The organism is Congregibacter sp. (genome assembly GCF_047617445.1).
Taxonomy (GTDB): domain Bacteria; phylum Pseudomonadota; class Gammaproteobacteria; order Pseudomonadales; family Halieaceae; genus Congregibacter.
Window position 1 is genome coordinate 1 of record NZ_JBLGBE010000025.1, and the last position, 43,708, is coordinate 43,708.

General features: G+C 55.7%; 37 protein-coding genes. 9 read left to right on the forward strand and 28 right to left on the reverse strand.

The window, feature by feature from the left end; translation table 11 throughout:
* The 10 genes from ACI9KD_RS07900 to ACI9KD_RS07945 all read right to left on the reverse strand — a co-directional run.
* Positions 1 to 726, reverse strand: a 726-nt coding sequence (locus ACI9KD_RS07900; protein ID WP_414980617.1) for a SapC family protein, incomplete at its 3' end; no start/stop codon positions are given.
* A gap of 24 nt (positions 727 to 750) precedes the next feature.
* Positions 751 to 2,310 (reverse strand): tryptophan halogenase family protein, encoded by a 1,560-nt coding sequence (locus ACI9KD_RS07905; RefSeq protein WP_414980618.1) that lies wholly within the window; start codon positions 2,308 to 2,310, stop codon positions 751 to 753.
* 109 nt (positions 2,311 to 2,419) lie between these two features.
* Complete coding sequence (locus ACI9KD_RS07910) at positions 2,420 to 5,443, reverse strand: TonB-dependent receptor (RefSeq protein WP_414980619.1); 3,024 nt, start codon at positions 5,441 to 5,443, stop codon at positions 2,420 to 2,422.
* Between the two features lie 996 nt (positions 5,444 to 6,439).
* Complete coding sequence (locus ACI9KD_RS07915) at positions 6,440 to 7,687, reverse strand: cytochrome c (protein WP_414980620.1); 1,248 nt, start codon at positions 7,685 to 7,687, stop codon at positions 6,440 to 6,442.
* Positions 7,684 to 8,016: a high-potential iron-sulfur protein gene (locus ACI9KD_RS07920; protein WP_414980621.1), complete on the reverse strand. Its 333-nt coding sequence runs from the start codon at positions 8,014 to 8,016 to the stop codon at positions 7,684 to 7,686. Before ACI9KD_RS07920 ends, ACI9KD_RS07915 begins: the two co-directional genes overlap by 4 nt.
* A gap of 104 nt (positions 8,017 to 8,120) precedes the next feature.
* Entirely contained in the window at positions 8,121 to 8,978 is an 858-nt protein-coding gene (locus ACI9KD_RS07925) for an aldolase/citrate lyase family protein (RefSeq protein WP_414980622.1), read from the reverse strand.
* Between the two features lie 58 nt (positions 8,979 to 9,036).
* Complete coding sequence (locus tag ACI9KD_RS07930; protein WP_414980623.1) at positions 9,037 to 10,161, reverse strand: hypothetical protein; 1,125 nt, start codon at positions 10,159 to 10,161, stop codon at positions 9,037 to 9,039.
* 38 nt (positions 10,162 to 10,199) lie between these two features.
* The gene (locus ACI9KD_RS07935; protein ID WP_414980624.1) at positions 10,200 to 11,666 is read right to left on the reverse strand and encodes a hypothetical protein; all 1,467 of its coding nucleotides are present in this window, start codon (positions 11,664 to 11,666) and stop codon (positions 10,200 to 10,202) included.
* A 12-nt stretch (positions 11,667 to 11,678) separates the two neighbouring features.
* Positions 11,679 to 13,016, reverse strand: a complete 1,338-nt coding sequence (locus ACI9KD_RS07940) for a DUF1552 domain-containing protein (protein WP_414980625.1) — start codon at positions 13,014 to 13,016, stop codon at positions 11,679 to 11,681.
* A complete protein-coding gene (locus ACI9KD_RS07945; protein WP_414980626.1) occupies positions 13,016 to 14,731 on the reverse strand; it encodes a DUF1592 domain-containing protein in 1,716 nt (571 codons plus the stop codon). The genes ACI9KD_RS07940 and ACI9KD_RS07945 overlap by 1 nt, the downstream gene beginning before the upstream one ends.
* Positions 14,732 to 14,973: 242 nt before the next feature.
* On the opposite strand from ACI9KD_RS07945, the gene ACI9KD_RS07950 reads away from it, so the two are divergent.
* Together ACI9KD_RS07950 and ACI9KD_RS07955 are read left to right on the forward strand one after the other, a co-directional pair.
* Positions 14,974 to 16,032, forward strand: a complete 1,059-nt coding sequence (locus tag ACI9KD_RS07950) for an META domain-containing protein (RefSeq protein ID WP_414980627.1) — start codon at positions 14,974 to 14,976, stop codon at positions 16,030 to 16,032.
* A 66-nt stretch (positions 16,033 to 16,098) separates the two neighbouring features.
* The gene (locus ACI9KD_RS07955) at positions 16,099 to 17,496 is read left to right on the forward strand and encodes a S41 family peptidase (protein ID WP_414980628.1); all 1,398 of its coding nucleotides are present in this window, start codon (positions 16,099 to 16,101) and stop codon (positions 17,494 to 17,496) included.
* A 96-nt stretch (positions 17,497 to 17,592) separates the two neighbouring features.
* Here ACI9KD_RS07955 and ACI9KD_RS07960 read toward each other — a convergent pair whose 3' ends face one another.
* From ACI9KD_RS07960 to ACI9KD_RS07985, 6 genes are all read right to left on the reverse strand, one after another.
* Positions 17,593 to 18,099, reverse strand: coding sequence for a hypothetical protein (locus ACI9KD_RS07960; protein ID WP_414980629.1), 507 nt, complete (start codon positions 18,097 to 18,099; stop codon positions 17,593 to 17,595).
* Between the two features lie 79 nt (positions 18,100 to 18,178).
* Positions 18,179 to 19,147 (reverse strand): potassium channel beta subunit family protein, encoded by a 969-nt coding sequence (locus tag ACI9KD_RS07965; RefSeq protein ID WP_414980630.1) that lies wholly within the window; start codon positions 19,145 to 19,147, stop codon positions 18,179 to 18,181.
* Between the two features lie 15 nt (positions 19,148 to 19,162).
* Entirely contained in the window at positions 19,163 to 20,077 is a 915-nt protein-coding gene (locus ACI9KD_RS07970; RefSeq protein WP_414980631.1) for a sterol desaturase family protein, read from the reverse strand.
* Positions 20,078 to 20,224: 147 nt separating this feature from the next.
* Positions 20,225 to 20,827 (reverse strand): 2-hydroxychromene-2-carboxylate isomerase, encoded by a 603-nt coding sequence (locus tag ACI9KD_RS07975; protein WP_414980632.1) that lies wholly within the window; start codon positions 20,825 to 20,827, stop codon positions 20,225 to 20,227.
* An 80-nt stretch (positions 20,828 to 20,907) separates the two neighbouring features.
* Complete coding sequence (locus tag ACI9KD_RS07980; protein WP_414980633.1) at positions 20,908 to 21,687, reverse strand: SDR family NAD(P)-dependent oxidoreductase; 780 nt, start codon at positions 21,685 to 21,687, stop codon at positions 20,908 to 20,910.
* Between the two features lie 92 nt (positions 21,688 to 21,779).
* The gene (locus tag ACI9KD_RS07985) at positions 21,780 to 22,265 is read right to left on the reverse strand and encodes a winged helix-turn-helix transcriptional regulator (RefSeq protein ID WP_414980634.1); all 486 of its coding nucleotides are present in this window, start codon (positions 22,263 to 22,265) and stop codon (positions 21,780 to 21,782) included.
* 152 nt (positions 22,266 to 22,417) lie between these two features.
* Here ACI9KD_RS07985 and ACI9KD_RS07990 point away from each other — a divergent pair, with 152 nt between their 5' ends.
* The 3 genes from ACI9KD_RS07990 to ACI9KD_RS08000 all read left to right on the forward strand — a co-directional run bounded on the left by ACI9KD_RS07990 (position 22,418) and on the right by ACI9KD_RS08000 (position 26,717).
* A complete protein-coding gene (locus ACI9KD_RS07990) occupies positions 22,418 to 23,818 on the forward strand; it encodes a M20/M25/M40 family metallo-hydrolase (RefSeq protein ID WP_414980635.1) in 1,401 nt (466 codons plus the stop codon).
* 41 nt (positions 23,819 to 23,859) lie between these two features.
* On the forward strand, positions 23,860 to 25,167 hold the full coding sequence (locus tag ACI9KD_RS07995) for a M20/M25/M40 family metallo-hydrolase (protein WP_414980636.1): 1,308 nt from the start codon (positions 23,860 to 23,862) through the stop codon (positions 25,165 to 25,167).
* An 89-nt stretch (positions 25,168 to 25,256) separates the two neighbouring features.
* Entirely contained in the window at positions 25,257 to 26,717 is a 1,461-nt protein-coding gene (locus tag ACI9KD_RS08000) for an Atu1372/SO_1960 family protein (RefSeq protein WP_414980637.1), read from the forward strand.
* Positions 26,718 to 26,785: 68 nt separating this feature from the next.
* Here ACI9KD_RS08000 and ACI9KD_RS08005 read toward each other — a convergent pair whose 3' ends face one another.
* Positions 26,786 to 26,920, reverse strand: a complete 135-nt coding sequence (locus ACI9KD_RS08005) for a hypothetical protein (protein ID WP_414980638.1) — start codon at positions 26,918 to 26,920, stop codon at positions 26,786 to 26,788.
* A gap of 184 nt (positions 26,921 to 27,104) precedes the next feature.
* On the opposite strand from ACI9KD_RS08005, the gene ACI9KD_RS08010 reads away from it, so the two are divergent.
* Together ACI9KD_RS08010 and ACI9KD_RS08015 are read left to right on the forward strand one after the other, a co-directional pair.
* Positions 27,105 to 27,935 (forward strand): peptidyl-prolyl cis-trans isomerase, encoded by an 831-nt coding sequence (locus ACI9KD_RS08010; RefSeq protein ID WP_414980639.1) that lies wholly within the window; start codon positions 27,105 to 27,107, stop codon positions 27,933 to 27,935.
* A gap of 1 nt (position 27,936) precedes the next feature.
* The gene (locus ACI9KD_RS08015; RefSeq protein WP_414980640.1) at positions 27,937 to 29,142 is read left to right on the forward strand and encodes a HupE/UreJ family protein; all 1,206 of its coding nucleotides are present in this window, start codon (positions 27,937 to 27,939) and stop codon (positions 29,140 to 29,142) included.
* A 12-nt stretch (positions 29,143 to 29,154) separates the two neighbouring features.
* On the opposite strand, the gene ACI9KD_RS08020 is transcribed toward ACI9KD_RS08015, so the two are convergent.
* The 11 genes from ACI9KD_RS08020 to ACI9KD_RS08070 all read right to left on the reverse strand — a co-directional run bounded on the left by ACI9KD_RS08020 (position 29,155) and on the right by ACI9KD_RS08070 (position 42,716).
* Positions 29,155 to 30,753, reverse strand: a complete 1,599-nt coding sequence (locus ACI9KD_RS08020) for a M81 family metallopeptidase (protein WP_414980641.1) — start codon at positions 30,751 to 30,753, stop codon at positions 29,155 to 29,157.
* Positions 30,754 to 30,781: 28 nt separating this feature from the next.
* A complete protein-coding gene (locus tag ACI9KD_RS08025; RefSeq protein ID WP_414980642.1) occupies positions 30,782 to 32,182 on the reverse strand; it encodes a CapA family protein in 1,401 nt (466 codons plus the stop codon).
* Between the two features lie 184 nt (positions 32,183 to 32,366).
* Positions 32,367 to 33,785 carry a DUF2130 domain-containing protein gene (locus tag ACI9KD_RS08030; RefSeq protein ID WP_414980643.1) on the reverse strand — a complete coding sequence of 473 codons (1,419 nt, stop codon included), beginning with the start codon at positions 33,783 to 33,785 and terminating at the stop codon, positions 32,367 to 32,369.
* Positions 33,786 to 33,839: 54 nt separating this feature from the next.
* A complete protein-coding gene (locus ACI9KD_RS08035) occupies positions 33,840 to 34,355 on the reverse strand; it encodes a DsrE family protein (RefSeq protein WP_414980644.1) in 516 nt (171 codons plus the stop codon).
* A 77-nt stretch (positions 34,356 to 34,432) separates the two neighbouring features.
* Positions 34,433 to 35,419, reverse strand: coding sequence for an NAD-dependent epimerase/dehydratase family protein (locus ACI9KD_RS08040; RefSeq protein WP_414980645.1), 987 nt, complete (start codon positions 35,417 to 35,419; stop codon positions 34,433 to 34,435).
* A gap of 10 nt (positions 35,420 to 35,429) precedes the next feature.
* Positions 35,430 to 37,121, reverse strand: a complete 1,692-nt coding sequence (locus tag ACI9KD_RS08045) for a fatty acid CoA ligase family protein (RefSeq protein ID WP_414980646.1) — start codon at positions 37,119 to 37,121, stop codon at positions 35,430 to 35,432.
* Complete coding sequence (locus tag ACI9KD_RS08050) at positions 37,099 to 38,100, reverse strand: alpha/beta fold hydrolase (RefSeq protein WP_414980647.1); 1,002 nt, start codon at positions 38,098 to 38,100, stop codon at positions 37,099 to 37,101. The genes ACI9KD_RS08045 and ACI9KD_RS08050 overlap by 23 nt, the downstream gene beginning before the upstream one ends.
* 6 nt (positions 38,101 to 38,106) lie before the next feature.
* Positions 38,107 to 39,123 (reverse strand): 3-oxoacyl-ACP synthase III, encoded by a 1,017-nt coding sequence (locus ACI9KD_RS08055; protein WP_414980648.1) that lies wholly within the window; start codon positions 39,121 to 39,123, stop codon positions 38,107 to 38,109.
* Positions 39,124 to 39,518: 395 nt separating this feature from the next.
* Positions 39,519 to 40,193 (reverse strand): hypothetical protein, encoded by a 675-nt coding sequence (locus ACI9KD_RS08060; RefSeq protein ID WP_414980649.1) that lies wholly within the window; start codon positions 40,191 to 40,193, stop codon positions 39,519 to 39,521.
* Between the two features lie 265 nt (positions 40,194 to 40,458).
* Positions 40,459 to 41,616, reverse strand: coding sequence for a DUF819 domain-containing protein (locus ACI9KD_RS08065; RefSeq protein ID WP_414980650.1), 1,158 nt, complete (start codon positions 41,614 to 41,616; stop codon positions 40,459 to 40,461).
* An 80-nt stretch (positions 41,617 to 41,696) separates the two neighbouring features.
* A complete protein-coding gene (locus tag ACI9KD_RS08070; RefSeq protein WP_414980651.1) occupies positions 41,697 to 42,716 on the reverse strand; it encodes a D-2-hydroxyacid dehydrogenase in 1,020 nt (339 codons plus the stop codon).
* 177 nt (positions 42,717 to 42,893) lie between these two features.
* On the opposite strand from ACI9KD_RS08070, the gene ACI9KD_RS08075 reads away from it, so the two are divergent.
* Together ACI9KD_RS08075 and ACI9KD_RS08080 are read left to right on the forward strand one after the other, a co-directional pair.
* On the forward strand, positions 42,894 to 43,181 hold the full coding sequence (locus ACI9KD_RS08075; RefSeq protein ID WP_414980652.1) for a hypothetical protein: 288 nt from the start codon (positions 42,894 to 42,896) through the stop codon (positions 43,179 to 43,181).
* A gap of 35 nt (positions 43,182 to 43,216) precedes the next feature.
* A partial coding sequence (locus ACI9KD_RS08080; RefSeq protein WP_414980653.1) for a TonB-dependent receptor plug domain-containing protein occupies positions 43,217 to 43,708 on the forward strand: 492 nt, incomplete at its 3' end.

Consider the following 43,708-nt stretch of genomic DNA (forward strand, 5'->3'; position numbering starts at 1 on the left):
CTCCGGGAGCTGCGCGTTGCGACGATCAATCATCGCGCGAAAGTGCGAGTGCGACGCCATAATCATAAAAATGGATTGCATGTGCCCGGCTTTGTGCAGCGATGCGACCACCGCATCGTCCAGTTCATTCAAGCGATCCTCATTGATCGTATACAAACCCAAAAGCTGACGTTCAGCGTCATTCTTCAAGGTGATGCTCATAGTGACGCTTTCAATAAGATCGTTATCTGAAAGCGCCTCGACAAAAGATGCATTCAACTCTAAGCCCAGTTGAATATCTTCCAGCAGTTCAGTGAGGTTTTCCAGGTAGGGTGTGGAGCCTCCGTGTTCTAAAAACAAAGGCTGCCCGTCCTCTGCCGACGTCAGTAAAGGGCTCTCCATATCTATGGTGATAACGGCCTGCCGGCCATCCGCATGCTCGGCATTGGCTTGGTACCCAATAAGAAACGGACCGCGAAGGATGCTCATGGGAACATAGGGCGGCTCCCAGCCTTCTGGCCCGAGAAACAAGTTCTCTCCCTTTTCAAAACCCAGAAGAATAATCGGGAAAAACTGACCTGTGTTGGCGTCTTTTTGAAAGAAAATCGGGTAATGCGCTTGAGCACGCCGTAACTCCAGTGGAAAAGTTACCGCGTACTGCACAGCGTCACCGGTATCGGCGCTGCGTTGAGTAAGGATACGAACATCACGGTGTTCGACATTGTTGAGCATTTCGTATCTGGCCATCAGGTATCCCAATCATGGCGCGACTTAGACGCGCGATAGTCCATAGCGGTTAATTTTATCGATAAGTTCTCGATTGGCCGGAAGTGCTCCCAGCATTTTTCGAGTCTCCCGGGCATTCTCGGCAAACAGGTTTTGGGCACGCTTACTCTCGGCAGGGTCCGCTTCAGCTACAGTCGCTGCACCCTGAGAGCGAAAATCCATGCCATACAGCACGTACTGATAACTAGCCGTCGAGAACAACTCGTCTACCTGTGCCTGATCACCATGCCAGGGACAATGATAACCCCACAGGACAAGGGAGTCGCGCAAGCGCTGAGGAATGGATTGGGGGTCACGGTGGTCGCGCCAATACGCCGAATCCTCGCGCTCACTCAGCACATAATGCAGCTTCAAAAACTCAATGATGCGTTCCCAGTGGCCACCAAATCTCGCATTAAATCGATCAGCGACAATATTCATGACCTCACGATCGGGTGGCATGAGCTCACCCAGCATCTTCGCAGACAGCTCGATCATTACCAACGCAGAAGCCTCCAGGGGCTCCACAAATCCCGCAGAGAGGCCGATAGCCACGCAGTTGCGGTGCCAGAAACGTTCCCGATACCCGGGCCGAAAGCTGATCTTTCGCGGCGTACAGCTTTCACTAAACTCAGGGCTTGCCGTCTCACTGAGATAGTCACGTAACACGCGTTCAGCCTGCTCATCGCTGGTGTAGCGACTGGAGTAGGTGTATCCAGTACCACGACGGGTCGGCAGCGCAATATCCCAAATCCACCCTGCCTCTTGCGCGGTGGATACCGTAGCCGAAGCGACGGACTCAGACTCATCGGTCCGGGGAACCTGTACCGCCAGGGCAGTATCGTTAAAGAGCACGTCAGACATGTCTTTAAATCCCACGCCGTAGTGCTCGCCGAGGAGCAGTGAACGCATGCCCGTGCAGTCGACAAATAGATCACCTGTAACAACACGACCGGTCGAGGTATGCAGCGCACGAATATCACCGGCGCTATCATTCTCCACAGAATCGACGTTTTCCAGCAGATGCTCGACGCCTAAGCGCTCCACGCAGTGCTGCTGGAGAAGCGCAGCAAACTTACCGGCATCCAAATGATAGCCATAGTTCAGATTACTGGCATATTCAGGCGTGACAATCTGTTTGGGTCCCAAAGCCTGCGCACAGACCTGCCCCTGGGGCGACACGGCATCAGAAAACGACACCTGATTGCGCACCGCTTGCCAGTGTCGCGCCAGATTGATATCGGAGAATCCGCGAGGCGGCGTAAAAGGATGGTAGTAGCTCTCCTGCCCGCCGCGAAGCCAGCCCACAAACTGTGTACCCTGCTTAAAGCTGGCATCGCAGCTTTTGAGAAACTCCGTCTCTGAGATACCCATGCGGATCAGGCTACTGCGCATGGTGGGCCAGGTACCTTCGCCTACGCCGATGGGACTAACGTCCGGTGACTCTACGAGACAAACACGAACAGGCGAGCCCGCGCGACGCAGTTCTGCGGCTAGCAGCCCAGCCGTAAGCCAGCCAGCGCTGCCGCCGCCGACGATGACAACTGTTTGAATGGCGTCAGCCATAGCAGTTCCTGTCAATGAATCCAGATACCCTAGTATAGAAAAACCGCCACTACTAATGCAGTGGCGGTTTTCAGAGTAAGCGCACGGAGGCGCTTATAGACCAAGGCCGTTAAAAGTTAGCGCGGAAGCCGAGCGCCCAACGCGAGCCGGTTTGCCCTGCTTGCAGGACATTCAATGGCGATCGTGAGTGTTCCCGGAAGGTCTCATCCGTCACGTTAATCCCTTCGAAGAAGGCTATGTACTGATCCTCACCACCAAACCGATAGCTGGCCCGCGCGTCCCACTGACCGTACTCCTCCGTGTAGCGCGGCTGCGCACCGCCCGCGTCAGTGCCGATTCCTCCGAGGAAGTCATCGCGCCAGTTGTAAGCGAGTCTCACCTCGATGCCATTCTTGTCGTAAAAGCCAACGAAGTTTGCGGAGTCACTCAAACCCAAAAGCGCGAACTGCGCAGCCTCCTCAGGCCTGACCAGGTTGTCGTAACCGACATCCCCGTCGACCACGGTGTAGTTGACGACAAAACCAAAGCCCGTATCCGCGAAGGCATGCTGAAGAGCAAATTCCCAACCGTCGATAGACGCCTGCTCCTGGTTCGATGGAACCCGAACCCGGAATGCCATGGGATCGTTCCCGGTCGTTCCCGTAATAATCTGGTTGGCCACGTCAACCGATGGATCATTTGCGAAGTTCGTAAAGATGTACTGCCGTACGTCGTCCCCTGTCGCCGCTCCCGCAGCTCGGGCCTGCGCGGCCAGACCACCTGTTGTGGGGTTACCCAACTCAGGAAATAACTCAACCCCCGTATTGAAGGACTCACCCAGGAAGTTCGTTACGTCCTTCTTGAAGTAGCCCAGAGCTACGTAGCTGGTCTCGCCGTAGTACCACTCGAAGGAGAAATCCAGGTTTTCGGATTCTAGCGGCTGTAGACTCGGGTCACCGGAGAAGCCGTCACAACCGTTACCCGGCGTACAGCCGCCAACGGTCAGCCCGCCCTGAATAGACTCATATCCCGGCCTCGACATGGTCTCACTCCAGGAAGCCCGAAACATCACATCCTGCAAAATCTCGATATTGAAATCGATATTCGGCAGCACATTGTCGTAGGATCCGGTGAGGCTGGTGAAATCCTGAACGGCGACGCCGTTCGCATCGAGCTGCGTCACGGCGGTCAATTCGTTGGCGGTAATCCAGTCGAAACGATCAATGACCGGCACCAGTGCTTGCGAGGCCACATCTGTGTCTTCGTAGCGAACGCCGAGGTTCAAGTTAACCGCCCTATCACCCCATTCCAGATCAAAATCCACCTGAATGTAAGCCGCCGTCTGTTCTTCCTGCGTCCGCTGATCACGTGTCCAGGCCGTTGATGGGCAGAATCCATCGCCGCAGTCTCCGGGTATGGTACTGGCATTGCTTACCGATACACCCTGGGCTTCAAGCTCACGGGCGCGATCGATAAGCGCGTTCGTATCCCAAGTGAAGAGTTGGGTTGTACGCCGCTCGTCACCGGCGTTGCCAAAGTCCTCAAACCAATCGGCCATGGATGCCGGCGAAAGAAGGTCGGCAATGTCGCCTGGTGCTCCAACGCCGCCCCAGGTGTCACGCTGCGTAGTCGCCTGCTGCGAGACGTTATCAACCTCCGTGGTTTGGATGCCGAAGTTGATACTGGTTATATCGTTGAAGTCGAACTTACCGGCGATTTTGGCCTGTTCGATATTCATTTCGTTCTGTTCATTGGTGAACACACTGCCTCCGATCAGCATATCGTTGGGCGACAGCGGTTGACCGTCCCGGAAACCTACAGACAAAATCGGCAGATCCGTTGCGAAAAAGCCACTGGCCCGCGTACGAAGTGGAGACGTGATGGCCAGCGACATGCTGCTGCCCAAGGGACCGTTGGGCGAGCGCTCGGCCGATGAATCGTGATAATCAAATTCCAGCGACAGGCGGTCGGTAGCGTCCCAGACCGCGTTGAAGCCTACGGAGAGGTTCTCTGACTTGGTGGAATCGACGCCAACCCCCATCGGTGTATCGCTGCCACCGTAGGTCTCCGAGTACTCGATGGGACCTGCGACGGGGCCATCGGTCCACTCAGAGCTCCGAGATGCCGCATCTGCAAGGCTGAACCAAGCCGAGTAGTCATTAAACGAACGCTGAATGTCTTGTGTTGAATAAATGATATCCAGCGTAGTAGTAATCGTTTCAGTGGGCGCCCACTGCAGAGTCAGGTTGCCATTGATACGCTCCCGCTCGAAGCTTTCCCGGCGGTACTGAAGCTGCTGCGGAACGGCATAAAGCTCGGCACTATCTGTGGGCCGGTTAACCTGATTTGCGTCGTTCGGAATACCCGGCCAGGCGTCATTAGCACCCTCTGCCCCTGTCCAGGAACAGCAGATAGCATCGCCTCGCAGTGGATACCAACCATTAACCTGCGCAGAATCCACACCCTGATTTCGGTCCTGGTAGCTACCCGCCAAGGAAACACCGAAGGTACCGTCCGCAAACACCTGCGCAAACAAGCCGGAAAGCTCGGGGGTCAAATCGTCCCCATTAACAGAATCGGCAGAGGTATCGTGAACCGCCTTGCCGCCGATGGTGAAGATGCGATCTTGGCGCATCTCCAGTGGCCGCTGCGTCTTGATGTTAATGGTAGAACCGATACCACCCGTAGGCAGTTCCGCGCGGCTGGTCTTGAAAACCTCTACGCCTGCCACACCCTCTGATGCAATATCAGCAAAGTCGAAGGAGCGGGTTCGATCCTGGTGGGTAGGCATCTGGCGGCCGTTAACAGTCACCAGATTGTACTCAGGGCCGAAACCGCGGACTGTGACTTTACTACCCTCACCGCGGGTACGGTCGATAGACACACCGGTGATGCGCTGGAGAGACTCCGCGAGGTTGGTATCGGGCATCGCGCCGATATCCTCCGCAGAGATGGCGTCTACAACACCCTCGGAGTACCGCTTGATATCAGCGGAAGCCGCGAGGCTCGCCCTGATACCCACCACAACCACCTCTTCGAGGGCGCCGGAATTCACTTGCTCCTGCGACATTGCTGCGGTTGGTGCTAGCAGCGTACCGACGGCCAGTGCGACAGCCGTTGCAAGCGGATTTTTTCTGAGAGTTTTGTTAGCCATAGAGGTGCCCTTAGCTTTATGGATACGTGAAGTTGCGTTGACTGAAAAATTTCAAGAATAGCTCGGCGCGTGGCGACAACCACGACGACGATAAATACTGAATATGAGTGAACAATCGGAGCGTCGCGTTGTCTGAACACAGGCACAGAGAGGACCGTACCCAGGTTTGGATAGCGCTGATATCTACTTGCAGAACTGCGGATGCTCTACTCATTAATTATAGTTTTGACTGCCCATTTATAGTTATATCGGGTCTGGGGTTAACGTCTTTGCGTTACCTCCAAACCTCGGACTTCTCGTTCAAGTTACGACCTGTCTACACCACGCGCCAGGTCTTCACCCTGAAAAATTGCGTAATGCATTGCCAACAAAATTGATCGATAGCAAGTGTCGCCAACTTTAACAACCTGAACACTACCCGTCAGCGGAAGTCGCTTTCTAGGCATTTACGCTGAATGGGACTGAATAAGCGCCAAGATGGATTTATACGGCAGACGCCGCCCGACGCATGATGCCCCGCGCCCTATCAGAGTGCAAAACGGTGCGGAGATAGCATGCATATAAAATGGATAAGGTCGGAATCAGTAGCGTGAACGGCGTGCTTAGGCGCATCCAGCACTATTTAGCCACAGCGCCGCAAAAGACTGTACAACAAGGCCAGTGGACTAGCCGCGACCTCGGCGAAGTAAGAGCATTAAGCCTGCGCTAAGCAGAAAAACGGGCGCGGGCACCGGCACTTCCGTTGCGGGTTCGTCGTCATTAAAGCTACCGCCACCATTTTTGAGCGACGCTTTACTTCAACCGCCCCCCAACCACCCCCACAGCCAGATTGCCGGCAGCGTGGTTTAGCGCGGCGTCCAGGTCGCCAGATAAACAGCTGATTTGCTGATTTTTATAAGGCAATCGAGTATTCACGGCCGCCCAGGGCAACAGGCTTGCAATCGCCTCGGGGCTTGTGTGTTGGTGCAGAGGGGTTCAGGAAGGTTCAAGCGCGCGTTAGCGCTGTTTTGCCACCTGCTCTTTGCTCACTGCGCCCGCCTCATGCCCCCAGGCACTGCGCATATAGCTGAGTAATGCCGCTACCTGCTCATCGCTCAACTTGTTGGCATAGGACTCCATTCGTTTCCAAGCCCTTGCTTGCCATTGTGTCGACGGTGCGGTCTTCGGTAGCTGGGCGCCGTAAAGAGTAATGTTAATGAGCGACGAAGGGTCCTGATCAACCACCACAGGACTGCCCAGGACTGGTGGACCCGTCTCGGGAGACCCCTCCCCGGTCGGTAAATGGCAGGTGCCACAGTGAATGTCGTATTGCAGCGAACCCGCGCGCAACACGGCATCCGATGCCGACTCAACAGTCCCCTGCGGGCTATTTGCTGGCAAGCTCTTCAAGTAAACGACCATGGCATTCACATCCTCTAGGGATAGATGCCGCGTACTGTTAACCACCACATTATTCATGGGACCGAACACACCTGCGCGCTGGCTGACGCCGAGCTTCAAGTAGTCCGCTATGTCCTGGTGAGACCACAGCGCCAAGCCGGTACTTGCCGAGGTCAAATTCGGGGCAGACCAATCCGACAGCTTCCCCTCGACACGCTCCCCGTAGGTGCTTCCGGACATAGCGAGTTCAGCGTCTTTTGCGCCAAGAAAGTTACGCGGGGTATGGCACTCACCACAGTGACCGAGCCCTTCGACCAGATAGGCTCCTCGATTCCATTCTGCCGATTGCTCTGGTTGAGGCTCATAGCGACCTTCGAAGAAATACAATGACTTCCAGAGCCCCAGGGTCCAGCGCTGATCGTAGAAAAAACCAAGACCGTTCTCTGGGGGCGAAAACTTTACCGGCTTAATTGTCTTGAGGTACGCGTAAATGGCCGCAATATCCTCGTCACTCACCTTGGTAAAGGAGGTGTAGGGGAATATAGGATACAGATGTGTACCGTCGGGGCGCTCGCCTCGCCTCATTGCCCCGCTGAATTCATCAAGGCTCCAGTTCCCGATGCCTGTCTCTGCATCCGGCGTGATATTGGTGGAATAGAGGGTTCCAAAGGCCGTTTCAAAACCAAGCCCCCCGGCAAAAGCATTGCCATCTTCCGTGGTATGGCAGCTGACACAATTACCTGCCGCCGTTAAATACTCGCCTCTCGCTGCTGACTCAGAGCTGCCAGCGATCTCAGCAGCACTCACAACAAAGGCCGCACTCAGGCCAACAAGCGCAGCCAACGCAACACTGCAAATCCTCAAGAGTCGACACTCCAGGAGTCGCAATGGCCCTGAGGGTTCACCGGCTCGCCAGAAAAGATTCCGCACGTTCCGCAGCCGGCACCACCGTCCTTTGCCGGATAAAAGAATTCGCAAGCTACACAGGCTCTGGCAGAGTCTGAAGATACTTCGGTATATTTAAGCGTTCGCCGAACGCTCTCCTGTGCGGAGCTCATACTGCCGGGATCCGCGCAGACGAGTGCATCCCTGCTATCGCTGTCACAAGCGCCCAACGCAGCAATAACACCTCCGGCCATCGGAATCTGTAGACTTCGTAAAAGCAGCGTACGGCGAGAGAACTTCTTGGGCATGTTTAACTCCTGATGTGCAACCGACAGCCGACGCGACCTGCGATAGTTAGCAATGCTTAGCAATAAATAACGATAGTGGGACTTTCAGCAACGCTGAGGCCACTTTAGCGACCGGCCGCACGCCTACCCAAACGAATAGCCTCATTTGAGTCCGACCCGTAAGCCAACAAAGCAAGGAAGCCTTGATCCACCCGCCGCGCGACCGATTCCGTACTGACGGTGGTCAGGTTGGGCTTGCCCGCGCGCTTGCTCTCCGCCAAGACCTGCATATTGATCGCCTCAGCCGCTTCTCTGTCGCCACCCAAGGCGCTAGTCAGGCTACCGATACCGCACACCAGTGCGCTATAGCCCGGGATGTTCGCGATTTCTTCAAGATCACTGAACACATCCGGATCTTCGATGATGAGCATCGCAACGATGTCACCCTCAGGATTTGTAGGCGACCACACATCGACACCCTCAAAGAACGAAACCGCGGTGCGCGCCTCTTCCACAGTCAGCACATGGGGAATGACTACGCCATTCGCTCCCATCGCAACCAGCTCTTTGACGCGTGCCCGAGCGGCATCTACACCATCCACAGAAATCGGGGGAATACGCACCAAAAGGGGCAGCGCATGGTCCGCACCGTGGGCGCCGATACCCTTGGCCACGTCCCGCGCCGAATCCGCATCGTAATGTTGCTCAAGACTCAGAAATGCAAAGTCCAGCAAGGGATTCGCCGCAAGATCGAGGCCTGTTTGCACCGTATAGGGAGCAGGCACCGCAGAGGAATCATCACTCTTTGCTTGCGTATGCTGCGTCACGTATTGCCCAAAAGCCGGTTGCCCGGACTCCCACAGTTCAATAAGACTACGATCACCTACCGTCTGTGACTTGCCTTGTTCAGCGGCACTCGCAATTGAGACCAAAGAACACAGCGCGTATGCCACGGCTGTGAGGATAAACTGCCGACCATTCATATACTGCTCCCGAACACTTCCAAGCCGGCTTTAGCCAAGCTGAAAAAAAATATGTGTTTTATCGCTGTGCGGTAGTTAACTCAGCGGACTCTTCATCCGGATGAATGATGTGCACCTGATGAAGCACAACATCCACGGCTGAAGAAATCGCCGTATTAGCCCCGGTATCGGGATCTGGATACCCATCAGCCAGTCGCTTCATGGCGCGATACAGCGACGCTGCCGAAAGCTGGCCGTAGCTTTGATGATGCGTCGTCCAGTTTCTGTTCAAACGGTGGTTGTACTGTTCAACGTCCACATAACCGGCCAGCAAACCCTCCGCGGTCTTTGGTGTCAGCGTCAGCTGAAGCTGAAAATCACGGAACATATGAAAGCCGCCACCAATGCCAGGAAAGGACCAGGGGAACTTTGTGCGCTCCGTTGGCTCTGTGGTCAGTACACCATCGACAATCTTGCCCTGCACTTCCTGAATAAAGCTTTGCCCCCAGCGCGCATCAACGCGTTGGGTGCCGCCGGCAACAAAGCCCTTGCCGGATGCGTCAGAGACCAGATCATCAAGACCACGATAAAAACTCACCGTCACACTCTCGTCGTTCTTCAGATCATCCACATCTGAAAGCTCGAACATCCAACGGTTGTAGGCATTGCCATACATAAAGAGATTGGAGAAATGATAGAAGGCACCATCAGGCCCACGGTAAATGGGGATGCAGGCAAGCGCTCGATTGAGCTGATTGTCGATACCCTCTTCACCTTCGGGACTGCGGTAATCTTCTGAGCTGATCTGGGCATCAAGATTGACGCCGTACGCCATAGGGCCCTGGCCCTCGTGAAAAGGGAAAGGCTCCTCAGAGGTCTCTAAGTGAAAGCGCCTGCCCTCCCGCATGAGCCGCGTATCGACCTCGGTGCGCACAACACCGCTCTCCTCAGGGAACAGTTCGTCGAACTGCTCCCGCGGTCCAATATTGAATCCCTGGGGACACTCAGCCTTGGCGTCGTCCGTTTGATACACAGACCAATGCCGCTCCGTAAGCACATAACCGATGCGACCCCCTGCTACAGGCTCGGCGCTAGCCACAGCCGTCAGTAGCGAGGACGAGATTACACAAGGCAGCACAACAAAAAGCTTACTGAGTTTCGGTAACGTGAACGCGGTATTTGCTTTGACTTGAAAAAGCGACATCGATCTTCTCTCCTGAGTGCCAGGCACTCCTAGTGCATTCATAGGCGGAACGCGTTCTCACCAAAATCGTCACGCAAAACAAACGCTTTGTAGCCGTTGCGTTTCCCGGTAAATTCACCGATCCCGTCACCGTTCGTCACACCCGGCGCCTTATCACCTTTATAGGTGTACACCGGCCGCGCACGAAAAGCCCATACGTAGATCGCCTCCTCGGCATTCTCCGCCGCGTGACGCCCCGTCTGGGGGTCAATCGCCATTACAGTCCAGAGCCTGCTATCGCTTTCGGCATCGGGTTCTGCGCGGACGTAGGGAAAAGTCTCTCGGCACAGCTGTGGATCGCTATTGCCGCAGATGGCCATGCGATATTCCTGCGCGGAATCTGGGTGATCACAGGCCAGCTGAGCAAAAGAATCATCGCGACAGTTGTATCGGTAAATGGTCCTGCCACGACTATCAGCCAGTACATGACCACCAAACTCGACTTCTTGTACGGTGAATTCTGCAGGCGGAACGACCGCGCGCTGCGTGTAGGCATTGTGCCAGGTAGGGCTTCGCCAGTTCGGCACATCGCTGCCCACAAAGCTGCGAGTACGGGGAGCGTTGTTATAGGTGTACAGCGGCTTGCCGCGAAAAGCCCACTGATTAAAACCCGAGGCCTGCTTCACCACCCCCCAGTCGCCTCTGCTCATGGCAATTTCTGGCGCGGGTACCGGCGTCCAGTCTTTCAAACATTCATCATCGCAATTCGATGTATTTAAGGTATCGCCATCGCGGGTATAGACAGAGTATTCCTCTTTAGTGACTAGCAGCCTTCCGGTTGTGCTCTGAACAACCTTGAATCCCGCCGGAACATCCGGCGGCGGCCCTACGGGCTGCCGAACAATACCTCCGTCACGGTCACGCTCCGCGGACATCTTTGAGCCGCCTAAGGTGTCGCCGGGACGCTGATCAAGGTCGGAGGTATACAGCGGATAACCGTCATAGACCCATTGGCTTGTGCCATCGGCTCGTGTCGCTAACGTCCATTTACCCACTTCTTCTGCATCGTCCGCCGCAAGCGCCGGCGGCCACACCTGGGCACAGCTTAGTCGTTCATCTGCATCAGGCAAAAGCAGGCCCGGGGGATAGGGGCTCATCAAGCCTGCAGAGTGCAGAAGAACTTCGTCAGTGCAGTTCGATGGTCCATCCTTTCGGTCACCTGTAGACCCGTTGCGCAGAGCGCCCAGAGGCCATCTGTACAGTGTTCGCCCCTGCTCATCGGCATAGACCGGTCCATCCAATGCACTGCTGAACACCTGAAAACCCGGAGGCATGGACTCTTCGATAAACGCTTCTCGCGCGTCACTTGTCGCAGACTGCCAATACTTGGACGCATAGGACACATCGCCCTCGACGTCCGCCTGCGCTACGGTCGGAATCAACTGGCTGGCACTCGCTATGGCAAGCGCAGCGAAGACCCGTCGTCGCATCTTGGGCAGACTCAACAATTGACTCAGCATATCCATAGACGAAAGCACTCAGGCCACAACCTCGCTAATCGCTTCGGAGCACTCGTTGCTCAAAGTACCCCAGGACGGCGTGTCGATACCCAAGGTTCGCAAAGCGGTGTAGCCAACCTGAGCAACAGACCCTCCCTCTAAATCGATATGCCGGCCACTCTTGACCTTACCGCCCGCGCGACCCGCTAAAAACACCGGCATCCCGTCTATCGCATGGGTTCGGGCGTAACCTACGTCTGTGGTTCCCAGGATCAGCACGTTGTCGAGAAGCGTGCCGTCACCCTCGGGCACGGCTTTAAACGCCTGGACAAAGTCTGCCCAGGACTCCATCGCACGTCGCGTGAACCAAGAGGCGTGATGCTGATAGCCCACTGCCTCATCCACGGGCTCCTCGTGGGTGCAGGTATGGTGAGGTTTGGGATAACCTGGCTTGATAATGGATGAGAATGCCGCCGAGTAAGTCATATTGAAAACCCGCGTCTGATCACAGGCGACGGCCATCACCATAAGCTCAGTCATCATCTGATGACGCAGCTTCACGGCATCAGCCGACTTATCCATGAGCGGATTCACTGGCGCCTCTCCCGGAGCTACGCAGGACGCAATGGGCTCCGGCTTGGTCAGGCGGTGATCAAACTGTTTTTCTAGCTGACGTAAACCGGTGAAGTATTGGTCGAGGCGCTGGCGATCTGCAGCGCCCAAAGATTTCATCATAGACTGCGATTGATCCATCACCCCGGAAAGCACGCTTCTACGTGCGATCAGTCGAGGATCCAAATTAAATTCGGACGCATTGGGATCCTGAAACTCCAGACCGAACAAACGATTGTAAAACTGCAGAGGTGACCACTCAGGTGCATTGGGTGTGGCCGCATTCAAGAAGCTATAGGTATCCCGCGCATCAGCAGTAGCCGTTGCTGTCAGGGAGCTAAATCGCGTAGCCCTGCCGATCTGCTTGGCGACAGTCACGTCAATGGTTTCGGCGGGCACTACATTACTATCTTCAGGCGCAACGCCAGTTCTAGATACCACCCAGCCGGTGAAGTGATTATTGTTTGGCGAAGAGTCAGGAAAAGCCGACCCATTAGTAAACAGGTTGATGTCGTCTCGAACCGGCTCCCAAGCAGCAATTTCCTCGGGGAGGTCGTAATTCGCCCCAGTCTTCTTGGGCACAAAAATCTCTGAGGTACCGCCAAGACCGTAGCCCCAGGTCCCAAACCGCACGGGCATGGGCCTTCCTGACGCCAATGCTGTACCACTTCCATTCAAGAATACTTCGAGAAATGGCAACGCTACCGACACGCCGACACCGTTCACCATGCCTTTTAACAAACGACGTCTATTGAACTTACTCATCACAACTCTCCGCCTCGCTGTGCGCTAGCTATCTGATTCTCGCCTTGATAATCGGATTCATTACCGGTGCTCGGATCTTCCTGAACCTTGGAAAAGGCATTACTCAACGCGACCGTGCGCAGTAGTTCGCGAAGTCGATATCCCTGCGTCGCAAACTCTTGATTGAAGTAATCCAGGACAGCTCGCGTCTCTACGCCCGGGGGTCCCCCTGTGCCATAGCTATACACGCGCTGTACAAGGCATCGAGGCAATTCCGCGTTTTCCCGAAGCGCCTCTCCCAGACCTACGGCACCGTCGAATTCAAATCCATCAAGTCCACCGCTGACATCAATGGTCGCGCCATTTTCTGTCAGTCGAAAGCCGCCAGCACCGTCAAACTGCTCCAGTGAAAGACCTATTGGGTCAGTAATTCTGTGGCAGCCCGCGCAAGACGGTGTCTCTAAGTGCGCACGGACGCGCTCGCGCTGCGTGGGATAGTGAGAGTCCGGATTAGCCACTACAGAAAAGTCGATACCCGGCGGCGGCTCGGGTACCACCTGACACAAAAAGCGTTCGCGCAATGCCTTTCCTCTGAGTGTCACCGAACTCCGTCCCGGGTGTGCATGCAAAGACAGAAAACTGATCTGAGTAAGAAGGCCGGCCCGCGGACTGCCTTCGGGAAACGTATGTGGCGCCCATCCCGGCTGCGCAGGCACGCCGTAGATCAGCGCCAAGGCGGGAGACATAACCGTGGAGCGTGTTATGAATAGATCCCGATAGTCGCCATCATTGACCAGCAAGTGATTCGTGGCCGTACGAAGCGTCTGTTCCCGCGCGTCCTCTGCCGTTACGCGGGTGAATTCCGGATAGATGGTGGAATCCTTCACGAGCGTCTTCACTTCATCAAAAGCCAGCATATCGTCGAAGAATGCCCGCATGCCCGCTGTGAGTCTGGGACTCGCCAACATCCGATCAACAGCGCGCTCCACCCCGCCGTCTGAGTGCAACTCGCCACTCTCAGCAGCGCTCAGGAGTTCATTGTCGGGCCCCGCGTTCCAGAGGAAGAAACTCAGACGCGAGGCCAGGGAATATCCATCCAAACGCAGTTGCTCGGGGTTTTGGGGATCAGGCTCTACGCCCTCTACAACGAACAAACCCTCAGGACTAATCAACATTCCTTCCAGCGCGATTTCGAGTCCGGCGTAAAAGTCCTCTAGTTGCTCTGCAGCATCACCCGCAAGCCCGACGTACATAGAGACCTCAACATCCGTCAATGCGCGACGAAATAGCAAACGCCCGACGTTTGACAAAAACTGCGCGGCGCAGTCGTGATCAGCACCCTCGAGAGATGCTGGCTGACATGGAACGAGATAGTTACGGTGTGTCGCGTCTACGACCTGGCTAGCCACGCTGGACGCCACGCTCTGGATACCCTGAAGCTGTGCGCTACTGACTCCGGCAATGGCCGCACTGTTGGCGAGTAAGCCTTCGGTACGCGCTACCGGAGCAAATTCAACTTGTAGGTCTATGCCGGGGCCAAAAATGTAGCCCAGGGAATTGCGATACTGGTCCGCGGTCATCAGGCTTGTAAACGCCTTAGTGCCCGGACTTTCGGGCTCAGGGTCCGAGCAGCCCAGCAGCGACAACAGAACAACAACGCTCAAACATCCTGTTCGAAGCGAAGCGCTCCCGCAGCAGTGCCAGCTGGCAGTCAGACGCCCAACAAAACCCATCATTTTTATTACTCCGTTCTAACTCCCGTGGTTCGCTCTGAACGATGGATAAGCTGCTCTCGCAGCACTAGCGGAGTAGACGCGCTTGCTTCAGATACGAACTAGGCTTGTTAGAGAAAATCTTATTTTTTGTATGTACGAACGTTCGCATGATTCCCGATTCACTTCAACTACTTACGGTGCTTGGGCGACGACTAATATTGGTTCACAATTGCCGAATGCCGCTTGCAAATGGACATAAATTCATGCCCTACAACCTTCGACTGCTGGGCTTGACTCGCCTACTGCTCATCGGCGTTTTGGCACTCTCGACCGCCGTGCAGGCAAAACTCGATATTAGCGAAGCCAGTAGCTTTGCGGGCACCCTCCCCTGCGCCGACTGCAGCGGGATCAAGTGGCATCTCGATCTGTGGCCCGAGGGTCGCTTTCATCTTAGGAGGGACTATCAAGGCCGAGAAAATCGCGACGATGATCTGGGGCGCTGGCGCGTGAACCCTGCCGACGACAGCTTGCTGTTGTTTGGTGCCCAAGAGGCACCTCTGCGTCTGGCTGTGACTCATGAATCGACACTGCGTTTGCTGACTCCAAAGGGCGAGACAATCGAATCCACACTGCCCTATGAGCTACTCAAGCTCCCACAATTTTCTCCCGCCGAGGTCACGGTGCGTGTGGGCGGTGAATTTATGTACTTCGCTGACGCTGCGAGCATCAAGGTTTGCCGCACCGGCAGCAGCTACCCGGTACTCATGGAAGGACACTATCTTGATATTGAGAGACGCTACCTCAGTAAAAAGAAAGCCCATGACGGCAAACCAACAATGTTTGTGCAGCTTGAAGCGAGCATCGTCAATCGTCAGGCCATGGATGGGGAAGGCTCCGCCCAGTCTCTCCAGATACATCGACTTGTCACCGACGTTCCTGGGTTACGCTGTGAACGTGCCATGAGTACCGCCACACTTCCCACTACTTACTGGCGCCTGTTGAGCATCAACGGACAATGTTTAGCGACGCCGGAAGGCGCACGAGAGATACATCTGGTGATGCGCGACAGTGACGGATCGGTGAGCGGCTTTGCCGGCTGTAATCGCTTTAAGGGTAGCTACACCATCGATGGAAACGCACTATCTTTTACTCCTCTTGCATCAACTATGATGGCCTGCCCAGAGGCGCAGATGCAGATAGAACAAAACGTTCATCAAAGCATCGGCCGTGTCACTGCCTGGCGGCTTGAAGGGCAAACCCTGGAACTCTACGACACTGATGGCGATTCGTTAATGGTGTTTGATGCGGTTTATCTGCCTTGATCCGAACAGAACTCATTGGCTTTACTGCATGCATCCCGTTCCCAGGGTACCGCTGTGAGGTAACAAGTGCTTAGTAGAGCCTTTGCAAAACACGCTGGCTGGCTGTGCGCCTTCCTGCTCAGTGCTTGTGGTGGCGGAGGCAATAGCGGCTCCATTACGCAGCCAAGTCCTGCGCCGACCGTCGTGGATAGCTGTGGGGTCGAATCACAAAAAGAGTTCGTTATCGCGGTCGCACAAGATTGGTATCTCTGGTTCGACGAAATGGCGGTTGTAAATCCAGCCAGCTTTAACACCGCGGATTCTTACCTATCAGCTTTAACGGCCCCTTTGGCCGAAGACTTTCGTGACCTGGGGTTTTCCTATCTGACCACAGTGGCCGAGGATGAAGCCAACTTCACCAGCCGCGCATTTGTGGGATTTGGTTTTCGGTTTGCCATCGATGACGATGGCCGATACTTGATTAGCGATGCCTTCGAGGGAGCTCCGGCCTTCAGGGCGGGCTTCGCGCGCGGTACGCAGATCCTCGCCGTAGATGCAGGCGACGGCTACGTGACAATGCGCCAGTATGAAGAACAGGATGCATCCCTGGACGACATATTCGGCGGATCTGTGGAAGGCCTGGAACGAGGATTTCAACTACAAGTCGGCTCTGAGACAGTAGAGCTGATCGTCGCTAAGGAAAACCTGGACGTGCCGCCCCTCGCCGCAGCCCCCCGAGCACTGGAGCGGCCTGGCTTGGCGCCCGTGGGCTACATCCACTTGCGTAGTTTCACCCTCTCTGCCAGACCAGCACTGAATGATGCCTTTGCAGAACTCGCGGGTCAGGGCATTAGCGATTTCGTGGTGGATTTACGTTACAACGGCGGAGGTCTTGTAGACATCGCCGATCTGTTTCTGGACTTACTGGGTGGCGCGGTTGCTAACGGCGATGTGGCGTACCAAGTCAAACATAATGACAAACGGGTCGCCGAGAACATCAGCTACGTCTTTGACGACCAACCGGCTTCTGCGTCACCACTTCGCATCGCCTTTATTACCAGCGAGGCAACTGCGTCTGCCAGCGAGCTCCTGATCCACAGCTTGGAACCCTTTGTGGAGATCGTGCTTGTAGGAAGTGATACCACGGGCAAAGCCGTGGGCCAGTACGCCTTTGATCAGCGAGGCTGCGACACCCGCCTACGCCTAGTGTCATTTGAGAGTGTTAACGGAGAAGGCTTTGGCGGCTACTACACAGGATTGATCGATACTGGGCGCTTTACACTCTGCGAGCTAGAGGATGACTACAGCGGCGCCTTTGGCTCAACGGACGATGTGCTTACCGCCGGCGCACTCGCGTGGTTAAATGAAGGAACATGTCCAACACGACCTAACTCAAGCAGTACGGCATCGAACGGCATTCGCAGAGCAGCGTTCCCGATCACGGGCAGAGATCGACCGGACCGTCGGTCCTCCTGGGTGCAATAAATCACGTCCCATAAACTTTTTCCTGAAACGCCGGCGGCTATTGCGACACCCCGCGGCGCGATGAATACTCCACGGTGCCGAAGGCTAACGGGTAGCTCATTGAGCGGCCTGCCATTCAGCCAGAGTCGCTTCCTGCTTTTGATGCTCCATCACCATGGTCCAAGAGCCATTCTTGAGTAAAAGAGCCTCAAAGTGAACATAGGCTTCCTGCATATCTGCATCAGGCACGCCTTCGCCGATAGGGCCGGTTTTAAAATGAAACATCCCCTTTTCGTGGGATGTGGTTTCGCTAAACAAACGCTCGGTCACCTTAAACTCCACCACAGAAATTGCTTCACCGGCCTGGGTCGCCAAAATGCCAGGCTTCCAGCGCACTAGAGCCTTTGCAATCGGGTAACTCGTACCGAGGCTTTCACTGACCAGCACTGCATCGGGGTGATAGGTGGTGACCAAACCCTCGTAGTCTCCAACGGCCAGATAATGAACCACAGTCGACCAGTATTGATCTAACTCCTGCTCGATCATCGCGTCATCTGCTAGCGTCGGCAGACCTCCGAGCTGTAAGCCTAGAGCCAAAAATAGTGCCGCAAAATTCAACCTCATGGAGATACCCTTTTTAGTTTTAGACTTATAGACCCGATCAAACAGTAAGACTTTCGTTCTCCGTGCTGTAGACCCCAGTTCAGATCGCCGACAGTGCACTGCGGACCTCACCATCTATGGAATCCAAGACCTTAATCGCAGCTAAATTCTCTTCGAGCTGAGCAACGCGCGAGGCCCCCAAAATAACCGTGGAAACGTTCGGGTTCAAAAGACACCAGGCAATGGCCAACTGCGCAGGCGTGACTCCCAGTGCCTCGGCGATAGGCGGCAAGCTCTGAATACGCTGCATTCGCGCCTGACCGCGCTCGCTGTCTACCAACATCTCTCGGAGCCATTCGTAGCCAGGCAAACCAATGCGGGAGTCCTCGGGCACAGCTGTTAGATATTTACCCGTAAGCGTACCCGAGGCCAGTGGCGACCAGGTGGTTGTTCCCAGGCCGTACTTCTCATACAGCGGCGCGTACTCGACCTCAACGCGCTTACGATCGAGAAGGTTGTACTGCGGCTGCTCCATACTCGGCGGCGTGAGATGGTTGCTCCGGGCAAACTCGTAGGCCGCAGTAATCTGCTCCCCGGACCACTCGGAGGTACCCCAGTACAGGACTTTGCCTTGCGCAATAAGGTTGTGCATCGCCCAGACAGTCTCCTCGATGGGCGTATCCGGGTCCGGACGATGGCAAAAATACAGATCAAGGTAATCAAGCTGCAGGCGCGCGAGAGCCTGGTGACAGGCCTCAGTGACATGCTTGCGGCTCAATCCCTGTTGAGTAGGCTTCGGGTTCTCCCGTGAACCGAAAAAGACTTTGGACGACACACAATAACTGTCCCGGGGAGCGGTCAGCGCCTTGAGTGCTTTACCCATGACAATTTCCGCATTCCCCGCTTCGTAGCCCTCCGCGTTGTCAAAGAAGTTCACTCCGGCGTCAAGGCAAGTGCCAAACAGGCGTTCGGCCAGCTCCGCGTCCACCTGTTTGTCGAAGGTGACCCAGGAGCCAAAGGAGAGCGCTGATAATTTGAGGCCCGAAGAGCCTAATCGCCGATACTGCATTGTTCCGCCCTCTTCTTAGGCTGTCGATGCCTGCTGCTGCCGTCGCAAGGTACGCGCGCGTTTGTCAGGACCTTCGTGAGACCACCCGGGCGCGTTAACCAAATACCGCAGCTTGTCACTCCAACGTTCGGCACGCGCCATATCCCGAAACATCAGCCGATATTCACGAAAGGCGATCGTCAGTACGTTCTGCGACTCCAGGTTATGTGTGAGACCGTAAACAACCGGCTCCTCAGACAGCTCCTCACTAAACGTACCGAACAAACGATCCCAGATAATCAGTGTCCCGCCGTGGTTGCAATCGAGGTAGCGCACGTTGGATGCGTGATGAACACGATGATGCGAAGGCGTATTGAACACATACTCAATAGGGACCGGTAACTTATCCACCGCCTGGGTATGTATCCAAAACTGATAAAAAAGGCTGATGCTCATCATGATCACCACCATGACCGGATCAAAGCCCAGCAGCGGCAATGGAAGCCAGTACGCATACTTAATGACCCGCTCACCCACACCCTGACGCAGCGCCGTACCGTAGTTCAGGAACTGCGACGAGTGATGACTCACATGACCCGCCCACATGATCCGTAACTCGTGGTTGCTTCGATGAAACCAGTAGTAAACAAAGTCATCTATGAAGAACAGCAATAACCAGCTCCACCACTGTCGTTCAAACACGCCCTTAAAAGGTGACAGCTCATAGAGGGCAAACATGGCCGCTATGCCGAGGATTTTGGGAACCAGGTCAATGAGTCCCGTGAGCAAAAGAACGCCCATGGAACTGAAAAAATCACGACGCTCATACCAGTCCAGATGCTTTTTTGCGGCATAAATCGACTCAATAACGATCACCAGTAAAAACAACGGTAACGCTTTGGTAACAAGGTCATCTTCGAGTATGGCGATGATACTGTTCGGAATCTCCATTCCTTATAGCTCCTTAGGGGCACACATTTGTCACACCCCACTCTATAAACGACGGGTGCCTAAAACATCAGCAGATGATACCTAAAGAAACCTATAGGTGGGTCAATTTGCCTGAGCAGAATGACCCAAGTTCTGGGCAATATCGATTCACGCCGACAGCTCTTCTTCGACTTGCTGTAAACGCTCTTTGCCGAAAAACATTTCATCTCCTACAAAGAAGGTCGGTATGCCAAACGCGCCTCGCTCTGCAGCTGCGGCAGTATTGGCCATAAGCTTAGCCTTCACTTCGGGATCCTGAGTACTCGCCAGCAGGGTTTGGCCATCCAAACCGGCATCCGTCATCGCCTGCACAAACACCTCAGGATCATCCATTTTGAGCTCCTTCTCCCACACAGCGCTCAGGCCGGCCTCAATGTACTCCTGGAGTTGGCCGTTGTTTTGGGCGGCTATCGCGCCGCGCACCAGTAACAGCGTATTTACAGGGAAGTGCGGGTTGAATTTAAAACTATGCAGCTCGTGTTTCTGGATAAACCGCTGTATTTCAAGCTGATCGTATTCAAGCTTGCCCTTCACCCCCTGAAAGGCAAGCATTGGGGCCTGATTTCCCGTTAACTTAAAAAGGCCTCCGAGTAGGCAAGGGATAAGGTTCAAACGCGCGTTTGTACGCTCAAGTATGGGCGGCAGCGCCCTATGAACCAGATAGGCATTGGGGCTGCCGAAGTCAAAAATAAAATCCAGTGTCTTAGTCATTGTTTTTCCTAAGTGTGTCAAAAAGCCCATGCTCGGGCCGATGCCATTGATTGATTGCTCTACCGGCTATCGCGGCCTACTCAAACCAACTTTGGTGCATGATTCCACCAGGCTAAATCTGAATACGCCCGTAGATCTAATTCATGGGTCCATGCCGAGCGATGCTGATGGGCCAGATGGAAATATGTCTCCGCCATATGCTCAGGAATCAGCAGGCCATCGTGTTCCTTGCCTTTGGCATCCCGCAGCTTCGCAAAATTCTCTGGCCCAAGCATCTTACCCAATGTGTCCGGGGCATCTACAGCTCCGTCAATTAATACGTGGGCCACATGAATACCTTTGGAGGCAAACTCGGCGTTAAGCGTCTGACACAGCATGCGACGTCCACCCATGGCCGCTGCATGAGAGTGCTGTCCAGCATTGCCCCGCACCGCTGCGGTGGCTGAGGTTACAAGCAATGTACCCTTGCCACGAACCTCCATAAGAGGAATGGCGCAGCTGGCAATCCTAAACAGCGCAAAAGTGGCAAGACGCCAACCCAGCTCAAAAGCCTTGTAGCTCGTATCACCCAGTGCGCGATTGCCGATTTGCGCGCCCAGATTAAATAGCACCACCTCAATGGGACCGATGGTGGACTCCACGTCTGCCACAAGTTCTTCGATGGATCCCTCATCAGCGGCATTCAAAAGTCGGCCAGTAGCGGAACCGCCGGCCTCTTCAATTTCAGCAACCATTCGTTTCAGGCCATCTTCATCGCTGCGGCGACAAAGAACCGCGTGATAGCCTTCACTCGCAAAACGCTTACCGACGGTACCGCCTATACCGGCTCCCGCGCCCAAAACCAGACACACTTTTTTCATCGAAAAAACCCCCTCTTTGCGCATTCGATACTGCTCATGGCAGCCGTTATTGTTCTGTCCACAATGAGATAAACCCTAAGCTACCCATTAAACTATGACACCGGGATCGCGTTGATGCGCTCTTTGGCGGCCGCACTAGCGCCGGGACCCGCCTTAGCCAGGATGTCGCCTGCAGCGAGCACCTTTCCGTCATGATCACGCGGGACCAGTTTTGGCAGCTTTCTGCCGGACGACCTGGCGCAAAGATTGACTGCCTCCCGGCCCTTAGCAAACATCTGCTCATTCGCCCACTGGTTAATTGCCACCAACACCGTAATAAGCGACTCCCCTTTGTCCGTAAGGTGATACTCATAACGGGCCCCTCGCTCCCCGATGTCCACGCGGCGAAGTACACCTTCATCGAGCAACGTGGTGAGACGATTGCTAAGAATATTTTTAGCCATGCCTGTGTTCTTGAGAAATTCACCAAACCGGGTAGAGCCATAGAACGCTTCCCGAATTACCAAGAGCGTCCAGGCGTCGCCAAACGTATTTAGGAACTCAGCAATAGGACATGTCTGCACATGCTTTTTAGTCATAAAAGATCAGCAGCCAACTGTAATCTGAGGAGGACTTTAGCAATTTTGGTTGCTTTTTACTACCAAATATCCGATTTATCCTTCCGATGACGTGGCGAGACCTAAGCACTACACTGAAGCGTCAAAAAGTTCACCCAATCTGGAGAACAACCATGCTGCAAAACCGCTGGATGGCCCTACTGCTGCTTACTGTTACCGTTGGAACCGCCGCCCAAACGGATCTTATCGAGAGCGAGCACGCGCAAAAAACGCTTGAGATTTACCGCACGATCGTTGAGGTCGATACCTCAAAAACTAAAGGCAACACCCTTGGTGTTGCAAAGTACCTGGGCGACGAGCTTGTGGCAGCAGGCTTTGCCAGCGAGGACGTTCGCGTCATTCCCAAAGATGATTTTGGCGTATTGATTGCAACTTATCGCGGCGATGGAAGCTCGGGCAAAAAGCCCATCCTGTTGCTTGGGCACCTGGACGTAGTAGAGGCTTTGCAAGAAGACTGGGTACGTCCACCATTTGAGCTGACCCAAGACGACGTCAATTTCTATGCTAGAGGCAGCATCGACAATAAATTTGGCGTTGCGCAGCTCACCGGCACCATGATCCGCCTCAAGAAAGAAGGCTTCGTGCCCGACCGCGATTTGATCCTGGCATTTTCCGGAGATGAAGAGAGCGGCATGATTACCACCCGTATGATGGCCTACGAAATGCCCGAACTTGTAGAGGCCGAGTTCGCACTTAACTCGGATTCCGGCGGCGGCAGCCTCACCGCTGATGGTCGGGCCATTGACTACAGCCTCCAAGCAGCGGAAAAGACCTTTGCCACCTGGGAGATCACCGTTCGCAATCCCGGCGGGCACAGCAGTCGCCCCCGGGATGACAATGCCATCTACGAATTAGCCAGTGGCATAAAAGCAATAGAAGCCTATCGCTTCCCTATCATGTGGAGCGAGATGACGCTTTCTTACTTTCAACAAGTCGGCGACAAACTAGGGGGTGAGCTAGGCGATGCGATGGTGCGTTTTGCCTATGATCCCGAAGACGAAGAAGCCGCAGCACGACTGCGCACCGAACCCTCCTACGTCGGCACCACACGCACCACCTGTGTGGTGACCATGCTCGAAGCGGGCCACGCAGAAAACGCCCTCCCCCAATCAGCGACGGCAACGGTCAACTGCCGGATTTTTCCTGGTGTATCGGTAGCGGACATTGAGACGGAATTACGTTCGGTGGTGGGTAACTCGGAGGCCGAGTTTGTACTGCTGGGGGATCCTACAGAAAGCCCTATCTCAGAAATTCGCGCCGATGTATTAGCGGCTGTGGGCAACGCGGTACACGGTCGCTATCCAGGTCTGGACCTCATTGCCTATATGTCATCGGGGGGGACGGACGGAATGCATTTTCGCAAGGCCGGGGTTCCTACCTTTGGCGTCGGGAGTATCTTTATGAATCCTGATGAAAAATTTGCCCACGGCCTCAACGAGCGAGTGCCCATGAAAGCGTTTTACGATGCCCTGGATCATTGGTCGATTATTATTCGAGACCTGACCGGTAGTTGAGCCTCAGAACCTCCCTTTTGTAAGCAACAAGAAGGCACTCTATGAAATCGTGGACATTATCAGCCGTCATCACGTCCCTGTTGGTCGCCGGCGCAAGCGCAGCAGAATTACAGCCAACTGAGCAGCGTATAAGCCAATGGGTGGACGCCAACGCGGAGGCAGCCATTGAGCTCCTTGCCGAAACGGTCAACATTGGTAGCGGCACAATGAACGTGGAAGGTGTCCGTGAAGTCGGGCGGGTTATGCAGCGCGAGCTGAACGACCTGGATCTCGAAACACGCTGGATCGAGATGCCCACGGAGATGAATCGCGCTGGACATCTGTTTGGACGCAAGGACGGCGACGGCAAAAAGTTTCTGCTGATCGGTCATCTCGATACGGTGTTTGAGAGCGATGACAACTTTCAGGCTTTCCAACGCGAAGGTGACATCGCGACGGGACCCGGCATCGCCGATATGAAGTCTGGCAATGTGGTCATTGTTTACGCGCTCAAGGCACTGAAGGAAATTGGCGCGCTGGACAGCATTCCGATTGTTGTTGCCTACACGGGCGATGAGGAAAAAAGCGGGAAGCCGCTGTCGATCTCTCGCAAGGACCTCATCGAAGCAGGAGAGTGGGCCGATATAGCCCTGGGCTTTGAGGGAGCAAGCTACGCCGACGGTACGGACTGGGCGACCATCGCCCGCCGCAGCGCCAGCAGCTGGACTTTGGAAGTCACCGGGAAACAGGCACACTCCTCTGGCATTTTTAGTGATGAGGTGGGCGCCGGTGCGATCCATGAAGCTGCACGAATCCTGCACAGCTTTTATGCCGAGGTCCGCGGCGAGTACGGCCTGACCTTTAACGCAGGAACCATACAGGGCGGTACAACGGTCAACTACGATGCTCAGCAGAATCGGGGCGAGACCTTCGGCAAGACCAACGTCGTGCCACGCAAGGTCGTCGTGCATGGCGGCATCCGTACAATCACAGAGGAACAACTGGCGCGCACGCAGGAGCGCATGCGAGCGATTGTGGCCAACAGCCTGCCGCAGACCTTCGCAGAAATTAGCTTTGTGGCGAGCTATCCGCCCATGGCGCCCACGGCTGGCAACCGACGTCTAGCAGAACAGCTCTCTAGCATCAACGAAGCCCTGGGCCGCGGCCCCATGCCCATATGGGACCCACTCAAACGCGGCGCCGCAGATGTATCCTTTGTTGCACCCTACACCGACGCCTTGGCGGGCCTGGGGGCGATTGGCGAAGGCGGACATACCCCCAACGAAAGTCTCGAACTAAGCTCCATGGCCGTTGCCATAAAGCGCGCTGCAATACTGATTTATCGTTTGTCTCAGGAATCGCAGGACTAAATCGAAGGCATCAAGCATTTGGCGGAAACATGCAAAAGTTTAGGCCATATGGTTTAAGGCTTAAGCAAACTTCAAACAGAGGATAAATCGTGTTTACAAAGCCCACACTTAACGCTGGTACTGCACAGCCAAAGACCGACTCGGCTATGGCCAGCTACAGCATGCTCCTGGCACTGCTTCTGACAACGGCGTTAGCCCTGCCGGTCCGGGCGCAATCCCCTGCAGCCCCTGCAGGGGAGGACTACAACCCGGAAGCTCGACTTGTGGAACTCGGTATCACGCTGCCCCCAGCGCCAGAGCCCGTGGCGAACTATGTAAACGGGGTACAAACAGGCAATCTGATTTTTCTGGCAGGAAAGGGCCCAAAGCGCGCCGACGGCAGTCAAGTCACCGGCAAACTTGGCCGTGAAATCAGCATTGATCAAGGTTATGAGGCCGCCCGTATAACCGCGATTAACCAACTGTCTGTACTCAAGGCAATGCTGGGAGATCTAAAGCGTGTCAAACGCGTTGTCAAAGTTTTGGGAATGGTGAACTCTGAACCCGACTTCGAGCAGCAGCCTGCGGTTATCAACGGTTTCTCAGACTTGATTGTGGAGGTGTTTGGCGACCGGGGCCGTCACGCCCGAGCCGCCGTGGGCATGGCTTCTTTGCCGCGAGGACAAGCGGTAGAAATTGAAATGATTGTGGAGGTTGAGAGCGGCAATCCTCTTTGGACCCAACGAAAGGTGAAGAATTTTCTGCCGCATATGACATCACCGGAAGTAGATGAACTTTTGGGTAAAACTGACATGGTGATTATTCCTATCGCCTCTCTGGAGCAACATGCTGCGCACCTGCCCATAGGCACGGATTTCATCAATGGCGTAGAACGCAGCAAACTGATTGCTCAGGAGCGCGATGTATTGGTCGCCCCCATTCTCATGGCCGGTCAGTCGCCCTATCACATGGGCTTTGCGGGTTCCGTGACACTGAAAGCACAGACCATCGTAGACGTTCATCTTCAGGCGGTCGAAAGTCTGATTAAGCACGGTTTTAAACGCTTTATCATCATGAATGCCCACGGCGGCAATCGGGCAATATCCACCTACCTTGTTGACCAGATCAACCAAACAACAGCAGGCGTGGCGGTCAGCTATGGCGAGGCAGTGCGGCCCTATTTGGCGCCCTCCACAGTAGCCCCCTCCAGTGTTCTGGATCGTCATGGAGGCACTGGGGAGACATCGAACTCTTTGTACCTCATGCCGGATCTGGTGCAGCTGGACAAAGCGATAGCTGCAGACATTACGCTGCCTGATCACCTTGAAGCGATGTTGCCAGAAGTGATTGCTGGCGATCCCACTGCGCTTCAGCTTTTTCTTGCCGAAGGGCTAAAGGCCCAAGAGACCGGGAAGATGACCTCGTCTGCTGAAATGTCCACCACGGGTGTGTGGGGAGAGCGGCATCCCGCCGAGGGAAGCCTTGCTAGAGGTGCTGCAGAGGCGGCCAGACAGATCGATGCCGCTGTTAAGTTCATCGACCGCTGGAACGAGTTAGCCGGTCCCGACTAGTACAGTGACTGCTGCGGTGACTGCCAAGACAATTCGCCTAAATGGCAGAGCGCACTTAGGAGCGACTCTTAGGCACTGCCCTTAACGATGAGGGGAGCATGGCCGCCAGAACTTTTCTTATCACGCTTAGCCGCTTTCTTTTCCTTGGGCGTTAACGTGGCTTGCTTCTTGGCTTCACGTTTGTTGTGCTGAGTCTTGGACATGGTCATACCTCTTGCCCGAACTGGGCATGCACGACACTGGTGAGCAGCAGCTAAGCGAGCTCCAAGCTGCTCTCACCAAAGAGCCTTGGTGCACATTCACTATAAGCCTATGGTCGCCAGAAGTACGTTTCTATTGATGGCGTAAGAACAGGCATGATGTCCGATCACGACAGGAGTGGCGACAATGATGAAGCTAACAGACGGTCTCCTGATAGCCGCTGTGGCGCTCGGCATCCTGGTCGCGGTGGCGGGTTTGGTAGACGCCGGCAACGCGCCGCTGCGCGATACGACCGCAGCACTGGTTAACGAGACTGCGATCTCTGCAGACGAGATGGAGAGCGTGCTGCAACGACGTACGCAGGAAGGCGCGCCGGTTGATCAGCTTCTGGGCACGTTGGACAACATGATCGACGAAGAGCTGTTGATTCAGCGAGCATCGGAGCTGGGTATCCTGCGCCGCGATTCCAATGTGCGCGTCGCGATTATCCAGGCGATGGAGAAATCGATCCTGAACGAGGAGCGTGGCCGCAGTTTCTCGGAAGTGCAAGTTCAGGCTTTTTATCGCGACAACACGGCGCTGTTTGCCGAGCCGCTACGGCTTGAGCTTGAGGCGATTGTGGTGACAGATGCACAGCGGGCTTCCTCATTGATCGCAGCGCTTCACGAAGGCGTCACAGCCAAGGCGCTCGCCGCCGAAAATGACGGGGTTTCGATCACGAGGCTACCACCGGTGCCCTTGAGCCTGGACGCATTGGGCAGGCGGTATCCGCAAGACGTGGTTTCCCGGCTGCAAACCGCTGTCGAGGGCGACGTACTCACGCATGAATCGAGCCGGGGTACCCACATCATCAAAATTCTTGGCGTTCGAGAGACCGCAGCACCTCCGTTCAATGAGATTCGCCTGTCGGTCTTGAACGAACTGCAGATGCAGAGTCAGAACATCGCGTATAACGAGTATCTTGCCTGGCTCAGGCAGCGAGCCAAAATCCGCAAGAACGAACGGCTGGCTCACTAGCATGCGGTATGGCGTTCTCTGGCTGATTGCCTTGCTTCTTCCCGCCCCACTCTTCGCTCACTCGCTAGGCGAAAGCTATGGTGTGCTGCGCGCCGGCCCAGGGGAGCGTAGCTTCACCGTCACCTACAACATGCGGCGCGATCAGTTCCTACAACTGGCCGAGCTGCAGAATTTCGCGAATCAAACGCCCCTGAATATCGTGGCCTCTGTCGTAGGCGCTCGCTATCAGCTGTATGCAGCTGACACGCCCTGTGAGAAGACCCGCCTCGCGGCGACAGAAACCAGCGCGTTCCTGCAGGCCAGCTTTGTGGCGACTTGCCCGGGCAGTACGTCTGTTGAGCTTCGCAATGATGCCTTCTTTGAGCTGCTGCCGGACCATCTTCACTTTGTGCGCGTCAGCACCTCGGACGGCGGATTTGCGGGCGAGCGAGTCCTTGACCGCACGCATCGTTCCTGGGTGCTGCCTGAGACGCCCTCTACATCGCTCCCGGACGTTGCGATGCGCTACGCGCGCCTGGGCATCAGTCACATGACGCTTGGCTTCGACCACCTGGCCTTCCTCGCATCGATCCTGCTCCTCGTCGGCGGCTTCAAGCCCCTGATTTTTGCAATCACGGGCTTTACCGTCGGCCACAGCATCACCCTCGCGCTTGCGGTGCTGGGGCTCGCCGTACCGGACGGTCAACTGGTGGAAGCGCTGATTGGATTGACCATCGCCCTGGTCGCCGCTGAGAGCGTATTCCGGCGGCAGTCGCGCCTAGGTACCTACGCCGCAGTTATTGTTGGCTCGGGTGCTGCCCTGTGCCTGTTTAGCGTTCTTCGCAGGGGTCCGGATCCGCTGACCATGGCCGGTATCACTCTGTTTTTTGCTGCCTACCTGTTACTCACACGAGAGCGGCCGGCATGGCTGCCGGCAATGACCCCGCTCCTCACCGCGTTCTTCGGTTTGATTCACGGCTTTGGCTTCGCCGGCTCGCTGCTGGAGATCGGTCTACCGGTGAATCAGCTCGCAGTGGCACTGCTGCTGTTCAACCTGGGCATCGAGCTTGGACAACTGCTGATGGTCGCTACGTTGCTCGCGATTCTACTGCTGCTCATCCGAATTGCTCCGGCCATCACCGCTGTGCAGGTACCGGCCAGAAACGTGCTGGCAAGCGCATTAGTTGCGCTTGGCATGTTCTGGTTTGTCGATCGCGCCTTTATGTGACGACTCGCGGGCCTAACGCCGGTCGGGCGGCGTGCCATAGGGGTACAGATCCGTTAACTCGACGTGCTCGTAGGTCAGGGAATCGAGCCTGACAGTGCCGACGAATCCCCCCGGCGCATCCACGATATAGATGGACTGAGCGTAGCCGGTTTCATCGAAACCGCGACGGAAGTGAACGCGTGATTTGGTGACGATCGCGTCGAAGTCGTCAGGATCCAGGCCGCCAACCTCAAGCTGTTCAGTCCAGATGATCTGGCGAAGTGCCGGGGTAATGATCAGCGAATTGCCCTCGCCGAACTCCACAATCGCTATCGTTTCGTATCCCATACCCTCGCCAAGGTAGCTCAGCGTGCCGGTAATCTGTACCGGCTTGCCGCTGGAGTCCGCCGCAAAACCACCCACGGGCATGTCAAAGGCATCCCCAGCCTGCACCTCTAACGACAGGAGCTTCTGAATGACGAGTTCATCACGTACGGTGCCATAGAGCACACGACTCATCCCCTGCTTGACCATCTCGGCGAGGATCCATGTCGAATCACCGTTGCGGTCACTGTAGTCCGCGAGCACCACCGGACTTTTGCCGCCCTTGATGTCCTCGATTGCTCGCGCGATCGCGTCTTCGGGCATCAGTAATTCGGTGTCGAACATCGCTTCGCGCACGCGCCACATGAAGTCGTTCATGTCGTCGGCGATGCGATCAGCGAGGGCCTGATCATTATTGGTAACAACCTGAATATTGGCGCCCAGATCCGGAACATCAGACCAGGGGAAGCCAAGGGCAACGCTGACGTAGACATCAGGTTCCCGCGACTCCCAGCGACGGGCGCGCTCGTAGATATCCATGTAGGGCGAACGTCCTGTCCACTGAAGTACGGTGGGAGTGACGATACCGGGACGCCTTGTCGCGGTCGTCGGGCTATAGGAGCCGCGAATGGTTCGCAGGAGCAGTCTCGCGGCGCGCTCGCCCTGCAGCCCCGTATCGTAGTGGGGGTAGCGTTTGATCACGAGCGATATGTCGGCCCACTTGAGAAACTCTTCATCCTCGTTGGCATGCAGATCGAAGGTCGCAGCGATTGGTACATCAGGTCCCACGACGCCCCGGATGCGTTTCGCGATCTCGGCTTCGGGCCGCGGAATATCGCGAACAGCCATCGCCCCGTGCAACGCGAGGTAAACGCCATCAACGGGCATGGCCGCCTCAAGGTCGGCGATTTGCCCGGCCATGATCTCCTCGAACGTTTCGCGGGTAGACCAGCTGCGGGATGATCCACCATAGACCCCGGCAGGCGAGGTCAGGCCGATCAGCTCCACGCCCTGATACTCACGAATTGCACTGGTGAAGCCCTTCGTATATCCGCCCGCCGTTAGGACCTCGTCACCTACGTCCATGTCCCGAATCTTCGTCCAATCCGCTATGGTCACATCACCACCGGGACAGAAAGTGCAGGTCTCATGCGCGAAACGCAGTACCGCAATCCGCGCTGGCGCTGGCGCCGCTGCAATTGTCGCAGGAACCGGTGCTGCATTCTGTATCGGTGCCTCACTGTTGCCGCAACCGGCGAGCAAGATGCCCAGGGCTGCGAAGAACAGCCAATAAATGAATCGAATCATTAGGTCATTTCCTGTGTGAAGTGCTGCATTAATTTCCCTCGAGGTCGACATAGCCAATTCCTCTGCGTTCAACAATCCGGGTTCCAAAGGGTGTAGAGCGTTCCCTGAGGTCGTTAATGATCTTGGCGCCGAGTTCAGCATCAGCCAACATCGGCCTTCCACGGACCTGTCGGGGCAAGCCGTAGCCCAGCGTAATGGGGTGCAGTGCCAGTTCGACGAGCTCCCTGTTCTCGAAAACGGGGACAGCCACGACGGCTTCCCAGATTTCCGGATTCGCGGGGAAACCTTCGCTATCGTTTTTGTAGCGCTTGTCATTGAAGTCTGCGAGATGAGCGTTCTCCCCAAGTTTATAGCGCGCGTAGTTGTCGTAGGGAAGGCGTAGTAAGGTTTCGTTCTGGAAGATAAAATCACCCAGGCTGTACATGATGGGCTTTCCGTCATAGATCTCGATGCCGCGCAGCGCGTGGGGGCCATGACCAACAAATACGTCGGCACCCGCATCAATCATCGCACGGGCAAACACCGGCAGAAACTCGGCAGGTTCTGATCGCTTGTGACCCTCGTGGGCATGGATGGTAACAATCACGAAATCGGCCAGGCGCTTGGCGTTGCTCACCACCGCGGCGATCGCCTCCACGTCTTTCTCGTTGGCGGTGGTGCGCACCCTGTTGTTATCAGTCAGCCTGAAGTCGCGACCAAAGAGTTCCATCTCGTCTGGTTTGTCCTCGTCGAGGCCTCGGGGGTCGCCGTCCTGGTCAGTGAACTGGCCAAGAGACATCCCCAACGCTTTGAGACGGTCAAACTCGTCCGCCGTCACTTCATAGGTGGTGTCGTAACGCAGCGGATTGAGACCCGGGCGGGCCGGCATGTCGTCGCGAGACGCGCCGGCACCCATGTGAGTTGCAAACGACGAAGACAACGATATCAGCGCGACACGTGCCTTACTCGTCTCCAGAAACTTCGCCTCCCGGGCCTCAGCGAGACTTTCGCCCACACCGGCGTCGAGCAAGCCCGCCTCGCGCACATGCCGTGTGGTAAGCCGCATGCCCTCAACGCCATAGTCGCCCGTATGGTTGTTAGCGCGGGCAAGGAGATCAAAGCCCGCCCAGGAAAGCTCCGCCGCCAGTTCCGGGGCCGCACGCATCCAGGTGCCGCCGCTGGTCGCCATCGGATAGGGCTCGTAGTCATGAAACAGGACTTCGAGGTTGGTGAAAGCAACGTCGGCCCCGCGAATCAAGTCGATCATCTGCAGGTATTCAGGCTCGTCGTAGACGGAGAGCTTCCGCGTAATGATGGAGTCCCCAGTGAGAGCCATAGAGAACCGTTCGTCTGCGGATCGAAACTCAGCCCATGTCGGGGCCTGAAACACCAGGCAAGCTGAACAAGAGGCAAGCAGACGAAAAACGATACGTTGAGTCATTGCCGACATAGTAGGCACCGTGGGATAAAGATAGGGAGTCGCGGGTAACGACTGACTATCCTTTTACTCACGCGGCCCCTTCTTTGTCAAATGATTCATACGGCAAGTCAGATAAATCAGCTGAGCCGGCGAGCGTGTTTAACGACAGCTGCGTCCGCCGCCTCAGAGTGATCCGAGGACCCTAGCCCGAAGGCTACCGTTCTTGCTCGTCAGAATCTGTCGCATCCTGGCTGGAATCTGCGAACATGTTTGCCATCGTAGGATTACGCCGTGTCAGCTTCTTAATCGTCACGTCCTGCGCCTTATCGTTAGCTAGACGCAAATTTCGATCCGTACCCATCAGCGCATCCTTTGTCTTTTGAAGATGGTCAATCGACTTATCAATCTCTGCGATTGCTGTCTCAAACTTTCTTGAGGCCAACTCATAGTTTCTACCAAATGCGCTTTTGAACGTCTCAAGATCATCTTCGAAGTTTGTAATGTCGATGTTTTGCGCCTTCACAATCGCGAGCTCCGTCTTGAACTCCAGGGCGCCCATTGCCGCGTTTCTTAGTAGCGTAATGATTGGAATAAAAAACTGGGGGCGGATCACGTACATTTTAGGATAACGGTGAGACACATCAACGATCCCACTGTTATAAAGCTCACTGTCAGGTTCAAGGAGCGACACCAGGATCGCGTATTCGCAACCCTTCTCTGTGCGATCCTTATCCAACTCTTTTAAGAAGTCCTCGTTCTTCTTCTTCGTTGCCGTGCTGTCACTTTCGTTCTTCATCTCGAACATGACAGATACAATCTCTACACCCGCTTCATCAGAGTCCCGAAAGATATAGTCGCCCTTGCTGCCCGTACTCGCGTCATTGTCTTTCTCAAAATACGCTCTTGGAAAAGCCGTAGCACGAATACGGTTGAACTCGGTTTCACAGTGCTGTTCGAGCGTTTCTCCCACCATTTTTGTAGATAGACGGGCCTTCATGTCACGAAGACGTTCGATCGCATCATCACGATCCTTAATCTGCGTTTCGTACTTTTCTGTGAGTGATTTTTCGGCCAGCGTTTTTTCGAGCTCAACTCTGCCAAGGCTGTTTTTGAACTCGTCACGCTCTTTCTCAACCGCACCCACGGCGTTGGTAATGGCCAGCTTCTGCTCTGTCTCGCCGGCACTAATTTTGGCTCTTAAGGCCTGAATTTCTGCGTCTTTCTTTCCCGCCGCTGCCTGCAGCTCCGCAAGGCGCTTTGCTTCAAAGAGCTCGGAGGCGGTCTCCTGCTCGCGCTTGACCTTTTCCAATTCATAGCGGGCCGCGTCGCGTTCTTTTTCTACGACGCTACGCGCCTCTGTGACCGCGAGTTGTCGCGCCACTTCGCCCGCGTCAAGCAATGCTTTCAAGTCCTGTATTTCGGCATCCTTCGCGGCGGTCGCCTTTTGCATCTCGCCGCCGACCTGGCTCTTGGCAAGCTCAATGGCGCTCAGCTTTTCTCTCTCGGCGAGCTCAAGGCGCTCATGCAACTGACGCTCAAATTCGCTGTCACGAACCTGTTTGAGAATATCTGCATAGCCGGCCTCGTCGATCTTGAACGCCTTTGCGCAGTGTGGGCACACAACTTCATTCATATAAAAACTCTCACTCCCTGGATGTCAACAAGCACTGAAAGACAAACACCCCACTCAGTAAGGGTTGAGGCTGAATCCTCGGCGCTGTAGCTCAGCATGCGCAACCATTGCGGCAGGCGCCATCTGCACGCCGGGCAGCACATCATCGTCACCAACCTCACGGTGCAAAGCAGCTACCCCACAAACCCAGATTTCGCCGCCACGCGCGACCAATTCAGCAACGAGCTCGGCGTTGGGATTACTCACGCCTACGCCGTAGGCTTCTTCGTAACGCGCAGTGTTAGCGATATCGTAGATCGCCGGGCCGTGCACAACGACAGCACTGGTCACTTGGCCCGAATCGATACCGGCTTTCTCCATGTGCTTATAGAGGGCTACAGCGCGAGCCAGCGCCGCGTTGGTCTTACCACTCTCGCCCTTGATGGAATCGAACGCGTGCTGCCATTGCCCATCAGCGGGAAACATCATGGTGGGAGTGACGACCACGTGATTATCCGCAACGCTGTTACTCGCAAACAGCGGGCCCATAAGGCTAACAACAAAGAACATAACGAAAGAGAAAAATTTCATTTCAAAAACTCCGGTAGTTAACAGACGGCCGCTTCCCAGTCTGACATGACCTTAGGTCCGTGGGCGCTTTTTTTTGGCTAAGCTTCCGGGCGGGCAGCGGCGAGCCGCCGCAAACCTTCGACCATACTAACCTCGGGTTCGTAGCCCAGATCCTTTCGGGCGGCCGTGATGTCGTACCAGTGCGCTGTCGACAGCTGCTCCGCCGACCAGCGTGTCACCGGCGGCTCATCGTCTCGTCGTGACAGGCGCCACCAACTCTCTGCCAGAGCCCCCGCGAACTTCGCAGCGCTCGCGGCTATGGGCTTGATCTCCGTCTCCACGCCGACCGCATCGAGCAGCGCAGCGATGATCTTCGCCTGGGGCCAGGGCTCGCCATTGGAGATAAAATAGGTCTTGCCATGGCAGGCGGTGTTGCTATCCAACGCCGCCAGCGCCAGCAGATGTGCCCGAGCCGCGTTATCGATATAAGTGGCGTCAATGAGCTTATGAGCGCCGGGTAGTCGCAGCGTTCCCCGATGCGCACGTTCCACAAGGCGCGGTAGCAGCTGGTTGTCACCGGGACCCCAGACCAGATGCGGGCGCAGTGATACGGTTTTTAGTGCACTACCGCTGGCCGCCATGACCAATTGTTCTGCCGCCGCTTTGGTTTGGGGATAAGGCGCCGCATAACTCTCGGGATAGGCTAGCGACTCGTCGCCACCCTCAATATCGCCGCCACCATGGGCGACACTTGGCGAGGACGTGAACACCAGCCGCCGTATGCCCAGTACCGTGCAGGCATCCAGGACATTTTGCGTGCCATGAACATTGATCGCGCGATACAGATCCGCATCGCCCCAGGCCCCCGCTTTGCCTGCGGTATGAATGATGGCCTCACATCCCTCAGCGGCTGCTTGCACATCCTGCGGTCGACAAACATCACCACGACGCACCTCGATAGCATTTTCAACCAGAGCCCTAGCCTCACCGCGCTGGAAAGCCACCGGTTCATCACCCTGTGCCCGCAGCATACGGCAAATGACCTGCCCCAAAAAACCGCCGCCACCTGTCACAAGAACTTTCATGATCGCGATGTCACGATTGATTAGTGGCCCACAGTGCGAGCTTTTCCCGGCCAATCTTGGAATTGTGACGCGTGTCCACAGGAAAGCCGGGGTGGAACAGCACGCGTTCAATTCGCTTTAAGGAGTCGTGCTGTGTGGCACGTTCCCGTATCGCCCGTGCCACCGTCATCTCGAGCGCCGCATCTAATGCTTTGTCGCTGCGCCGCAACTCAACACAGAGCACCGGGGTCTGCCCACCAGGCTCGCCCAGACCCACGAGCGCGCTTCGCTCCACCCCGTCAACCGTGTTGAAGATTGCTTCCACCTGGTCCGCAAAGAGATCGCCGTCAGCCGTCTGCACACGCTGCGATTTTCGGCCGCAAAACCACAGGCGTCCTTCGTGATCAAAGTAGCCCGCGTCGCCCATACGGTGCCAGATACGCCCATCCTCAGCCCTTATCTTGGCCAGGCGCGTCTGAGCGACGCGTCGCCAGTAGCGCTCGGTGGTGGTGGGGCCCTGCACAATGATTTCTCCGAGCTCGCCGGCAGGCAGTAGATCTCCCTCGTTGAGCACATCCACGGCCTCGTCTGTGAGTCGCAGAATTCTCACCTGGTTCTGCCCCACCGGCCGCCCCACGCAAGTTCCGCGACCCGCCCGCGTAGCGGCAATAAGTTCCGGGTTCATCTCTGCACTGCTTATGCTTGTCACGGGCAGACACTCGGTGGCGCCGTAGGGCGTGTATACCCGGCCCTCGCTCGTCATTGCCCGCTGCATCATTGCCACCGTATCCGCGGGCACAGCGGCGCCTGCAGACAACACGCGCTTAAGAGTTGGCAGCTGCGCATCTTGCTCTTCGCAGTAGCTGCCCAGCACTTTTAGTAGTGCCGGGGATCCAAAAATATTGCTCACCGAAAACTGCTCTATGGCCTGGAGCAGGTATCGCGGGTTAGCTTTGGCCGGACGCGTTGGGTCCATATAGGGTACAACCGTGGTCATACCCAGCGCCGGGTCAAACAAGGCAAAGGGGGGGAATGTGGCGAGGTCGACCTCGCCGGGTCGAATGCCGAAGGTGTCGCGCAGCATTTCGACCTGAGCAACAAAGTGCCGGTGGTCATACACCACACCCTTGGGAATACCCGTACTGCCCGAAGTAAACAGCACGGCGGCGGTCTCATCCGGCCGTGTATCTGCCAGCACCGGAAGACCGGTTTCTCCACCGCGGCGGGCAAGGCCCGTAAGCGTAATACCTCCCCAGGCCAGGCGCGGCCCAATAGTGATGCAACGACGGATAGATTGCGACGACCAACGCAGCAGCACACGCGCAAGCTGCGCTTTGCTGACACCAATAAACGCCTCGGGTTCTGCCTCGTCAAGACACTGTTTAAGTGGCTTAAGGCCGATACCGGGATCGATCAATACGGGCACGATCCCGGCTTTGAAGAGTGCGAAGAAGAGCGCAAAAAAGTCCAGTCCTGGGGGCACCATAAGGGCAACCCTTGCTCCGCGCTCGATACCGTAGTGTGCCAGGCCGCGTGCATAGCGATCGCTGAGCGCATCCAGCGAGGCATAGCTCGCCGACTCATAACGAACCCGGCCGCGGTGAATGCCCACCGGATAATGAATTGCGGCGCTGTCGGGTCGATCTCTGGCTTGTTCCGTTAGAGCGGCTGCGACGTTACAGGGTCTGCCTGAACGCGCACTATCCGACGGCGGGGCGTTCATTATTCGCGGTGTTGTTCACCGTATAGTCTGCATCCGCACTACCGGCATTGACGCCGTTGTCAGCCCCAGGCGAAGCTAGCTTCGTGGAAGCGAGGAACTCTTCGATCCTGTGCAGCAGCGGCTCGCCGCCATCTTCAAGGACGTAGTGTCCGCAATCGTCGAGAGGGTGGAGTTCTGCATTAGGCAGATAGCGCTGCCAGTCGCGATAAAAGGTCTCGTCAAATACAAAGTCCTTCAGTCCCCAGACCAGCAATGCAGGCTTATCGGCAAAGCGGTGTAACTGTGCCGCCGTGTCTGCAATCAGGGGGTAACCACGATCGCTCTCCTTAAGGGGAATATCCTGAACAAAGCGCACGGTGGCAATACGATTCTTCCAGTTGTTGTAGGGGCCGGTATAACCGCTGCGAACATCCTTTCCGACGGGTTTTTTGAAGGCAATGCGTGCCGCCATGGCAGAAAACGCGTTGACCCCACGAATCAGCAACGCCCCCAATGCAGTGCGACCGCCCAACCACAGGGCAAAGGGAAACTTCTTGGCGGCGGGCATGGGGAACGCGGCAGTATTGAGGATCACACAGCGCTCGATGCGTTCCACGCGCTGCGCCGCCCAAGCAAAACCGATCATACCGCCCCAGTCATGCACAACCAGTGACAGCGGGGCCTCGTCTCCGATGGTCGCCTTTACCAGCGCATCAAGATCTGCGATGCGCCGTGCAAGGTGATAGTCATAGTGTGCATCGTCAGGCTTATCGGATAGTCCGCAACCGATATGATCCAGGGCGATGCAGCGGTAGCGGTCGCGCAGGCACAACACCAGATTGCGGTAATAAAAGGACCACGTCGGGTTGCCGTGCACCATGAGGAGTACCGGCGCGTCCCGCGGGCCCTCGTCGATGTAGTGCAGCTTGTGGCCATCAATCTCAAGCCAACGCGACTCGAAGGGATACAGCGCCAATGGCGGTTGGTAGGGTTTGCTCATGGGGATTTACCAGACGACCTCAGCCATGGAGCAGTTCAGACCCGAGCCAATGCCCAGCAGTGCAACCCGATCGCCTCTCTTGAGCTTACCCGCCTCTGCGACATTGGCTAACACGATAGGTACCGAGGCTGGCCCGATATTCCCCATCTGTGGATAAATCGCGTGGACTTTTTCTGGATCCAGACCCAGTAAATTGACCAGTGACTCGGTGTGCACTTTGCTTACCTGATGAATAACGAACTGATCCATTGCATCAACGGCCCAGTCCAGGGCGGAGCAGCTTGCTTCGAAGGTCTGCGCAGCAAGCTTTAAACCCTCGCTGAGCAGCACGCGCGTGTCTGTCCGCATGCGGTCCATATTGCCCTGGCAAAGATGATTGAACTGTGTGGCCGAGCGGGTCACGCTGCCTCGGTAGCTGTGTCCTCCAGGCGCCAACTCGCGGCGAGCCATGATCATGGCAGCGGCACCGGAGCCCAGAGTCAGCGAGGCAAACTCCTCACGGAACTGTTCCTCCCCAACATCCGGATCCAACAGTCGCTGCGTTGTGGCTTCGATGAGCGGCCGGCTGGATTCACCGGCAACCACCAGGGCATAGTCCAGCTCCTCGCGTTCAATCATGCGAGCGGCGATGTCCATGCCGTTGAGGAAGCCGAGACAGGCATTGGCCACATCAAAGTTAAGGCAATCGGGCGCCAAACCAAGATTGCCGTGCACCATGCAAGCCGCCGATGGCTCCAGAAAATCCCGGGATACCGATGTACTGATAATCACACCGATGCGTGAGCGGTCGATGCCGCCTTCTTCAATCGCTTTTTCGGCGGCGAGGGTAGCGGCATCGGAGGGCCGCGTCCCGGGATTCCAGATCCGGCGCGCAGCGATGCCCGAAATTTCCTCGAGCAGACTCTCGCGCACCCCGAGGCGATCCATGGTGGGCTTGAGGCGCTGAGCGATCTCTTTGGATGTCAGGCTAATAGGCGCGTCTACCGCGGCCAGAGACTGGATGACGACGTTCTTAAAATGCATGGAGGCAAATTCTCTGCTGCGCAGCCCAGTTGGGGCCGCACTTGGGTTGTGGGGGCCGTGTGTTTCGGTTGTAAGAGGCGCGCAGACTACCATCCCGTTCGATGTGCCACGGAGGCCTTACGATTCCAGATTGCAGCAGCTTCGAACAGAACAAAAGCCGGGCTACGCCGTGGTCTCAAGCCCGAGCCGAGTCACGAAGCTCTGCGCTAGGTCCAGCGGCACTAAAGTAACGTATTTGTAGCTTAGCAATGCTGGGACCGGGGAGCAACGTAGCGTCGTGCCATCGTGTTTAAGTAGCACCGCTATTATGCGTTCAATCAGCCGTGGAACGATGATGCGATGCAATGAGCGGCCAATTGCACGAAAAGCGTTGTCTGCGACGGTCTCAGAGAAGGTTATTTCGCCGTCGTGGTGCGCCTCGGCGCCTCTGGCAAAAAGCGTATGGGCCGCCCTGCGAATACGTCATCCCGGACACGTCCAGCATCGACAGTCACCTGACCGCTCACAAGCACAAAGTCGATCCCCGTACTGGGCCTGCTGTCATGGGTATACGTGGCGTTGTCAGTAACAGTCTGCGGATCAAAAATCGTGATGTCCGCGATCATGCGCTCCTGCATCGCGGCGAGGCCCGTATCACCCAGATGCTTGGCCGGCCGATAGCTCATAGCGGCGATCACGTGCATGAACGGGATATCGTGCTCGCGCGCTAAACGCAATGTGCGGGCCTGAGCGCCAGCGGTGCGCGGATGCATTGCCGGGAGGTCGGCATAGGATGTATCCCAAGCGATTGACGGATCAATGGGCATGCCGTCCGACCCCATGGTGATGCCCTCCATACGCAGCCAGGCGGGGATCTGCAAGGCGAGCATTTTATAAGCGATCACCGGTCGCGTGGGGTCCTCGACAACTCGGCGCTCGTAGACATCGCGCGTGTAAAAGGATTGTGTGATCGGGTCGAACTCCAGATCCATGGCGGTGGTCACACCGTCGCGCAGCGCGAGCTTGTAAGCTATGGCGGTAACGCCGCGCCGGTGTTGATCTATAAAACCCGGACTCACTACATAGCCCATGGCATCAATACTGCGGTCACCCTGGATCGGCTCTGAGGTGATAACGGTGATGCGATCACCGTCAATGCCGACATCGCGAATCGCATCGAGTCCGGTTTACGGATCAATCACGCGACCACCGATTACAACAACGTCGTATGCGAAGCCGGGAACGCACACAACCAGCAGGAACAATATCAGGCTACGCATGTCACGGCCTACACGGGTAAGCAATTATCAAGCGCAGCTTAGACTCCTGTGGGACTCAAAACGCGGATCAGGGATTTTAAATGATGACAAGCTTCATCAACTGCGCAATAAGCAAGCCCACATAATTGCCTAGCGCTGTACCCAGCAGCCCCACCGCGATACCGGGCAAGATCAAGTGCGGCGTTCCTCTGGCCCCCGCTATCGCCATGGCGGATGAGGCCCCTCCAATATTTGCTTGAGAGGCGATTGCAATGATTTTTGAATCGATTTTCAGCATCCTGCCTATGCCGAAAATAATCACGCCGTGTATCAGGACGGTCCCCAAGGCGAAATAGAAAATGGCAGGTCCTATTTCGATGATTCGCGCTATCACAGATACCGCGCCGTTGGTCGCCAGAAACAGTAACAGTAGATAGTTTCCCAGCATCAGACTCCCTGTGAGATTTTTCACCACGGGGGTTTGTGCCAAGACTAGCGCAAAGGTGGTCAGCCAGATGATCTTGGGGATGATCGGTATCACAGTGGCTATGACGCCTGACAACCAGAGACAGCCCATTACCGTCGATGCCAGTACCGCGAGATCCCATAAAGTGATCGGCGCTTTCGTGCTGACAAGCAGGTTTGCAGTATTTGAATCGCCAGCACTATGCTCGTCCACAGAAACTCGCACGGGATCTGCTGTGTCTGTTTTTCCGAAATAAGCCGGTATCGTAATGCAGATAATCAGCCAGATAGCCGTGACAATCACGTCTGCGGCGACACCCGCCGTAAAGTATTCACTCGATGTGTTCAGCGCCTGACCCACCGCCGCAAAATTTACCCCGCCTCCGATATACGTCGCAGCGAACTGCCCAGAAAGCTTCCAGGTGTCCGGGCCAATGGCGTCAACCAAAACCAGACCCATGACAGCACCGCCCAGTGCTGCCCCAAAGGCGCCGAGTAAGAATGCCTTGAGCATAGGGCCACCCGCGGCGCGTATTGATCCCAAGTCCACCGTCAGAAGAAACAGTGTGATGCCTGCCAAAACTCCAGGCCCACGAAAAAAATCGTAAACAGTGGACGTTCCCGGAATCAGTCCTAAATTAGAAAACAGCATGCCGATCAATATGCTGAGCGCTGCCGCTCCCAACTTCTTGAACACACGGGTGTTGTTTTCCAGCCAAATCGCGAGAAGCACAGTAAAAACCAGCGCAAGAGTGATGGTGGTGGTGTTTTCGGTTGGCTCAAAAATCACGTCTGCATTCGCTTTGCATAGCGCCCCTGATGTTTACTTCTTTACAGTTCACTAGCCTGCGAGTGTAACCGGACACAGCATCATATGACGTTTATCAGGGGCTTGCGCGCCAAAAACAGCTTAAGGTTTTGGCAGAACAACGCTGTAATTAGCTTGTTCTCATTATCCGTGGTGCTTGCCGAATGCGGGCTGACTATGACATTGGGCATGTCCCAAAAAGGACTGTCCTGGGGTAGCGGTTCGGTTTTAAAGACATCTAAACCCGCCCCCAAAAGGTGGCCGCGCTGTAATGCGTCGATCAAGGCGGTCTCATCCACCAACGCTCCTCTACCAATGTTGATCAACACAGCGCCTTCGGGCATCAGGGCTAACTCTTTTTCACCCAGCATATTCTCTGACTCATGGGTATGCGGCGCTATCAAAACAAGGTATTCGGCGACGGGCAAGACACTGTCCAGCGCATCTGGCGTGTAGAGTTCATCGACGTACAGTTCGTTTGCATCAACCTTTTCAATGGATCGTTTGATGCCGATAGTCTTCATGCGGAATTGCCTGGCCAACCGCGCCACCTCCTGACCGACTTTACCCAAGCCGACAATCACCAGTGTTTTGTCACTTAAATCTGTGCCGGCGTACCGCTCCCAGTGTCGCTTTTTCTGATCCTGCAGCATATTGAGGACACCTTTGTTAAAGATGGTCATTACCATGATGCAAAACTCAGCCAATGGCTGGGCATGAATGCCCGCAGCATTGGTGAACACCGTATTGGGCATTCGCTGGTCGTAACGATTTTCGCTGATAAAACGCGCGACACCGGAACTTGTTGCTTGCAGCCATTTTGCGTTCGTTGCCAGTTCGGGCAAATCGTCGAGATGAGTCTGATCAAAATCAAAGATGATGTCCGCATCGGCGAGCAGCGTTTGCCAGGCTGCCTCTTGGGCGGCGGACCGCGTAAAAGCCACACCTTTGTGATCTGCGTTGTATCGGGGTTTCGCAATCAACGAGGGCTCGTAGATCACCTCGAGCCTGGAGTCCACCTGTCGGACCTGTTCGACATACTCTGGTTCGAGATAGCTTGTAATAAGGATTCTTATGGTCATTGATCGAGGTTCTCAGGCAAATTCTGTGCAAAGATTTAACGACAATAGCGGGGAATCAAAAGGCAAGCAAAGCTGATTAAGCCGCTCAGAATCCAACAACCAACATTACCCTCAAGCTACTTGTCAAACTGTGGCATCTTCCAACGTTATCGCTAATAGCGTAGTCTTCGCGCCAACATGAATCCTACCCTCTGCAAATTGCCTTTTTTTAGAGCCCTGCCAGCCTTGCTGCTGGCGGTGTTTATTAGCGCGCAAATTGGGCTGATAGGACACCTGCACGCCGACGACAGTCTCGCTGCCGACTGTCTGCAGTGCCAGTCTGATAATGGTCAGGCCGTAGCCCCCAGCAGTGCACTCCCGGCTGTTCTGAAACCGTCAGACATCAGCTCCCAGCGCCCCCTGTTTATGGGGCCGACCAAGGCCATCTACAGCCTCAAGGCGCGAGGTCCACCCGCACTCTCCTGAAAGAGACAACCCTTTCTTACTTTTAGGAGAACGACATGAAACGCACTCTAATAGCGCTCTGCGTTAGCGCCGCCAGCCAGGCCATGGCACAGGTCCCTGAATCACGTGTTGAACACGTATTGGTCACCATGCCTATCCACAAAAATGCCGCAGAAACAGCACTCCCAGTGACTGTTTTGACCGGCAAAGAGCTCCGCCGACTCACGGCGAGCACACTCGGCGAGACCCTTGGCGACAAGCCGGGCATATCCAACGCATCCTTTGGTCCCGGTGTCGGCAGACCGGTGATTCGCGGCCAGGCTGGACCTCGTACGGTCAATCTAAGTAACGGTATTGCTGCAGCCGATGTATCAAGCCTCAGCCCTGACCACGCGGTAAGCATAGAGCCCATGCTTGCAGAATCCGTTGAAATCCTCCGCGGTCCCGCAACGCTGCTGTACGGCGGTGGCGCCATTGGCGGCGTGATCAACACGCTCGACAATCGCATTCCCAGCGATCGCATAGACGGTGTACAGGGGGCTGTAGAG

Coding starts and splice junctions, on each gene's coding strand:
- ACI9KD_RS07905 (WP_414980618.1), bottom strand. CDS start 2,310: ATGGCTGACGCCATTCAAACAGTTGTCATCGTCGGCGGCGGCAGCGCT.
- ACI9KD_RS07910 (WP_414980619.1), bottom strand. CDS start 5,443: ATGGCTAACAAAACTCTCAGAAAAAATCCGCTTGCAACGGCTGTCGCA.
- ACI9KD_RS07920 (WP_414980621.1), bottom strand. CDS start 8,016: ATGCCCAAGAAGTTCTCTCGCCGTACGCTGCTTTTACGAAGTCTACAG.
- ACI9KD_RS07925 (WP_414980622.1), bottom strand. CDS start 8,978: ATGAATGGTCGGCAGTTTATCCTCACAGCCGTGGCATACGCGCTGTGT.
- ACI9KD_RS07930 (WP_414980623.1), bottom strand. CDS start 10,161: ATGTCGCTTTTTCAAGTCAAAGCAAATACCGCGTTCACGTTACCGAAA.
- ACI9KD_RS07935 (WP_414980624.1), bottom strand. CDS start 11,666: ATGGATATGCTGAGTCAATTGTTGAGTCTGCCCAAGATGCGACGACGG.
- ACI9KD_RS07940 (WP_414980625.1), bottom strand. CDS start 13,016: ATGAGTAAGTTCAATAGACGTCGTTTGTTAAAAGGCATGGTGAACGGT.
- ACI9KD_RS07945 (WP_414980626.1), bottom strand. CDS start 14,731: ATGATGGGTTTTGTTGGGCGTCTGACTGCCAGCTGGCACTGCTGCGGG.
- ACI9KD_RS07950 (WP_414980627.1), top strand. CDS start 14,974: ATGCCCTACAACCTTCGACTGCTGGGCTTGACTCGCCTACTGCTCATC.
- ACI9KD_RS07960 (WP_414980629.1), bottom strand. CDS start 18,099: ATGAGGTTGAATTTTGCGGCACTATTTTTGGCTCTAGGCTTACAGCTC.
- ACI9KD_RS07965 (WP_414980630.1), bottom strand. CDS start 19,147: ATGCAGTATCGGCGATTAGGCTCTTCGGGCCTCAAATTATCAGCGCTC.
- ACI9KD_RS07970 (WP_414980631.1), bottom strand. CDS start 20,077: ATGGAGATTCCGAACAGTATCATCGCCATACTCGAAGATGACCTTGTT.
- ACI9KD_RS07975 (WP_414980632.1), bottom strand. CDS start 20,827: ATGACTAAGACACTGGATTTTATTTTTGACTTCGGCAGCCCCAATGCC.
- ACI9KD_RS07980 (WP_414980633.1), bottom strand. CDS start 21,687: ATGAAAAAAGTGTGTCTGGTTTTGGGCGCGGGAGCCGGTATAGGCGGT.
- ACI9KD_RS07985 (WP_414980634.1), bottom strand. CDS start 22,265: ATGACTAAAAAGCATGTGCAGACATGTCCTATTGCTGAGTTCCTAAAT.
- ACI9KD_RS07990 (WP_414980635.1), top strand. CDS start 22,418: ATGCTGCAAAACCGCTGGATGGCCCTACTGCTGCTTACTGTTACCGTT.
- ACI9KD_RS07995 (WP_414980636.1), top strand. CDS start 23,860: ATGAAATCGTGGACATTATCAGCCGTCATCACGTCCCTGTTGGTCGCC.
- ACI9KD_RS08005 (WP_414980638.1), bottom strand. CDS start 26,920: ATGTCCAAGACTCAGCACAACAAACGTGAAGCCAAGAAGCAAGCCACG.
- ACI9KD_RS08010 (WP_414980639.1), top strand. CDS start 27,105: ATGATGAAGCTAACAGACGGTCTCCTGATAGCCGCTGTGGCGCTCGGC.
- ACI9KD_RS08015 (WP_414980640.1), top strand. CDS start 27,937: ATGCGGTATGGCGTTCTCTGGCTGATTGCCTTGCTTCTTCCCGCCCCA.
- ACI9KD_RS08020 (WP_414980641.1), bottom strand. CDS start 30,753: ATGATTCGATTCATTTATTGGCTGTTCTTCGCAGCCCTGGGCATCTTG.
- ACI9KD_RS08025 (WP_414980642.1), bottom strand. CDS start 32,182: ATGTCGGCAATGACTCAACGTATCGTTTTTCGTCTGCTTGCCTCTTGT.
- ACI9KD_RS08030 (WP_414980643.1), bottom strand. CDS start 33,785: ATGAATGAAGTTGTGTGCCCACACTGCGCAAAGGCGTTCAAGATCGAC.
- ACI9KD_RS08035 (WP_414980644.1), bottom strand. CDS start 34,355: ATGAAATTTTTCTCTTTCGTTATGTTCTTTGTTGTTAGCCTTATGGGC.
- ACI9KD_RS08040 (WP_414980645.1), bottom strand. CDS start 35,419: ATGAAAGTTCTTGTGACAGGTGGCGGCGGTTTTTTGGGGCAGGTCATT.
- ACI9KD_RS08045 (WP_414980646.1), bottom strand. CDS start 37,121: ATGAACGCCCCGCCGTCGGATAGTGCGCGTTCAGGCAGACCCTGTAAC.
- ACI9KD_RS08050 (WP_414980647.1), bottom strand. CDS start 38,100: ATGAGCAAACCCTACCAACCGCCATTGGCGCTGTATCCCTTCGAGTCG.
- ACI9KD_RS08055 (WP_414980648.1), bottom strand. CDS start 39,123: ATGCATTTTAAGAACGTCGTCATCCAGTCTCTGGCCGCGGTAGACGCG.
- ACI9KD_RS08060 (WP_414980649.1), bottom strand. CDS start 40,193: ATGGGCTATGTAGTGAGTCCGGGTTTTATAGATCAACACCGGCGCGGC.
- ACI9KD_RS08070 (WP_414980651.1), bottom strand. CDS start 42,716: ATGACCATAAGAATCCTTATTACAAGCTATCTCGAACCAGAGTATGTC.
- ACI9KD_RS08075 (WP_414980652.1), top strand. CDS start 42,894: ATGAATCCTACCCTCTGCAAATTGCCTTTTTTTAGAGCCCTGCCAGCC.